Genomic DNA, 55630 nt, shown 5'->3' with positions numbered 1-55630 from the left:
CGGTGCGCCAGGTTCTCATCGAAGCGCGCATCGTCGAAGTCGACGATCGATTCAGCGATTCGCTCGGCGTGCGGCTCGCGGGATACAGTGGGGCGCCGGGGAACGGCGGTGGCGCCGGTGGCGGCGGCAGTGGCGATTCGTCGGATCGTGGCGGCCGAGGGGGGGCCGGCGAGCCGCGAGGTGCCGAAAAGCCCGAGGGCACGCGTGGCGTCGGAGGCAAGCCACGCGGCAGTTCGCTCGACATCGGCTTGCCGGCCGCCGCGCTGGCGGGCGCCGTACCGCCGAGCCTGGCCATCACCCTGTTCGGCCGCTCTGCCACGCGGTTCCTGCAACTCGAGCTCTCCGCTCTGGAGACGAGCGGACGCGGACGCGTGATTTCCCGACCTCGCGTGGTGACGGCGGATAAGATCCAGGCCGTCATCGAGCAGGGTACGGAATTGCCTTATGTGATGCGCGAGGGCCGGCGCAGCCTGCCGTCGGTGCGCTTCAGAAAGGCGACGTTGCGGCTGGAAGTCACGCCGCTGATCACCCCCGACGGTCGCGTAATTCTCGACGTCGACGTGCGCAAGGACAGTGTTGGACAGGAGGTCGTCGGTGGGTTTGCCATCGATACGCGGCAGGTCAAGACGCAGGTACAGGTCGAGAATGGGGGAACGGTCGCCATCGGCGGGATATATCAGGAGGAGCAGCGCGATTCCCGGGCGGGCGTGCCGTGGATTGGAGAGGTGCCAGTGCTCGGCGCCCTGTTTCGAAACCGCACGGAGGAAAACCGACGCACCGAACTGCTGGTATTCCTGACGCCGAGTGTGGTGCCCGAGGGCGGTGCCCTACCCGCGGACGCGCCGCCCCTCGTGGAAGCGCTGCCTGAACTGCCGGCCGTACCGGAGGCGGTGCCGCCCGAGACTGCCCCGTCGCCCGCGTCAACGGTATGGGCGCCGCCGCTGGCGCCAAGGGGCGACCTACCTTCCGGCCATCCCAGGCTGACCGAGGGGATGCCCGAGGCGACGCGTTCCGCACGCCGGAGGGATATCCCGGTATCATCAGGGATTGGAACCCAAATATCAGCGATTTATGCTGGAAAACGTAATACTTGTCGGACTGATGGGGGCGGGCAAGACCACGGTTGGACGCGCAGTGGCACGACGTCTCGGACGGCAGTTCTATGACTCCGACCACGAGATCGAAGCGCGCACAGGCGTGCGCATTCCGGTCATCTTCGAGCACGAGGGCGAAGACGGTTTCCGTCAGCGCGAAGCCCAGACCATCGACGAACTCACCCAGCGCAGCGGCATCGTCCTCGCCACCGGCGGCGGCGCCGTGCTGCGCGCCGAGAACCGCGAACGCATCAAGTCGCGCGGCACTGTCGTCTATCTCCGGGCCAATCCGCATGACCTGTGGCTGCGCACGCGCCGGGACAAGAATCGGCCGTTGCTGCAAACGGCGGATCCGCGCGCGCGTCTCGAACAACTGTTTCAGGAGCGCGACGCGCTGTATCGCGAGTGCGCGACCTTCGTGATTGAAACGGGGCGGCCGAGTGTGAATGCGCTCGTCAACATGGTGCTGATGCAACTCGAAGTCGCGGGCATCGTGCCGAGCACATCCGGCGCCGTGCCGGGCGTGCCCGACAGCGCACTCGCCGAAGCGGCTCCGACCGTGGCACGGGGGCAGGATGTCCCGCGTGAGGGTGGCAGACTGATATCGTCAAACAGCGCCTCAATTAGCGTGCCGAATAGCGCGCCAAATCGCTGGCCAAACCATCGGCCAAATAGCGACGACCCGGAGTCGGCAGCGTCCGTCCCGCCGGCCCATGATGCCCCGTGATACCCGTGATACCCGTGACACCTTTTCTCGCTGATATCGGCCGGTCGATATCGCGAATACGACAACAAGCGGCATGATTACCCTCAAACTCGATCTGGGCGAGCGCGCCTATCCCATCCACATCGGCACCGATCTGCTGACGCAGGACGCGCTGTTCGCGCCGCACGTGCGCGGCACGCATGCGGTCATCGTCACGAACACGACCGTCGCACCGCTGTATGCGGAGCGGGTGGCCGCCACGCTGCAGCGGTTGGGCAAACGCGTCGTCACTGCGGTGTTGCCCGATGGCGAGGCGCACAAGAACTGGCAGACGCTCAATCTGGTGTTCGACGAATTGCTCGGTGCCCAGGCTGACCGCAAGACGACGCTGATTGCCCTGGGCGGCGGCGTCGTCGGTGACATGACCGGCTTCGCGGCGGCCTGCTACATGCGCGGTGTGCCGTTCGTGCAGGTGCCCACGACGCTGCTCGCGCAAGTCGACTCGTCGGTTGGCGGCAAGACAGGCATCAACCATCCGATGGGCAAGAACATGATCGGCGCTTTCTGGCAGCCGAGCGCCGTGCTGGCCGACATCGGCACGCTCGCCACGCTGCCCGAGCGCGAACTCGCGGCGGGCCTGGCCGAGGTGATCAAGCACGGCGCGATTGCGGACGAGAAGTTCTTCGATTGGATCGAGGCGAACATCGACGCGCTCAACGCGCGCGATACGGCGGCGCTCTCATACGCGGTGCAGCGTTCCTGCGAGATCAAGGCGCAGGTCGTGGCCAGCGACGAGCGCGAACAGGGCCTGCGCGCCACGCTGAATTTCGGGCATACCTTCGGCCATGCCATCGAGGCAGGGCTCGGCTACGGCGAGTGGCTGCACGGTGAGGCTGTCGGCTGCGGCATGGTGATGGCGACCGACCTGTCCGCGCGCCTCGGGTTCATCGACGAAGGCCTCGTGCCGCGCATCAAGGCACTGGTCGCGGCGGCCCGGCTGCCGGTCGTCGGGCCGGATCTCGGCGAAGACCGCTACGTCGATCTGATGCGTGTGGACAAAAAGGCCGAAGGCGGCGACATCCGCTTCGTGCTGCTCAACCGCCTGGGGGGCGCGTTCATGACAAGCGTTCCCGACGCCGATTTGCGCGCTACGCTGCGCGCCAACGTGTAAGGAAGGAGGCGGGCGATGATCGATTACGAAGCGTCGCTTGCCCCCTACGCGGCGCGCTCTGCGGCTTCGCGCGGGCGGCGCTTCGCCGAGCCTGCGCCGGCGACGCGCACCGAATTCCAGCGTGATCGCGATCGCATTATTCATTCAACTGCATTCCGTCGGCTGGAATACAAGACCCAGGTCTTCGTGAATCACGAAGGGGATCTGTTTCGCACGCGTCTCACGCATAGCCTCGAAGTCGCGCAGATCGGCCGCTCGATCGCCCGCAATCTCCGTGTGAACGAAGACCTCGTCGAGGCGATCGCGCTGGCCCACGATCTCGGGCACACGCCCTTCGGCCATGCGGGACAGGACGCGCTCAACGCCAGCATGCGCGAGTACGGCGGCTTCGAGCACAACCTGCAGAGTCTCGTCGTCGTAGACGAATTGGAGGAGCACTACGGCGGCTTCAACGGCTTGAACCTGTGCTTCGAGACACGCGAGGGCATTCTCAAGCACTGTTCGCGCGCTAATGCGCGGGCGTTGGGCGAATTGGGTGAGCGCTTTCTCAAGGGGCGCCAACCCGGCATCGAGGCCCAGATCGCCAATCTGGCCGACGAAATCGCCTACAACAACCACGATATCGACGACGGCGTGCGCTCGGGGCTGCTGACGCTCGAACAACTCGACGACGTCCCACTCTGGAAACGCTATTGTGCCGAAGCGCGGCTGGAGTGGCCGGCGATCTCTGGCCGCCGTCTGGTACACGAGACGACGCGCCGGATCATCAATGCGCTGATCGTCGATTTGATTGCCACTACGCGGCGTCGCGTGGCGGACGCTTCGCCCGCCTCGATGGAAGAGGTCCGCGACGCCGGCCCGCTGGTCGCTTTCAGCGACGAAATGCGCGAGCACGCCGGCCAGCTCAAGCGGTTCCTGTTCGAGAACCTTTATCGGCACTACCTCGTGATGCGCATGGCGGCCAAGGCGCAACGCATCGTTCAGGAACTGTTCGACGCGTTTCTCACGGATCCGCGCCTGCTGCCGCCGAATTACCGCACGGAGAATGCGGCCGATCAACCGCGTTGGATCGCACACTACATCGCGGGGATGACGGATCGCTACGCGATCAAGGAATACAGCCGGCTATTTACCATTGCGCCAACGCTCTGATCGCACTGCGACCGCGTCGACCGTCCGTTGGCCTCCTGTTGCCCGCCCGTCGGCCCTCGGTCGACCATAAGGCGCCCGAGAGGGGAAGCCCGCGAGCCACAGGTGGACTTGGAAGACGAACGAGCGAACGAACGAACGAGCGAACGAAATAGCGAAACAGCCGGCGGGTTTGCCGGCTGTTTCGTTTGAGGCGGGGCGTCGGTAGCGCGGGTCCCGGCGTCCGCAGGTTTTTGACCTTTGCAGCGCACGCCCCCACGCTGCCATGCGGCGAGGCACATCGGGGTGCTCGGGAGCCTAGCTGCGACCGGCGATGAAGCCGAGCACCAGCGCGACGGCCGCAACAGTCCCGAGGGCTTGCCATGGGCGCTCGTGTACGTAGCCGTCGGCCTCGTCCCACACTTCGCCCGCTCGCCGACGCAAATTCGCGCGCGCATCGCCGAAGTCGCTGCGAGCCTGCCGCAGCTTGTCGCCGATTTCGTTGCGCAGCGCTTCGATGTCCGACGCCGATTTCGCGTTGGCGAGGGCGTGTTCGAGATCGTCGAGAAGGTCGCGCACGCGAGACGACACATCGCCGCCGGCGAGCCGTGCGGCACGCGCGGTGCGGCGGCCGGCGTAGCGCGCGTCCTCCAGGCTGCTGTTCAGTGCAGTTTCCGCTTTCGAGGCAATTCCCATTTTCAGACTCCCAAGAAGAGGTATTGAAATACGACGTTCGCGTATCCGGAGACGGGAGCGGACGCCGGTGGAACCCTGAGGCGAGCGACCATTATGACGCGCCGGTTCTAGCTCGGGGGCATCTTCAGAGACAGTTCGCAAAAATGGAAAGTTGCAGCGCGATGGCCGAAGATAACGTCAGAACGGGCTGACAGTGCGAGAGCGCCGCCAAAAATGCGAAAACGCCGCATATGGCGGCGTTTTCTCGTTCATCCGATGCGACTTCGGCGGCGTCGGGACAATACGCGGGCGGCTTAGAAGCGATAGCCCAGCGACAGGAACGTCACGACGGGGTTCAACTTGACCTTGGCCTCGCTGGTGGTCGTGATCGGGCCGCGCGTAGTGGTCAGCTTGGCCGTGGTGCTCACCGGGATGTACGACACGGAGAAAGCGAGTGTCCAGTGCTTGTCCATGTTGTAGTTGATACCCGCGTTGAACACAGGCGCCCACGAGTTGGTCAGCGAGGCCGTGGTGTTGCCTCCCGGCGCGCCGGTCAGCGCGGCACTGGCCAGGTTTTGGAAGCCCGGCGTGAGCTCGATGTTCGAGTAGAAGAAGTAGCTCGCCCCGATACCCACGAACGGACGCCACGTATCGTTGGCCTGGCCGAAGTAGTATTTCAGCAGCAGTGCCGGGCTCCACTGCTTGGCCGAGGCGAGCGATCCGCCGCCCGGCAGTGCCAGCGCTCCCTTACCATAGAGACGGAACTTCGGCGGAAGGCCGACGACCGCCTCGACAGCGATGTTGTCGGTAAAGAAGTGGGCGAAGGTCAGGCCCGGCGTGTCGGCGTCATCCACGTCCGCGCCTGTGTTGCCGAGGCGGCTGTTCAATGCATTGGCGAGACCCGGCACGTTCGAGCCGGTTACATGCAGCGGGTCGCTCGAAACCTGGGGCGAGAGGTGGAACCAGCCAAGGTTGATAACGTTATCGCCGGCTTGTTGCGCGAAGGCGGCCCCCGATGCCGTCAGCATGGCCGCGGCAGCAATCGTCAGATGTTTCAACTTCATCGATTCGTCTCCTGCTCAAGATTCTTTATTGTCGAGAATTTCGTTAAATGAAATTCAGGGCCATTATGCCGACGGTGCAAAGGCCGGGGTAGCAAGAGTCTGGAGGCTGCGCTCTAAAGGTGTTGTATCCACGCATCGACTCATGGAATGCCCTTAGGAAAAAGCGCTGGACGAAAGAAAGGCGTGCCCGTATATGTCAGGCACGCTTTCGGAATTCACTGCGGAGTCCGACATGCCGGACGCAATACGCGTCCCGCACGCTGGGTCTAGAACTTGTAGCCGAGCGAGACGAACGTCACAATCGGATTGAGCTTGATTTCGGCATCGGACGAGGACAGCACCGTACCGTCCTGTGCCTTGATCTTGATGTTCGCCGTCGTCTTGAGCGGCAGGTACGAGACCGATGCGCTGGCGACCCAGTGCTTGTCGAAGGCATAAGAAAAGCCGGCATTGAAAACCGGCTGCCACGACGCGGACGATTTGGCTTCCACGCTCGTCGGGCCGTTATGCCCCGAAGTGAAAGCGAGCACGCTGCCGAAATTCTGATTCAGCGCCGATTCGAAATTCGGATTGAGATTCACGTTGGTAAAGAACGTGTAGCTCACGCCGACGCCGAGAAACGGGCGCCACGTCGAGTTGGCCTGTCCGAAGTAATACTGAAACACGAGCGCCGGGCTCCATTGGCGCACGCTCTGCACGATCGGATTGTTTTGCGCGGCGCCCAGATCGATGCTGGTCAGCGCACCGGCCACGCCCGGCGGCGCGATGACGCCCTGTCCGTTAAGCTTGAACTTCGCGGGCACGCCGGCCACCGTCTGAACGGCGATGTTGTCGGTGAGAAAGTGCGTGATGACCAGCCCGAGCGTGTCGGCGTTGCTGACCTTGGCGCCGCTGCCCGGGGACGTGAAGCTCGAGGGCACGAGCGCCGGCGTGATGCCCTGCTGGGTCACGTTCGTGGTCATGGGTTTGCTGGAATCCTGAGGGGCGATGTGGAACCACCCCAAGTTGATGACGTTGTCTCCAGCTTGTTGAGCGAAGGCGCCGGCGGACGCCAGGGAAATGCCGAATCCGAGCGCGCACAAACGCGCCGCGGACCGATAGGCCCGAGTTGTCATTTGTCTATCCTCCCAAGATTATTTATTTATTTTTCGATGCATTATGCGCTTGGGATTTCGCAGTGCAATCGTCGAATCTAGAGTTTTTGTACGAATCGAAAGGATTTCGCTAGATATCAGTATTTAAAGGGTTTTTGAGCAGTCAAAGTCCCTCGAATATCGTGATATCGAGTTTTAAAGCATTACATTTGAATCCGCATGGCCCGATTACCGCGACTTTTCATTCCGCGCCAACCGCAGCACGTAATTCTGCGCGGCAATAACCGGCAGGCGATCTTCGTGGACGACGAGGATCGGCGCGTATTTCACGACCGCCTGCGCGACGCCGCACGCACGCACGGCCTGGCAATCCACGCGTGGTGCATGATGCCGAACCACCTGCACCTGGTCGCCACGCCCGCCGACGAGCGCAGCCTGCCCGCAACCCTGCAGGCGGTGGGGCGCTACTACGTGCTGTATTTCAACCGGCGCCACCAACGCACGGGCACGCTCTGGGAGGGCCGCTACCGCGCCACCGTGATCGAAGCCGAGCACTATCTGCTGCTCGCCAGTCGTTACGTCGAGCTCAATCCGGTACGGGCGGGCCTCACCGATGCGCCGGGCAACTATGTGTGGTCGAGCTACAACCATCACGTGGGCCTCACGGTCGACAGCCTGGTCACCGACCACGCCCTGTACTGGGCCCTGGGGAATACGCCGTTCGAGCGTCAACGCGCCTACGCGGAAGGATTCTCCATCCCGCTGCCGGCGCACGAAGTCGACGCATTGCGTACAGCCACGCAGAAGGGCTGGCTGCTCGGCGGGCCCGAATATCAGGCCCGCATGTCGCTCGCCGCCAACCGTCGTGTGAGCCCGCTCACGCGCGGGCGCCCCCGCAAACTGGCCGCCGGCGCCGCCTGATCGCCCCTGCGGCAGGCCGTCCCCGGTCTGCCGTCCTTTCGCCAAACGCTTGAAAACACGAAATTTTTCGATCGTCGGGGCCTGTGTCTCATTAATCTGACCCCAATAAAAACAAGCCTCCTTTTGGTGCGGTTTTTAAATCGCATCCGACCCTAATAAAATATTTTGTCATTGTGAAATTCCTGGCGTATATTCCAACTTCGGCCGATTGGTGCGATGCGCAAAACCGTGCGCGCTGAGTCGGCCCCCTGTGGCAACGCCCGAGAAAGACCTTCGACGTGCGCGAATCCGCAGCTCTGGCCGGCCCGGCCAACCCCACTTAACCCGGTCGACCGCGACGAGCATGCGCGCGGCGACCTCGCCAAGAGACGGTGTAACTCGTGGAAAAGAAACAGCAACCGATTGCGACGGCAGCAGCGCTGCCGGGTGAGGCGTACTCGGCGCCGGACGCACAGGGCATGTACGACCCGGCCAACGAACACGATGCCTGCGGCGTCGGCTTCGTGGCTCACATCAAGGGCGTGAAGAGCCACGCCATCGTCGAGCAGGGTCTGAAGATTCTCGAAAACCTCGACCACCGGGGCGCCGTCGGCGCCGATCCGCTGATGGGCGACGGCGCGGGCATCCTGCTGCAGATTCCCGATCAGTTTTTCCGCGAAGAGATGGCCAAGCAGGGCGTGACGTTGCCGCCGGCTGGCGAATACGGCGTCGGCATGATCTTCCTGCCGAAGGAACACGCGTCGCGCCTGGCCTGCGAGCAGGAACTCGAGCGCACCGTGAAGGCGGAAGGTCAGGTCGTGCTGGGCTGGCGCGACGTCGCGATCGATCGCGACATGCCGATGTCGCCGGCCGTGAAGGCCACCGAGCCGGTGATCCGTCAGATCTTCATCGGCCGCGGCCAGGACATCATGGTGACGGACGCGCTCGAGCGCAAGCTGTACGTCATCCGCAAGACCGCCAGCCACCGCATCCAGGCGCTCAAGCTCAAGCACGGCAAGGAATACTTCGTGCCGTCGATGTCGGCGCGCACCATCGTCTACAAGGGCCTGCTGCTGTGCGATCAGGTCGGCCGCTATTACCGCGACCTTGCCGATCCGCGCACCGTCTCGGCGCTCGCCCTCGTCCACCAGCGTTTCTCCACGAACACGTTCCCGGCCTGGGAATTGGCGCACCCGTATCGCATGGTCGCGCACAACGGTGAAATCAACACCGTGAAGGGCAACGTGAACTGGATCAACGCCCGCACGGGCGCGATCTCGTCGGCCGTGCTCGGCAACGATCTGCAGAAGCTGTGGCCGCTGATCTACCCGGGCCAGTCGGACACCGCGTCGTTCGACAACTGCCTCGAAATGCTGACGATGGCCGGCTACCCGCTCGCCCACGCCGTGATGATGATGATCCCCGAAGCCTGGGAGCAGCACACGCTGATGGACGAGAACCGCCGTGCGTTCTACGAGTACCACGCCGCGATGATGGAGCCGTGGGACGGCCCGGCGGCCATCGCCTTCACCGACGGCCGCCAGATCGGCGCCACGCTTGATCGCAACGGCCTGCGTCCGGCGCGCTATCTGATCACCGACGACGACATGGTCATCATGGCCTCGGAGTCGGGCGTGCTCCCGATTCCCGAGTCCAAGATCGTCAAGAAGTGGCGCCTGCAGCCGGGCAAGATGTTCCTGATCGACATGGAGCAGGGCCGCATCATCGACGACAAGGAGCTCAAGGACAACCTGGCCAACGCCAAGCCGTACAAGAGCTGGATCGACGCCGTGCGCATCAAGCTCGACGAGATCGAACCGAAGGTCGAGGAGGCCGGCGTGCACCACGACACGGCCACGCCGCTGCTCGACCTGCAGCAGGCGTTCGGTTACACGCAGGAAGAAGTGAAGCTGCTGATGACGCCGATGGCGATCAACGGCGAAGAGGCCGTGGGCTCGATGGGCAACGACAGCCCGCTCGCGGTCATGAGCAACAAGAACAAGACGCTCTATCACTACTTCCGCCAGCTTTTCGCACAGGTGACGAACCCGCCGATCGACCCGATCCGCGAGAACATGGTGATGTCGCTCGTGTCGTTCATCGGCCCGAAGCCGAACCTGCTCGACACGAACAACATCAACCCGCCGATGCGTCTCGAGGTGTCGCAGCCGGTGCTGGACTTCAAGGAAATCTCGAAGATCCGCCACATCGACAAGTACACCGGCGGCAAATTCCGCTCCTACGAGCTCAACATCTGCTACCCGGTCGCATGGGGCAAGGAAGGCATCGAAGCGCGCCTCGCCTCGCTGTGCGCGGAAGCCGTGGACGCCGTGAAGTCGGGCTACAACATCCTCATCGTCTCGGACCGTCTGACCAATCGCGAGCAGGTGGCGATCCCGGCGCTGCTTGCCACGTCGGCCGTGCACCAGCATCTGGTCGCGCAGGGCCTGCGCACCAGCACCGGTCTCGTGGTCGAGACGGGTTCGGCGCGCGAGGTGCATCACTTCGCGCTGCTCGCCGGCTACGGTGCGGAAGCCGTTCACCCGTACCTCGCGATGGAAACGCTCGCACAGATCGCCCGCAAGCAAGGCGGCGACCTGACGCCGGAAAAGGCGATCAAGCACTTCGTCAAGGCGATCGGCAAGGGCCTGCACAAGGTCATGTCGAAGATGGGCATCTCGACGTACATGTCGTACACGGGCGCGCAGATCTTCGAGGCCATCGGCCTGTCGCAGGAACTCGTGCAGAAGTACTTCCAGGGCACGGCGTCGAACGTCGGCGGCATCGGCATCTTCGAAGTGGCCGAAGAAGCGGTGCGTCTGCATCGCGATGCTTTCGGCGAGAACCCGGTGCTCGCCAACATGCTCGACGCCGGCGGCGAATACGCGTACCGCATCCGTGGCGAAGACCACATGTGGACGCCGGACGCCATCGCCAAGCTCCAGCACTCGACCCGTTCGAATTCGTACCAGACGTACAAGGAATACGCGAATCTCATCAACGACCAGAGCAAGCGGCACATGACGCTGCGCGGTCTGTTCGAGTTCCGCGTCGATCCGCAGCGCGCGATCCCGCTCGATCAGGTCGAGCCGGCCAAGGAAATCGTGAAGCGCTTCGCCACCGGCGCCATGTCGCTCGGCTCGATCTCGACCGAAGCGCACGCCACGCTGGCTGTCGCGATGAACCGTATCGGCGGCAAGTCGAACACCGGTGAGGGCGGTGAAGATCCGCGCCGCTATCGTAACGAACTGAAGGGCATTCCGATCAAGAAGGGCGAGTCGCTCGCGTCGATCGTGGGTCGCGACGTCATCGAGACCGACATCGAACTGCAGGACGGCGATTCGCTGCGCTCGAAGATCAAGCAGGTGGCCTCGGGCCGCTTCGGCGTGACAGCCGACTATCTGGTGTCGGCCGACCAGATCCAGATCAAGATGGCGCAGGGCGCGAAGCCGGGCGAAGGCGGTCAGCTGCCGGGCCACAAGGTGACCGAGTACATCGGCAAGCTGCGCTATTCGGTGCCGGGCGTCGGCCTGATCTCGCCGCCGCCGCACCATGACATCTACTCGATCGAAGACCTGGCGCAGCTCATTCACGATCTGAAGAACGTGAACGCGTCGTCGTCGATCTCGGTGAAACTCGTCTCGGAAGTGGGGGTGGGCACGGTTGCCGCCGGCGTCGCTAAGGCCAAGGCCGATCACGTGGTGATCGCCGGTCACGACGGCGGTACGGGCGCCTCGCCGCTCTCGTCGGTGAAGTACGCCGGCACGCCGTGGGAACTGGGGCTGGCCGAAACGCAGCAGACGCTGGTGCTCAACCGTCTGCGCGGCCGTATCCGCGTGCAGGCCGACGGTCAGATGAAGACCGGCCGCGACGTGGTGATCGGCGCGCTGCTCGGCGCCGACGAATTCGGGTTCGCCACCGCGCCGCTCGTTGTCGAGGGCTGCATCATGATGCGCAAGTGCCATCTGAACACCTGCCCGGTGGGCGTGGCGACGCAAGATCCGGTACTGCGCAGGAAATTCCAGGGCAAGCCGGAGCATGTCGTCAACTATTTCTTCTTCGTGGCCGAGGAAGTGCGCGAAATCATGGCGCAACTGGGCATCGCGAAGTTCGACGACCTGATCGGCCGCGCGGACCTGCTCAACACCAAGGCGGGCGTTGAGCACTGGAAGGCGAAGGGGCTCGACTTCTCGCGCATCTTCCATCTGCCGCAAGTGGAAGCCGAAGTGCCGCGCCTGCATGTCGAGTCGCAAGACCACGGCCTGGCCGGCGCGCTCGATCACGCGCTGATCGAGAAGGCGATGCCGGCGCTGGAGAAGGGCGAGCATGTGTCGTTCATCCAGCCCGTGCGCAACCGTAACCGCACGGTCGGCGCCATGCTCTCGGGCGAAGTGGCCAAGCGCTACGGTCACGAGGGTCTGCCCGACGACACGATCCACGTGCAACTCAAGGGCACGGCGGGCCAGAGCTTCGGCGCATTCCTCGCGCGCGGCATCACGCTGGACCTCGTCGGCGACGGCAACGACTACGTGGGCAAGGGCCTGTCGGGTGGCCGCATCATCGTGCGTCCGACCAACGACTTCCGCGGCAACGCCGAGGACAACATCATCGTGGGCAACACGGTGATGATCGGCGCGATCGAAGGCGAGGCGTTCTTCAACGGCGTGGCCGGCGAACGCTTCTGCGTGCGCAACTCGGGCGCCACGGCTGTCGTGGAAGGCACGGGCGATCACGGTTGCGAATACATGACCGGCGGTACGGTGGTCGTGCTCGGCGAGACCGGCCGCAACTTCGCCGCCGGCATGTCGGGAGGTGTGGCCTACGTGTACGACGCCGACGGCACGTTCGCCGCCAAGTGCAACACGGCCATGGTCGCGCTCGATCCGGTGCTGCCGCACGGTGAGCAGGAGCGCACGGTGAGCCCGGGATTGTGGCATCGCGGCCAGACGGACGAAGCGCAGTTGCGCGAGCTGATCGAGCGCCACTTCCAGTACACCGGTTCGACGCGCGCCAAGGCGCTGCTCGAAGACTGGGACGGCGCGCGCCGCAAGTTCGTGAAGGTGTTCCCGAACGAATACAAGCGCGCCCTGGGCGACATGGCGAAGGCTAACGACAAGCAAGCACTGGCGGCCTGACGCCGTTTGCGCGGCACAGCCGTGGGGCAAGGACCCCGCGGCGTGCCGCGCGCGGACGAGGCACGGTAACCACAAAACTTTCCGACTGAAGAAACATGGGCAAGGTCACAGGTTTTCTCGAATTCGAGCGCCAGAGCGAGTCTTACGAAGCACCGCTGGCACGCGTGAAGCACTACAAGGAGTTCGTGCTCGCGCTCTCCGACGAGCAGGCGAAGGTGCAGGGGGCGCGCTGCATGGACTGCGGCATTCCGTTCTGCAACAACGGCTGCCCGGTCAACAACATCATTCCCGATTTCAACGACCTGGTGTATCGCCAGGACTGGAAATCGGCGATCTCGGTGCTGCACTCGACCAACAACTTCCCCGAGTTCACGGGCCGCATCTGTCCGGCGCCGTGCGAGGCCGCCTGCACGCTGAACATCAACAGCGACGCGGTGGGCATCAAGTCGATCGAACACGCGATCATCGACAAGGCGTGGAGCGAAGGCTGGGTCGAGCCGCAACCGGCGAAACACAAGACCGGCAAGACGGTCGCCGTGGTCGGCTCCGGCCCTGCCGGGCTCGCGGTCGCGCAGCAACTCGCGCGCGCCGGTCACGACGTGACCGTGTTCGAGAAGAACGATCGCGTGGGCGGCCTGCTGCGCTACGGCATCCCCGACTTCAAGCTCGAGAAGTGGCTGATCGATCGCCGCATGCGTCAGATGGAAGCCGAGGGTGTGACCTTCCGCACCGGCGTGTACGTCGGCAAGGACGCGCCGGACGCGCACATCAACAATTTCTCCAAAGAGACGATCTCGCCGGAGCAGTTGCAGGCGCAGTTCGACGCGGTGGTCATTGCCGGCGGCGCCGAGCAGCCGCGCGATCTCCCGGTGCCGGGGCGCGAGCTCGATGGCATTCACTTCGCGATGGAGTTCCTGCCGCAGCAGAACAAGGTCAACGCGGGCGACAAGCTGGCCAAGCAGTTGACGGCGACGGGCAAGCACGTGATCGTGATCGGCGGCGGCGACACCGGCTCGGACTGCGTGGGGACGTCGAACCGCCACGGCGCGAAGCGCATCACCCAGTTCGAGCTGCTCCCGCAGCCGCCCGAACAGGAGAACAAGCCGCTGGTGTGGCCGTACTGGCCGACCAAGCTGCGCACGTCGTCGAGCCACGAGGAAGGTTGCGAGCGCGACTGGTCGGTCGCCACCAAGCGCTTCGAAGGCAAGAACGGCAAGGTCGAAAAGCTCATCGCCGTGCGTCTCGAATGGAAGGACGGCAAGATGCAGGAAATCGCCGGCTCGGAGTTCGAGCTCAAGGCCGATCTGGTGCTGCTCGCGATGGGTTTCGTCTCGCCGGTGCAGACCGTGCTCGACGCGTTCGGCGTGGACAAGGATGCGCGCGGCAACGTGCGTGCGTCGACCGAAGGCGAGCGCGCCTACGCGACGAATTTGCCGAAGGTGTTCGCGGCCGGCGACGTGCGTCGCGGTCAGTCGCTCGTGGTGTGGGCAATTCGCGAAGGCCGCCAGTGCGCGCGTGCCGTCGACGAATTCCTGATGGGGCACTCGGAGCTGCCGCGCTGAGCGCCATCGGTCTTGCCGTGCGCCCGTGCCGAGCGCACACGGTTACACCTGACGAAACCTCGTGAATACGAGATGGGCAGAGGTTGAGAGGAGGAGGCGCGGGGGTAGGCCGCCGCGCCACTGTGAAGAAACCGTCCGGACGGCAACGTCCGGGCGGTTTTTTCTTGCCCGCGCGGGCGTGGCGGAAGAGGGGCCGACGAGTCGCCAAATGATCGAAAATGCCTAGACATAGGACGTCATACATTCAAGCGTCGATTGCCTTTTCGGTATGCGGCAGAACGCTCCCAATATGTGCAAGTTTCAGCGGTGTCAAGGGAATCGACGGAATTCGGAATCGAGCGAGAAACCTTAGGGATTATCCGTAAACACCGTTTTCAGCCATTGTCATCGTACATCATCTGACGTAGGATGCCTCTCCATGCGAGCCCGGGCCCGCAACAGAATAAATTACGGAGAGAGACACCCATCATGGCACTGAAGATCAAAGGCCTGCGCTGGTGGATGATCGGGCTGCTGACGCTCGGCACGGTCATGAACTACCTCGCGCGCAGCTCGCTTGCGGTCGCCGCCCCCACGGTAATGAAAGATCTCCACATTACCACTCAGCAGTACGGCTGGATCACCGGCGCCTTTCTCGTCCTGTATCCGATCGGTGCGCCGCTCACCGGCTACCTGATGGACCGCATCGGGCTGCGTCTGGGCTTCCTGTTGTGCGGCGTTACGTGGTCGGTCGTGTGCATGCTGCACGGCCTGGCCGACGGCTGGATCGGCCTGTTCGTGCTGCGCGGGCTGCTGGGGCTGGCCGAAGCGTCGTTCATTCCCGCCGGCATGCGCGCCGCCGCGTTCTGGTTTCCGACGAAGGAGCGCGCCCTGGCGGCAGGCATCTTCAACATCGGCACGTCGGTTGGCGCGATTCTCGCGCCGCCGCTGATCGCGTGGTCGATCATGCGCTACAACTGGGAGACGGCGTTCGTGATCGCAGGCGGCATGGGCCTCGTGTGGGGCGTGCTGTGGCTCGTCTTCTACCGTCACCCGACCGATCACCCGTCGCTCACGCAGGCCGAGTCGGACTATATCAACGAAGGCCGCGCGGTCGACGCCGCAGCCGACGCCCGCAAGCCCAGCCCGCTTTCCATCCTGCGCCAGCGCAACTTCTGGGGCATCGCGCTGCCGCGCTTGTTCGCCGATCCGGTGTGGGGCACGATCGTCTTCTGGATGCCGCTGTATCTCAATCAGGCGCGCGGCTTCGATCTGAAGACGATCGCCGCGACCGCGTGGCTGCCGTTCGTGGCGGCGGACGTCGGCTGTCTGATGGGCGGCACGATCTCCCTGTGGCTGAACAAGCACTTCAACATCACCATCTTCAACGGCAAGCGCGTGGTATTCACGATCGGCGCGATCATCATGACGGCGATGTGCGGCGTGGGCTTCGTGAAGGACCCGATGATGGCGATCTTCCTGCTGTGTCTCGGCGGCTTCGCGCATCAGACGCTCTCGATCACGGTGATCTCGATGTCGGCCGACCTGTTCGCGCGCAACGAAGTGGCAACGGCCACGGGGCTGGCGAGCCTGTCCGCCGGCATCGGCAACCTGCTCTTCACGCTGGTGATCGGCACGTTCGTGACGGCACTCGGCTATGCGCCGTTCTTCGTGGCGCTGGGACTGGGCGACCTGATCGGCGCGGTGATTCTGTGGACGGTGGTCAAGCCGGTCAAGCCAGTCATTCCGGGCACGGTCGCGCCACAGTCGGGCGCGCGGGGCGACGCGCATGCGGCCCAGGCCCCGTATCAGGCGCATCAGGCCCATTAGACACATCAGGCCCATCAGGCCCCCCCGCACGGCGGCCGGCGCCTGACCCGGCGTAGGAACCATGAGGCGACGCGCTCGCGGCGAGCGGCGCGGCGTCGGTGTGAGAGTGGCGATGCACCGCGGCGTGCATGGCGATCCAGCGATGAATGAGGAGTGACATGAGCCAGACTTCCGGCAAACCGTACCGCCGTCTGCTGCTGACCGGCGCGGCGGGCAATCTCGGCAAACAACTGCGCGGCAAACTCGCTCAATGGGCGGACATCGTGCGCGTGAGCGACATCGCGCCGATCGCGGCCGAAGCGCCGCACGAAGAAGCGATGCAGGTGGACCTCGCCGATCGTGCGGCGGTGCATGCGCTGCTCGAAGGCGTGGACGCCCTCGTGCATCTGGGCGGCATCTCGGTCGAGGCGCCGTTCGACGACATCCTGCAAGCCAACATCCTCGGGCTGTACAACGTCTACAGCGCGGCGCAGAAGCACGGTGTGAAGCGCATCGTCTACGCCAGCTCCAACCATGCCGTCGGTTTCCATCCGGTCACCGAAGTACTGGACGTGGATGCACCGCATCGCCCTGACGGCATGTACGGCATCTCCAAGTGTTTCGGCGAAGACCTGTCGCGCTACTATTTCGACCGCTTCGGTCTGGAGACGGTGTGCCTGCGCATCGGCTCGTCGTTCGAGCAACCGAAGAATCCGCGCATGATGGTGACGTACCTGAGCTATCGGGATTTCGTCGAACTCGTGCGCTGCTCGCTGTTCACGAATCGCGTGGGACACGCCATCGTCTACGGCGTGTCGAACAACCCCACGCTGTGGGTCGACAACACGAAGGCGGCGTTCCTCGGCTTCCGCCCGCAAGACAGCTCGGCCGAGTTTGCGCATCTGTTCCCGCCCAAGGCGCCCGATCCGCAGATGGACGACTGGGCGCAGCGTTATCAGGGCGGCCCCTTCGTGCTGCTCGGGCCGATGGAGCCCAAGCCATGAGCGTGTCGATCGAACGGCTCGAGCCGTCGCGCCCGACACCGCACGCGGTGGGCGAGAGCCCGCTGTGGCGCGCCGACGAGCAGGCGCTGTACTGGGTCGACATCCCCGCGCGGCAATTGCATCGAGTAACGCCCGCTGACGGCGAGCACCGGCAATGGACGTTCCCCGAGCAGGTGGCGTGTTTCTCCTTCGATGTTTCGGGCACGCTGCTCGTTGGCGCCGAGACGGGGCTGTTCGCGGCGAAGCTGGGCGCTGACGCAAACGTTACCGCGGCGCAATGGCGGCGGCTGGCCGCGCCGGCGTTCCCGGCGGCGGGCATGCGCTTCAACGACGGCCGCTGCGATCGTCAGGGCCGCTTCTGGGCCGGCACGATGGTGCAGGACATGTCGCTCGCGAGCGATGCCGGTTCGCTGTTCTGCTTCGACGCGCAAGGGCAGTTGTCCGCGCCGCTCGTCGACGGGCTCGTGACGCAGAACGGGCTGGCCTTTTCTCCCGACAGTCGCACGATGTATCTGAGCGACTCGCATCCCACGCGTCGACGCGTGTGGGCATACGATTTCGACGCGGCGAGCGGCGCCATCAGCGCGCGGCGCCTGTTCGTCGACATGAACCGGTATCCGGGGCGGCCCGACGGCGCGGCGGTCGATGCGCACGGATGCTACTGGACGTGCGCCAACGACGGCGGCCGACTGCTGCGCTTCACGCCCAGGGGCGATCTCGATCGGGAAATCCTGCTGCCGGTGTCCAAACCGTCGATGTGCGCGTTCGGCGGGCGCGAGTTCGACACGTTGTTCGTGACGTCGATTCGCCCCGGCGCGAACGCGACCGATCAGGACGGTCACGTATTTGCCGTGCGATGCGGCGTGAAGGGACTGCCGGAGACGCCCTATGCGGGGACGTTGCCGGCGGCACTCGTGTAGGAGAGACGGCGCTCGCGACGCCGCGCGGCATTCGAGCGCCGTCGATGGCGCCGCGACGAGCGATCCGGCGTCCCGTCTTGCCGCCCGTCGGCTTCAGCGCGCGGGGTCGGCCGCCGTGAGCGCCTTGCCGCGCGTTTCGGGCAGCAGCAGCGCGCACACCACCACGAGCAGGTAGCCGCCGCCCGCGACAATGCCGATCGCCTTCACGAGCGAGCCCGTCTGCGCGAGCATGCCGACCCCGATGGGGAAGAACGACCCGATGCCGCGCCCGAGGTTGTAGCAGAAACCCTGGCCGGAGCCGCGGATATGGTTCGGATACAGCTCCGTCAGATACGCGCCGATGCCCGCGAAGATGCCCTGCACCACGATGCCCAGCGGGAAGCCCAGCAGCAGCATCGCACCGTCGGTGATCGGTAGCATCGTGTAGGCCATGCCCAGCAGGAACGACGCCACCGCGAAGAAGATGAACGCCGCGCGGCGTCCGAACTTGTCGGACAGAATCGCGCCGACGATGTAACCCACGAACGACCCCACGATCAGCACGATGAGGTACGCGCTCGTGTTGAACACGGACAACCCGCGCTCGGTCTTCAGATAGGTCGGCAGCCATGTGGTGATGGCGTAGTAGCCGCCGAGCATGCCGCTGCACAGCAGGCTGCCGAGAATCGTCGTCTTCACGTGCGCGGGTGCGAAAATCTGCGCGAAGTTGCTCTTGAGCGCGCCTTCGGCAACCTGCTTGCGCGTCTGCGTGAAGATCTCCGGATCCGACACGTTGCGGCGCACGTAGGTGATCCACAGCGCGGGCACGATGCCGATCCAGAAGCACGCTCGCCATGCGGTGTCAGCCTCGAACACGGCGAAGAAGAACCAGTAGAGCAGCGCGGCGGCGCCCCAGCCGACCGACCAGCTGCTTTGCACCGTGCCGACCGCTTTGGCGCGATGCTGCGGCGAGCGGATCATCTCGCCCATCATCATGGTGACGACCGTCCACTCCCCGCCGAAGCCGATGCCCTGCAGGGTGCGCGTGACGAGCAGTTGCCAGAACGAGTGCGTGAAGCCCGAGAGGAACGTGAACAGGCAGAAGGTGGCGATGGTCCACTGCAGCACGCGCACGCGGCCGTAGCGGTCCGCGAGAATGCCGGCGAGCCATCCGCCCACGGCCGACGAGATCAGCGAACTCGTCGCGATCATGCCGGCCTCGCTCTTCGACATGCCCCACGCGGCGATGAGCGTGGGGATGAGAAACGAGTAGATCATGAAGTCGAACGCGTCGACGGCGTAGCCGCCGAAGCCCGCATACAGGGCCTTGCGCTCCTTCGTGTTGAGTTCCTTGAACCAGGAAAAGAATGCCATGAAGACTCCTCGGTGGACCGTGTGCTTGTCGTTATGTGTGATGTAGGGAGGTTTGTCGCGCGGCGCTCGTTCAGAGTGTCAATCCACCGTCGACGTGAATCACCTGCCCGGTGATCTGCCGCGCGTGCGGGCCGAGCAGGAAGGCGGCGAGCGCGGCGATGTCGTCCGGCTCGCACAGGCGCCCGGTCGGCGTGGCGTGCGCCGCACGCTGCCATGCGGCCGGATCGATTGCCGAGTGACCGCTGTCCTTGCGCGTGTAGCCGGGCGCGACGCAGTTGACCGTCACGCCGGCGCGCGCGTATTCGGCGGCGGCGCTCTTCGCGAGCGCCTCGATCGCGGCCTTGGCGGCGGCCGTCGCCGGGAAGCCGGCCTGATTCGGCGCGAAACGATGCGCGACGAACGAACTGACGGCCACGACGCTGGCGCACGCCGAGCGCTGCAGGTCGGGCAGCGCCGCACGCAGGATTGCGGCGAACGCACCGGGCATGGCCGAGAGCGTGCGGGCGAAGGCGTCGGCGTCGATGTCGGTCAGGCGCTCGCGCGTGGCGAAACCGGCGTTGCTCACGATCTGGTCCACGGCGCCGAACGCGTCGCGCGCGGCGTCGATCAGTCGCGTGGCTGCGGGCGCCTCGCACAGGTCGCCAAACCACAGCGCGCATTGCGCGCCGGCGGCCTCGCAGGTCTGGCGGACGTCGGCGAGGCGCGTGCGGCTGGCGTCGGAGGCGCCGCGCGTGTGCAGCAGCAGTCGGGTGTCGGGGGAGGCGAGCCGGCGGGCGATGGCCGCGCCGATGCCGGAAGCGGCGCCGGTGACGACGATGGTCCGGCGCTGAGTCGTGTCGGCGCTGCCGGACGAGGGAGTGGGGGTGGTCACGATGAGCCCGTGTAATGCCTAGGGTGCTCGTGATTATGCCAAACCGCCCGCGCCTCGGGACAGGCGCGTCAATATTATTTAGCAGGTGAACGAACTACGCCGCGTCCACCGCCTGCGGCGGGTCGGCGCGACTCGTGCGCTGTGCGTCGGCCGCCTGCTCGCGAGCACCGCGCAGCGTCATGGTGTGCTGATGAAAGTGCGAGAGCGTGTCGCGATGCGCCACGCTCACCATCGTCGTCGCCGGCAGGCGGGTATGGAGCGCTGCGTATACGGCTTGCTCCGTTTCCACGTCGAGTGCGCTGGTCGCTTCGTCGAGGAACAGATAGTCGGGCTTGTGCAGCAACGCGCGCGCCGCGGCCAGGCGCTGCTGTTCCCCGCCGGAGAGCCGCCGCGCCCAGTGGGCGACGTTCGGCAGGTCGTCCAGATACTGGCCGAGGTTCACGGCGGCGAGCGCGTCGCGGCACTCGTCGTCGGTAAACGCCTCCGGCGACGACGGGAAGGCCAGCGCGGCCTTGAGCGTGTCGATGGGGAGGTAGCTCTGCTGCGAGAGGAACAGCACGCGCGCGCCCGCCGGAACGTCCACGCGGCCGGCGCCGAACGGCCACAGGCCCGCCAGCGCGCGCAGCAACGTGCTCTTGCCGCTGCCCGAGCGCCCGCGAATGAGCCAGCGCGAGCCCGGCGCGAACGCGAACGAGCCGGCGGCGGCGAGCGGCGCGCCGTCCGGCAGCGCGAGCTGGAGGTCCGTCGCCGCATAGGCGGCCGACGAGAGCGACGCGGACTGCGCGGTGACCACCGAGATACCGCCTTCGCGCGGCGGCGCGTCCACCACGCGCGTGAATTCGCGCAGACGGTTGACGGTGGCTTTCCACTCGGCCAGCGTTGCGAAGCTGTTCACGAACCAGGAGAAGCCGTCGCTCACCTGTCCGAACGCGTCGATGATCCGCATGAGCACGCCGAGCGTAAATGCGCCGGCGAAGTAGCGGGGGGCCGCAGCCATGATCGGGAACACGATGGCGATCTGCCCGTAGATCGAGTTCGCGAAAATCAGGCGCTTGGTCACCACCATGATTTGCCACCAGTTCTCGCGCACGGCGCCGAAGGCGGCCTTCAGACGCGAGAGCTCGGCGCCCTCGCCGCGATAGAGCGCGACCTGCTCGGCCGATTCGCGAAGACGCACGAGCAGGAAACGGAAGTCGGCTTCGACCTGTTGCTGACGATAGCTCAGGCCCACCAGCGGGCGGCCCACCTTGAAGATGAAGAACGAGCCCACGATCGCGTATAGCGCCGCGACCCAGACCATGTAGCCGGGAATCGTGATGTTCATGCCGCCCAGCGCGAACGACACGGCGCCGGAAATCGTCCAGAGAATGGTGACGAACGAGAACAGCGAGACGAGCGTGGTGAGCAGGTCCAGCGAGAGCGAGAGCGACGAGCTGACGAGCGTGCGGATGTCTTCCGAAATACGCTGGTCGGGGTTGTCCGCGAGATGATCGCGCTCGATGCGGTAGTAAGCCTGCTGCGCAAACCATTTCGTCAGATTGGCGTCGGTGACCCACTGCCGCCACTTGATTTCCAGCATTTGCCGGAAGTAGGTGCGAAACGTCGCGATGATGATGAAGCTGAAGGCAAGCACCGCGAATTCGGCGAGCGACGACTTGAAGACTGGCCAGTCGCGCTTGTCGAGAGCGTCGTAGAAGCCCGTGTTCCAGGCGTTGAGCCGCACGTTGATAAACACGACCGCGAGGTTCAGCGCGATGACGAGCGCCAGCAGACGCCGCCCCTCCCAGCGCTTTTCCGAGACCCAATAGGGCCGGATCAATTGCCAGGCGCCCGGAGCCTTCGGCAGTGACGCGGCAGCGCGGGCAGCGCGGGCGGGGTGAGCGGCCGGCGGCGTGCCGGCAGGTGTGGGGGACTTGGGCGTGTGGGCCATGATCGTCTGGCGGCGCGGCCGCTGTGATGCAACGTGTTATGGGGCGGTGTTATGGGGTTGTGTTATGGGGTGGTGCCATGCGGTCGTGCCATGCGGTCGTGCTATGGCGGGCACGCGGCGGCGATCGCGCGGGCGTGGGGCAAACGCCTGCGCGTGCGCCGCTGTCCGACGGTCGGTTTGACCGGCGCGTTAGATGATGCGTTGCACGAATTCCGGCCCGAAACCCGCGTGTCGTCGAAATTCAGTTTACGCACTGTTACAACGGTCCGGGGATTCGTCAAAAAACGAGACGCGGCGAGCGTGCAACCGCCCGGGAGGCCCGGCTTGCACGGGCGTCGGCATCTATGTTGTAATGACTGCGGGCGAAACAGGGGTGCTCCGTACCGAACGCGGGTGTGAACCATGCGTGACGAGTGGCACGGGGCTGAGAGAGACCCTTTGCACCCGACCCGGGTAATACCGGCGTGGGAAGTTTCCGACTCCTCCAGTGGGGTAAGGTGTCCAACACCGTTTCGTCCTTTTGCTTTCATGAGGAAAGGACCCCATGCGCTGCCTTTCGCAAGTCCCTGCGATTTTTCCTTCGGATTGTCCTGAGTGCGTGTGCGCCGTGACGGCTCGCGCGGCGGTGCGCGTATGAGCGCTTCGACTCCCGACGTCGCGGTGCTCGGCGGCGGCCTGGCCGGCCGTCTGCTCGCCTGGCAACTGGTTCGCACGGGCGCGCGCGTGGCGCTCTACGAGCGAGGCGGCGCGGACGGGGCTTCGGCCGCCGGCTGGGTGGCCGCCGCCATGCTCGCGCCGCTGGCCGAAGCCGCCGTGGCCGAACCTAGCATCGTCGCGATGGGCGCCGCGGGCCTCGGGCGCTGGCCCTCGCTGATCGACGGCCTGCCCGAACCGGTGTTCTTCCAGCGCAACGGCACGCTTGTCGTCTGGCATCAGCCCGACCGCGCGGAAGCGGTGATGTTCGATCGACGCATGCGCGCCAACGCGCCGCCCGAGCTGCTGCGCGGCGGGGTGGAGCGGGTGTCGGGCGCGCAATTGGGCGAGGTGGAACCGGCGCTCGCGGGGCGTTTTCAGGAAGGCTGGCTGCTGCCCAACGAGGGGCAGCTCGACAACCGTCAATTGCTGCGCGCGCTGGCGGCCGGCCTCGCGAAAGCGGGCGCCGCGCTGCACTGGCACACCGAAATCGGAGAGGGCGCCTATCCGGAGGCCGGTCTCGTCATCGACTGTCGCGGCCTGGGCGCGCGTGGCGCGCTCCCGCAATTGCGCGGCGTGCGCGGCGAAGTCGTGCGCATCCACGCGCCGGGTATCGGTCTGCGCCGCCCGGTGCGCCTGCTGCACCCGCGCTATCCGATCTACATCGCGCCGAAGGAAAACGATCTGTACGTGATCGGTGCGACCGAACTCGAGTCGGAGGACATGTCGCCAATGACGGTGCGCTCGGCGCTCGAGCTGCTGTCGGCGGCGCACTCGCTGAACCCGGCGTTCGGCGAGGCGCGCATTGTGGAGCTGAACGTCAATTGCCGGCCGGCGCTGCCCGATCATCTGCCGCGCGTGCAATGGGACGGCAAGCGGCTGCTGCGTGTGAACGGCCTGTATCGCCACGGCTATCTGCTCGCGCCGGCGGTGACGGGCGAGGCGTGCGCGCTCGCGCAGGCATTGATGCAAACGACGGACGCGCCAACGGGAACGGGGCACGCGTTCGACTGGGAGACGTGGCGAGCGAGCCGGCCGTGGCCGGATCTGTTCCGCCGGGCATGAGAGGGAGCGGTACACGATGGACATCCACATCAATCAACAGACACTGAGCGTGGCCGAGACGGCGACGCTGGCCGAGGCGCTGGCCGCCTACGGCGCCAGGCCGCCGTTCGCCGCGGCGGTCAACGGGCAATTCGTGCCCAAGACGCAATACGCCGCGCACGCGCTCGCGCACGGCGACAGGATCGATGTCGTGCAACCGGTGGCCGGAGGCTGAGATGAACGCATTCACGGAATCGGCCAACGTGGCCGCGGGCAGCGTGCGCGACGCTCTCACGCTGTACGACACTCGCTTTGGCAGCCGCTTTTTGCTCGGCACGGCGCGCTACCCGTCGCTGCAGGCGCTCAACGACTCGATCGACGCCGCCCGGCCGGGCATGGTGACGGTGGCGCTGCGTCGCCAGCTCTCGGGCGCCGGCGCGCAGGCCTCGGAAGGCCATTTCTGGGAGACGCTGCGGCGCCTGGCCGTGCCGGTGCTGCCCAATACCGCCGGCTGCCACTCGGTGCAGGAGGCGGTGACGACCGCGCAGATGGCGCGCGAAGTCTTCGAGACCGACTGGATCAAGCTCGAGCTGATCGGCGACGACTACACGTTGCAGCCCGACCCGTTCGGTCTGGTGACGGCCGCCCAGCAACTGATCCGCGACGGCTTCAAGGTGCTGCCGTACTGCACGGAGGATCTGGTGTTGTGCCGCCGGCTGCTCGACGTGGGCTGCCAGGCGCTCATGCCGTGGGGCGCGCCGATCGGCACGGGCAAGGGCGTGATCAATCCCTACGGACTACGCCTGCTGCGTGACCGTCTGCCGGACACCCCGCTCATCGTCGACGCCGGCCTGGGCTTGCCGTCGCACGCCTGCCAGGTCATGGAATGGGGCTTCGACGGCGTGCTGCTCAATACCGCCGTGGCGCTCGCCGCGCAGCCGGTGGAGATGGCCGGCGCGTTTGCCGCCGCGATCAGGGCCGGGCGCGCGGCGTGGCTCGCCGGGCCGATGGCCGAGCGCGAGAGCGCGCAAGCGAGCACGCCGGTCGTCGGCGTGCCATTCTGGCACCAGACGAGCGCATGACGCCGGCTGCGGGCTTGCCCGCAGCCCACCCGACACCCTTCCATCCGTCGAACGAGGATTTTCAATGACGACGCCCGCCCGCGCCGCCAGGCTTTCGCATGTGCAATGGCTGCCGGCCGGCGCGCCAGCCGCAACGGCGTGGCAGCAAGCCGCCGGGGCGATTCGGGCGCGCCTTGCCCCGTGGCCGGCCACCGCGGACGATGGCGCACCGTCGTGGCGCCTGCATGTCGAGCCGCCCGCGCACGCCGGCCAGGGAGATGTGGTCCGGCTGTCGGCGGCGTCGACACACGAGGCGGGCGCCGCGTCGTTGCAGATCGACGCGTGGCGCGCCGCGGGTGCCGTGGTGCTCGTCACCCGCGCGACGGTGCCGGGGCACGCCGAAGATGCCCTGTACACGCCGGACGCTGTCTATCGCATCGCCGGTGTCGACGATCCGGCGTTCTTCCCGGCCTTCGCGGCGTTTCTCGACTGCGGCTTTGCGCCGCACGACGCCCTGGTGCTGGGACGCGCCTGGCGCAGCGACGGCAGCCACGCCCGCGCCGAGGACGCGGCCGCGCTCGGCGAATGGCCGACGGTCTTGGAGACGTTCCCCACGGTCCTCGGTCAGGCGCCGTCACCCGGACGCTTCCCGGCGTGCCCGCCGCGTCTCGGGCTGTATCCCGTACTGCCGGATGCCGGGTGGTGCGAGCGCATGGCCGACCTGCAGGTCGGCACGGTGCAGTTGCGGATCAAGGATCCCGCGCATCCGGGACTGCACGAGCAGATCGCGCGGGTGGTGAGGGCCGCCGAGCGCGTTTCGCGCGACGGCGCCTGGTTCATCAACGACCACTGGCGCGAAGCCGCGCAGGCCGGGGCCTACGGCGTGCATCTGGGGCAAGAGGACATGGCGGCGCTCTCGGCCGATGAAGTCGCGGCATTGCACGCGAGCGGCATGCGGCTTGGCATCAGCACGCACGGCTATTACGAAATTCTCGCGGCGCACCATTTCCGGCCAAGCTATCTCGCCGTCGGGGCTGTGTTTCCGACCACGACCAAGGTGATTGCCACCGCGCCGCAGGGGCTGGCGAAGCTCGCGCGCTATGTGAAGCTGGTGGCGCCGCATTACCCGCTCGTTGCCATCGGCGGCATCGATGCCGGCAACCTGCCTCGCGTGCTCGATACCGGGGTGGGATCTGCCGCCGTCGTGCGCGCCGTGACGCAGGCCGCGGACGTGGCCGCCGCGGTGCGGGGCATGCAACGCGAGTTCGCGAAGCGCGCCTGAGGAAGGCTTGCGCAGGGCGCGCGGGGGGCGGGGGTGGCGGCGGAGCCTTACAGGCGACGCGTCATGAAGACCGCCCCGTCGCCATAACCGGCGAGCTTGGCGGCGATGAGTGGGGAGACGTCCGTCGCCACGGCATAGCCGAAGCGCGCCCAGAAACCCTGCGATTGCTGCACCGCGACGAGTGCGGACACCTGCAGGCCCAATCCCCGCGCCGATTCGAGCGCGGCCGCATAGAGGCGGCTGGCGACGCCGGCGGCGCGCGTGCGCGGCGCGAGCGCCATGTCGTGCACGTACCAGCAGTCGGGCGCGTCGGGCAGCGTGTCGAGCACGGTATCGAGCGGCGGCGGCGCTGCGATCCGCCATGGATGTGTGAATAGATAGCCGGCCACACGCGAGCGTTCGGCGTTTGAGGTTGCCGCGCGGGCTGGCGCGTGCCTCGCGTCGACATTCGCCAACGCCATGGCGTCCATGGCGTCTGTAGCGACCCAGCACGTTGCGGGAGAGAGATGCAGGCGGGAGGCAAGCGCCGCTTCCGATTCGAGCATGGCGCTCCCGTAGGCCTGCGCCTGCACGGACAGCACCTCGGGAAGATCGTCGGGCCGCATCGGACGGATCTGAAACGTCCGGGCTTCGTCAGCGGGAGGACGCCGGCCGTCGCCCGGCAAGGGCCGAACGGATGGAAGGGGCCGCAAGGGCAAGGGAGGGAAGCGTTTGGCGGCGGACATCCGGCTCGACAGGTTGTTGCGTCAAGCGGAATATTGTAGCAACGGCGCAACACCGCTGCCGCCACCGCCGGTAAGTCCTTGCCGCGGCTGGCATTTTGTCCGTTGCATTGACCGGAACGCGGCGCCGTCGATCCGCGAAGGCCCTGTAAAATGCCGCCGGACGTTGCCCATACTCGCGCCGGCGAGCCGCCAGTGCGCGGCATCGATCGGCATTCCCCCCTATAATTGGCGTTTTGCGCCGCACTATAAGACCCGAAACGTGCCTACCCCGAACCCGGAAAATCTGCTCGAATTGCGCGACGTCAGCTTCGGTTATGGCGAACGACTCGTGCTCTCCGGGTTGAATATGCGGTTTCCCCGCGGCAAGGTGATTGCGGTCATGGGCGGCTCCGGCTGCGGCAAGACGACCGTGCTGCGTCTGATCGGCGGACTCGTGCATGCGAGCCGCGGCACGGTCGATTTCGACGGCACGGACGTGTCCACGCTCGATCGCGACGGCTGGTTCCGGTTGCGCCGTCGCATGGGCATGCTGTTCCAGTTCGGCGCGCTGTTTACCGACATGACGGTGTTCGACAACGTGGCGTTTCCGCTGCGCGAGCACACCCGACTGGACGAGTCGCTCATACGCGATCTGGTGCTCATGAAGCTCAACGCCGTGGGTCTGCGGGGGGCGCGCGACATGAAGCCGGCCGAGATTTCGGGCGGCATGGCGCGTCGCGTAGCGCTTGCGCGCACGATCGCGCTCGATCCCGATCTCGTCATGTACGACGAGCCGTTTACCGGGTTGGATCCGATCTCGATGGGCATCACCGCGAACCTGATCCGCAAGCTCAACGACGCGCTCGGCGCTACCTCGATCATCGTCTCGCACGACGTGGCGGAGACCTTCGCCATCGCCGACTACATCTATTTCATCAGTGAAGGCCGCATCGCCGCCGAGGGTACGCCCGACGCGCTGCGCGCCTCGACCGACCCCACGGTGCGCCAGTTCATCGAGGCGCAGCCGGACGGGCCCGTGAAATTCCAGTATCCCGCGCCGCCGCTCGCGGAAGACTTCGGCATCGGAGCGCGTGCATGATCACCACTATCGGCAGTTTCGTTCGCGGCCACGTGGAGCGCCTGGGATACGGCGCCCGCATGTTCCTGCGCATGCTCGCGTCGAGCGCGGCGCTGCTGCGCCGTCCGCGGCTCGTGACCGACCAGATTCATTTCGTCGGCAACTATTCGTTCGTCATCATTGCGGTCTCGGGGCTGTTCGTCGGCTTCGTGCTGGGGCTGCAAGGCTATTACACGCTCAACAAGTACGGCTCGGAACAGGCGCTCGGCCTACTGGTGGCACTCTCGCTCGTGCGCGAGCTCGGACCGGTGGTCACGGCGCTGCTGTTTGCCGGCCGCGCGGGTACGTCGCTTACCGCGGAGATCGGCCTGATGAAGGCCGGCGAGCAACTGACCGCGATGGAGATGATGGCCATCGACCCGATCGCGCGCGTCGTGGCGCCGCGCTTCTGGGCGGGCGTGATCGCCATGCCGATCCTCGCGGCGATCTTCTCGGCGGTGGGCATCTTCGGCGGTTATCTCGTGGGCGTGCAACTCATCGGCGTGGATTCCGGCGCGTTCTGGTCGCAGATGCAAGGCGGCGTGGACGTTTGGTCGGACGTCGCCAACGGCGTGGTCAAGAGCCTCGTGTTCGGTATCGCCGTCACGTATATCGCGCTGTATCAGGGATTCGAGGCACAGCCGACGCCGGAGGGCGTCTCGCGTGCGACCACACGCACGGTGGTGCAGGCGTCGCTTGCCGTGCTCGGTCTCGACTTCCTGCTCACGGCCCTGATGTTCAGCTAACGGGCCGGCTTGCCTGCCAACCTTATCGACAGACCGTTTGCGCACACTGACACAATGAAAAAACACCCCCTCGACTTCTGGGTCGGCCTGTTCGTGGTTCTCGGCTTCGCGGCGCTGCTTTTTCTCGCGCTCAAGGCCGGCAACATGAGCTCGCTGTCGTTCTCGAGCTCGTACCCCGTGACGGTGCGCTTCGACAATATCGGCGGCCTCAAGCCGCGCGCCGCGGTCAAGAGCGCGGGCGTGGTGGTCGGGCGCGTGGCGTCGATCAAATTCGACGACAAGCGCTATCTGGCCGACGTCACGCTCAACATCGATTCGCAGTATCAATTCCCGAAGGACTCGTCGGCCAAGATCCTGACTTCGGGGCTGCTCGGCGAGCAGTACATCGGGTTGGAGCCCGGCGGCGACGACCAGATGCTCAAGGCCGGTGATACGATCACGCTCACGCAATCGGCGATCGTGCTGGAAAACCTGATCGGCCAGTTCCTGTACAACAAGGCGGCAGACGCCGGCGGCGCCCAGGCGGGCGGCGCAGCGTCGGCCTCCGCACCGGCAGCGACGGTAACCCAAGGAAAATAAGAGAAATGACCAGCTTCCGTACTTCGGCAGTGCTGGCCGCCGGCGCGATGGCGCTGGCCGGTTGCGCCACTGTCACGAATCCGAACCCCGCGGACCCCATCGAAGGGTTCAACCGTTCGATGTACACGTTCAATGACAAGCTCGACAAGGCTGTCATGACGCCCGTGGCCAAGGGTTATCGCTTCGTCGTGCCGGAGCCGGCGCGCGACATGGTCACGAACTTCTTCTCGAACATCGGCGACGTCTACAACTTCGCCAATAACCTGCTGCAGCTCGAAGTCACGGCGGCCGTGCAGGATCTGATGCGCCTGACCATCAATACCGTGTTCGGTGTCGGCGGTCTGGTCGACTTCGCATCCCCGGCCGGTCTGCCCAAGCACAGCCAGGATTTCGGTGTGACGCTCGGCAAGTGGGGGCTGCCCGATGGCCCGTACCTGGTGCTGCCGCTGCTCGGCCCGAGCACGGTGCGCGACACGGTCGGCCTGGCGGGCAACATGTTCATCGACCCGACGTCGTACATCAAGCCGGACTGGGTGAGCTACACGATCTACGGCGTGCGTCTGGTCAACACCCGCGCCAACCTGCTCGACGCGTCGAACCTGCTCGAAGCCGCGGCACTTGATCCGTACTCGTTCACGCGCGACGCCTATCTGGCGCGTCGCAAGTATCTGATCAACGGCGGGGCCTCGGGTAACGCCGCGCTGCCGAACTACGAAGACGAGGGCGGCGCCGCCGCGGCGGGTGCCGGCGCAGGCGCTGCGCCCGCCGGTGCGGGCGGGCAGCCGATGCCGGCCGGCGCGCCAGCACCCGCGTCGGGCGCCAAGGCCGAACCGGAAGCGCCGCAAGGCTCGCCGGTGCCGGGCAAGATGGTCCCGGGCGGACTGCCGTTGCGCCGCTGATTGCGCGCTGCGCGTGGTTCGCCGGACCGGTGCGATCCGCGCCATGCCTTTGCCGTGCGCGACCCGTCGGGTGGCACGGCACCGGCGGGCTCGCCGGGCAACAGTTTGTTACACGACGCTGGCGTCGATCGGAGAACTCCCGACGCGACGCGGGTATCCAACCCCGCAACACTCGTCACTCGAAAGAGGAAGTCCACAATGAAGAAGTTCTGGCTCATTCCCGTCATGGCATTCATGACGTACACCGCCGCCGGCGCTGCCATGGCGCAGGCGCAGACCCCGGACGCGCTGGTCAAGCAGACCGTGACCGACGTGATGGCCGCCGCCAAGAGCGACCCGAACATCCAGAAGGGCGATCTGAACAGCATCACGCGACTGGTCGAGCAGAAGATCATGCCGCACGCCGACTTCTCGAAGACCACGCAGCTCGCCACCGGCGCTGCCTGGCGCAACGCCACGCCGCAACAGCGCCAACAGCTCACCGAACAGTTCAAGACGCTGCTGCTGCGTACATACGCGGGCGCCATCGCGCAAATCCGCGACCAGCAGGTGAATTACAAGCCGTTCCGCGGTCAGCCGAGCGACACCGACGCCGTGGTGTATACCGACGTCATCAACAACGGCCAGCCCATCGAGCTCGACTACCGGCTGTACAAGACGGCCAGCGGCGAATGGAAGCTCTACGATCTGAACGTGCTGGGCGCCTGGCTGATCCAGACGTACCGCAACCAGTTCGCGGAGAAGGTCAACCAGTCGGGCGTCGACGGTCTGATCAAGTTCCTGACCGAGCGCAATCAGCAACTCGCAGGCGGCAAGTAAGCGCATGCTCGCGTTGCAGACCGACCTTACTCACGACACCGCCGGCGACGTGCTCGCGCAGGCCATCGATCGCATCGATGCGGGCGAGACCCACGTCGACTGCGCCGGCCTCAAGCACTTCGACTCGTCGGCAATTGCCGTGCTGCTGGCCTTGCGCCGGCATGCGGCACAGCGGGGCAAGACGTTGGCGTTCACTAACTTGCCGACCGGGCTGGCCAGCCTCGCGCTGGTGTACGGCGTCGATCACCTGCTCTCGAGCTGATCGGTCGGGTCGGACCGCTGCCAGGCGCCGTCTTCGGACGGCGCTTTTTTTATGCCGCGGCGAACCCGGCGGGAGAGCGGGAGAGGGGCGACGGGCGGTGGACCGGGCGCCCGACGCCGACGGCGGCAGATCGGTCGCGCCCGTGGGGGCCACGGGCGGCGCCAGGGCGGCAAGGCGGCGGCAGGATCACGGCGGCCACCACCAGCACGGCCGCCGGCAGCTTCCTTTATAATCAGGGGTTTTCTGCCGACTTTTGGGCAGTTACCCCCATCCGGGCACCGACACCGGCGCCGCCGCGATTGCCGCGGTTCGCGCACACGGTCGGCCGTGGCCGGAGAATAAAAATGGCGCGCCCGCCACACGGGTGCGTGCAGTCCATGGCCGCCATCGAAATCCGTAACGTCAAAAAACGCTATCAGGCGTTGCAGGCGCTCAAGGGCGTCAGCTTCTCGATCGAAGAAGGTGAATTCTTCGGTCTGCTCGGCCCGAACGGCGCGGGCAAGACCACGCTGATCAGCATTCTCGCGGGCCTCGCGCGCGCCGACGCCGGCAACATCAGCGTGCTCGGCCACGACGTCGTGCGCGACTACCGCAGCGCCCGGCGCAAGCTCGGCGTGGTGCCGCAGGAACTCGTCTTCGATCCGTTCTTCTCCGTGCGCGAGACGCTGCGCATCCAGTCCGGCTACTTCGGGCTCACGCGCAACGACGACTGGATCGACGAGGTCATGGCCAATCTCGATCTTACCGACAAGGCCGACGCCAACATGCGCCAGCTCTCGGGCGGCATGAAGCGCCGCGTGCTCGTGGCGCAGGCGCTCGTGCACCGCCCGCCGGTGATCGTGCTCGACGAGCCGACCGCCGGCGTCGACGTGGAACTGCGTCAGACGCTGTGGAAATTCATCTCTCGTCTGAACCGCGAAGGCCACACCATCGTGCTCACCACGCACTACCTCGAAGAAGCGGAAACGCTGTGCGATCGCATCGCCATGCTCAAGCGCGGCGAAGTCGTGGCGCTCGAGCGCACGGCGTCGCTGCTGCAGCGCTTTGCCGGCACGCGTCTGGTGCTGCGCTTCAAGCAGGGCACGCTGCCGGCCGAACTGCGCCCGCTGCTGGTCGACGGCTCCGACGTGAACGGCCACCAGTTCGCGCTGCGACTGGCCGGCTGCGACGAAGTGGAGTCGATTCTCGCCACCTGCCGCGCGGCAGGCGGCATCGTCGAGGACATCGACATTCAGAAGGCCGATCTGGAGGACGTGTTCGTGCAGATCATGTCGGGTTCGCGCGCGCAGGAGGTGGCGGCATGATGGGCGGCTTCGTCGGATTTCGCACGCTGTTCTACAAGGAAGTGCTGCGCTTCTGGAAGGTGAGTTTCCAGACGGTGGCCGCGCCGGTGCTCACCGCGCTGCTGTACCTCATGATCTTCGGCCACGTGCTCGAAGATCGCGTGAAAGTGTACGACCAGATCACGTACACGTCGTTTCTCGTGCCAGGACTCGTGATGATGAGCGTGCTGCAGAACGCGTTCGCGAATAGTTCGTCGTCGCTGATCCAGTCGAAGATCACGGGCAATCTCGTGTTCGTGCTGCTGCCGCCGCTCTCGCACTGGGAGATGTACGGCGCTTACGTGCTCGCGGCCGTGGTGCGCGGCCTGTGCGTCGGGCTGGGCGTGTTTGCCGTGACCGTGGCCTTCACGCATCTCACGTTCGCCGCACCGCTGTGGATTCTCGGCTTTGCGTTCCTCGGCGCGGCCATTCTCGGCACGCTGGGGTTGATTGCCGGCATCTGGGCGGAGAAGTTCGACCAACTCGCCGCATTTCAGAACTTCCTGATCATGCCGGCAACGTTCCTGGCGGGCGTGTTTTACTCGATTCACTCGCTGCCGCCGCTGTGGCAGGCTGTGTCGCATTTCAACCCGTTCTTCTACATGATCGACGGGTTCCGTTATGGCTTCTTCGGCGTGTCCGACGTGGCTCCGCAGACGAGCCTCGCGGTCGTCGGCGCGACTTTTCTGATTCTCGCAACCGTGGCGCTCCATCTGCTGCGCCGCGGCTACAAATTGCGTCACTGAACTTTCCTAGGATCGGCAAATGCTGCCCACCCCTGAACAAATCAAACAATACATCGAAGCCGGTCTGGCTTGCGAACACGTGGACGTCGAAGGCGACGGCCAGCATTTCTTCGCGACGATCGTGAGCGCGCAGTTCGAAGGCAAGCGCCTCATCGCCCGTCACCAGCTCGTGTACGCCGCGCTCGGCGACCGGATGAAAGCGGAAATCCACGCGTTGTCGATGAAGACGCTCACGCCGGCGGAGTATCGCGCGCAATGAGGATTACGCAAGAAAGCGCTGGCGTAGCCGGCAACGGCGAGGTCTGCGCCGGCGAGCGTGTGGCCGCGGACCACCTGGAAATCGAGGGTGGCGAGCGGCTGGACGGAGAGATTACCGTGTCGGGCGCCAAGAACGCGGCGCTGCCAATCCTGTGCGCGAGCCTGCTGACGGCAGAGCCGCTGGTGCTGGGCAACGTGCCCGACCTGCACGACGTGCGCACCATGCTCGCGCTGCTCGCGCGCATGGGCGTGAAGGTCGAGCGCCACGGCGAATCGGTGACGCTCGACGCGTCGCAGATCACCGAGCCCGCCGCGCCATACGAGCTGGTCAAGACCATGCGGGCGTCGATCCTCGTGCTCGGCCCGCTGCTCGCGCGTTGCGGCGAAGCGCGGGTCTCGCTGCCGGGCGGCTGCGCGATCGGGGCGCGTCCCGTGGACCAGCACATCAAGGGCCTGCAGAAGATGGGCGCGCAGATCTCGCTTGCGCACGGCGACATCCTCGCACGCGCCACGCGTCTGCGCGGCGAGACGCTCGTGACCGACATGATCACCGTCACCGGCACCGAAAACCTGCTGATGGCGGCCACGCTGGCCGACGGCGTGACGGTGCTGGCCAACGCCGCGCGCGAGCCTGAAGTGACCGACCTCGCGCACCTGCTCGTGAAGATGGGCGCGAAGATCGAAGGCATCGGTACGGACCGCCTGGTGGTGACCGGCGTGCCGCGCCTGCACGGCGCCACGCACGACGTGGTGCCCGATCGCATCGAGGCCGGCACGTTCCTGTGCGCGGCGGTGGCCACGCGCGGCGACATCACGCTGCGCCGCGTGGTGCCGGGCACGCTCGACGCCGTGCTCGACAAGCTGCGCGAAACCGGCGCCACGGTGAGCGCCGGTGCGGATTGGCTGCGCGTGACGATGAACCGGCGCGCGCAGGCCGTGAGTTTCCGGACGTCGGAATATCCGGCCTTCCCGACCGACATGCAGGCGCAGTTCATGGCGCTCAATTGCATTGCGCAGGGGGCGTCGCAGGTCGTGGAGACGATCTTCGAGAACCGCTTCATGCATGTGCAGGAATTGCAGCGCCTGGGCGCGAATATCGGCATCGAGGGCAATACGGCGCGCATTTGCGGCGTCGATCGCCTGTCCGGCGCGCACGTCATGGCGACCGACCTGCGCGCGTCGGCCAGCCTGATCGTGGCGGGCCTGACGGCCGAGGGCCGCACCCTCGTCGACCGCATTCACCACCTCGATCGCGGCTATCATCGTATCGAGGCAAAGTTGCGCGCCGTGGGCGCGCGAATCCGGCGTGTCGAAGCGCGCCAGGGAGACATTGCATGAGTTCCGCCAAGCCGGCCCAGCCGCTCAGTCAGCCGCTCACACTGGCGCTCTCGAAAGGGCGTATCTTTACGGAAACGCTGCCGTTGCTCGCGGCCGCGGGCATCGAAGTCACGGAAGACCCGGAGACCTCGCGCAAGCTGATTCTGCCGACGACGGATCCGAACCTGCGCGTGATCATCGTGCGCGCGACCGATGTGCCGACCTATGTGCAATATGGTGCCGCCGACTTCGGCGTGGCCGGCAAGGACGTGCTCATCGAGCATGGCGGCGGCGGACTGTACCAGCCGATCGATTTGAACATTGCGCGTTGCCGCATGTCTGTGGCTGTACCGAAGGGCTTCGACTACGCGAACGCCGTGCGCCAAGGGGCGCGCCTGCGGGTGGCGACCAAGTACGTGCAGACCGCGCGCGAGCACTTCGCGGCCAAGGGCGTGCACGTGGACCTGATCAAGCTGTACGGCTCGATGGAACTGGGCCCGCTCGTGGGACTGGCCGACGCGATCGTCGACCTGGTGAGCACCGGCGGCACGCTGCGGGCCAACAATCTGGTGGAGGTGGAGGAGATCATGGACATCTCGTCGCGCCTCGTGATCAATCAGGCTGCGCTCAAGCTCAAGCGCGAGTCGTTGCAGCCCATTCTGGATGCCTTCGAACGGGCCTCCCGTCAAAAAGCATGAAACTCGATATTCGCAATCTCGACTCCGGCGCCGAAGGTTTCGACGCGCAGTTGCGCGAAGCCCTGGCGTTCGAGGCGAGTGAAGACGCCGCTATCGATCGCGCGGCCGCCGAAATTCTTGCCGACGTAAAGACACGCGGCGACGCGGCCGTCATCGAATACACCAACAAGTTCGATCGCCTGAACGCGCCCGACATGGCCGCGCTGGAGCTGCCCGCCGAGGCGCTGGCGGCGGCGCTCGAGAGTCTCGAGCCGAAGCGCCGCGCCGCGCTCGAGGCCGCGGCCGCGCGCGTGCGCGCCTATCACGAGAAGCAGCGCATCGAATGCGGCAGCCACAGCTGGCAGTACACCGAGTCGGACGGCACGGTGCTCGGCCAGAAGGTCACGCCGCTCGATCGCGTGGGCATCTACGTACCGGGCGGCAAGGCGGCGTATCCGTCGTCCGTGCTGATGAACGCCATTCCCGCACGAGTGGCCGGCGTGAAGGACATCATCATGGTGGTGCCCACGCCGGACGGCGTGCAAAACCCGCTGGTGCTGGCCGCGGCGCACATTGCCGGGGTGGACCGCGTATTGACGATCGGCGGCGCGCAGGCGGTCGGCGCGCTCGCGTATGGCACCGAAACGGTGCCGGCCGTCGACAAGATCGTCGGCCCGGGCAACGCCTTCGTGGCGGCGGCCAAGCGCCGCGTGTTCGGCACGGTCGGCATCGACATGATTGCCGGTCCGTCGGAAATCCTCGTGATCTGCGACGGCACGACCGATCCCGACTGGGTGGCGATGGACCTGTTCTCGCAGGCCGAGCACGACGAGCTGGCGCAATCGATCCTGCTGTGCCCGGATGCGGAGTACATCGCGCGCGTGCAGGCGTCGCTGGAGCGCCAGATCGACGACATGCCGCGCCGCGACGTGATCGCCGCGTCGCTGCAAGGCCGCGGCGCGCTCATCAAGGTGCGCGACATGAACGAGGCCTGCGAGATTGCCAACGTGATCGCGCCGGAGCACCTGGAGATCTCGGCTGAAGACCCGCAGCAGTGGGGCGACCGGATTCGCCACGCCGGCGCCATCTTCCTCGGCAAGTTCACGAGCGAGAGCCTTGGCGACTATTGCGCGGGGCCCAACCACGTGCTGCCGACCTCGCGCACGGCGCGCTTCTCGTCGCCGCTGGGCGTATACGACTTCATCAAGCGCTCGAGTCTCATCGAGGTGAGCGAGGGCGGCGCCCGCATGCTCGGCGAGATCGCGGCCGAACTGGCATACGGCGAAGGGCTGCAGGCGCATGCACGCAGCGCCGAGTACCGTCTGCATCACGAGTCCTGACATGCGCGACGACGCCCAGCGGCCCGCGTATTGCCAGACGACGCCGGTGACCGCCCGGCGTCGCTCCCGCACCATCGCGGCTTCACTCTTTTGCGCTTTCCCGGTCTCGCCGGGGCGCCGCGCACGGCGCGCGGCGGCCGCGCTCGGCGCATTCGCCTTGTTCGGCGTGGGCGCGGTTGCCGGCACGCCAGCGCATGCGGCCGGTAACTATTGCCAACACGCCGCGTTTGGCAACACCTCGGCTGAGCGCATGACCGTTTGCGTACACCGGCAGGCGTTCGACAACGACGTCTACGTGTTGCGGCTCGACGGCAAGACCGCGTTGCGCGGCACCGACGAGGAAGTCGCGCACGGCGTGTTCGGCCGTGTCGGCAACCGGCTCGTCGCCATGCGTTGCGAGGCCGAGGCCGCTCCCGCGCGCGTGAGCCCGGCGGTCGCGCAGGCGCTTTCCTGGCAGACGGGCGTGCGCGTGCAGCGCATCACCGACGCGCTGGGCAGCGTCGAGACCGGCCGCCGCTGCAGCGTGAAGATCGACGGCGCCGACGCCGGCATGCTGACGTTCGCCTTCGACTGATGTCATCTCCCAAGACCTTGCCCCCGAGCCCGCGCCCCATGTCCGTCGACCAAGTGATTCGCCCCGACGTGCTCGCCATGAGCACCTATCCCGTGCCCGATGCCAGCGGCTTCCTGAAGCTCGACGCGATGGAGAACCCATACGGCCTGCCCGATGCGCTTCGCACCGCGCTGGGCCAGCGGCTCGCCGACGTGGCGCTCAATCGCTATCCGGCGCCGCGTCCGGCGGCGCTGCTCGGCAAGCTCGCGCGCACCATGGGCGTGCCGGCCGGCGCGAGCCTGCTGCTGGGCAACGGTTCGGACGAGATCATCAGCATGATCGCGACGGCCACGGCGCGCCCGGGGGCCGCCGTGATCGCGCCGACGCCCGGCTTCGTGATGTACGAGGTGTCCTCGCGTCTGGCCGGCATGGCGTTCGTGGGCGTGCCGCTGCGCCCGGATTTCTCGCTGGACATGCCGGCCATGCTCAACGCCATTGCGGCGCATCCGGGTGCGGTGGTGTACCTGGCCTACCCGAACAACCCGACCGGCAACCTGTTCGACGACGCCGACATCGAGACCCTCGTGCGGGCGGCCGGCCGCGGCCTGGTGGTCATCGACGAGGCGTACCAGCCGTTCGCGGGCAAGACCTGGATGCCCCGATTGCCGGAATTTGCGAACCTGCTGGTCATGCGCACGGTGTCGAAGCTCGGCCTGGCCGGCATCCGCCTGGGCTACGTGGCGGGCAGCGCGGCCTGGCTCGAACAGCTCGACAAGGTGCGCCCGCCCTACAACGTGAACGTGCTCACGCAGGCCTGCGCCGACTTCATGCTCGATCATCTGGACGTGCTCGACGCGCAGGCGGCCGAGCTGCGGGCCGAGCGCAGCCGGCTGGCGGCCGCCGTGGCGGCGTTGCCCGGGGTGACGGTGTTCCCGAGCGACGCGAATTTCCTGCTCGTGCGCGTGCCGGACGCCGACAAAACCCACGCGGGCCTGCTCGCGCACAAGGTGCTGATCAAAAACGTGGGTAAAATGCACGTGTTGCTGGCCAATTGCCTGCGGCTGACGGTCGGCACCCCCACGGAGAATGCGGCGATGGTCCACGCCCTGGCCGCATCACTCTAACAAGCCATACGACGAGAACTCACCATCATGCGCATTGCGGAAGTCGTTCGCGATACCAGCGAAACGCAAATACGCGTCAAGATCGACCTGGACGGCACCGGCCGGAAGACGCTCGATACCGGCGTGCCGTTTCTGGACCACATGCTCGACCAGATCGCGCGCCACGGCCTCATCGACATGGAAGTCGAAGCCAAGGGCGATACCTTCATCGACGATCATCACACGGTGGAAGACGTCGGCATCACGCTGGGCATGGCCGTTGCCAAGGCGATCGGCGACAAGAAGGGCATCGTGCGCTATGGCCACAGCTATGTGCCGCTCGACGAGGCGCTCTCGCGCGTGGTGATCGACTTCTCAGGGCGTCCGGGCCTCGAATTTCATGTGCCGTTCACGCGCGCTCGCGTGGGCAACTTCGACGTCGACCTGACCATCGAATTCTTCCGCGGGTTCGTCAACCATGCGGGCGTGACGCTGCACGTCGACAACCTGCGCGGTATCAACGCCCACCACCAGTGCGAGACAGTGTTCAAGGCGTTCGGCCGTGCGCTGCGCATGGCGGTGGAGATCGATCCGCGTGCGGCGGGTGTGGTGCCGTCCACGAAGGGCAGCCTGTAACGCCAGTGGGGCCAATGAGGCCAATGAGGCCAATGAGGCCAATGAGGCCAATGGGGCCAATGCGGCCAGCGGGGGCCAGTGAGTCGGGCAGAGCGGGCGGTGCCTGCCGTTGCTGGGCAGCCCGCCGGGCGCGACACCCTGCAAGACGCATCATCGACCGACCGGATGCCGCCGCCATCTGGCTTTACGACGTCCTGACGACGCCCCTATGACGCTTGATGCCTTCAAGTTCTTCATCTCGCTGCTGGCGCTGATCAACCCGCTGGGTGCGATCCCGCTGTTCATCAGCCTGACGTCCACGCAGACGCGCGAAGAGAAGCGGCATACGATCGACATTGCGGCCATTGCCGTGGCGCTGGTCGTGGCGGGATCGGGCCTGTTCGGCGAGTCGATCATCCGGTTCTTCGGCATTTCGATCGCGTCGCTCGAAGTCGGCGGCGGGGTGATCATGCTGCTCATGGCGGTCAACATGATCAACGCGCAGACCGGCAACACGCGCGCGACCGCCGAGGAGCGCCACGAGGCGGAGGAGCGGCCGAACATCGCCGTGGTGCCGCTGGCGATTCCGCTGCTCACCGGGCCGGGCACGATCAGCACCGTGATCATCTACTCGGGCCGCGCGCATGGCTGGGCGCAGATCCTGGCGCTCGTCGCGATCGGGGCAGGGGTGGGCGCGGTGTGCTGGGTGGCGCTGCGCAGCGCCGGGCGCATCGAGGGCTGGCTCGGTCGCACGGGCATCAATATCGGCACGCGCCTGATGGGGTTGATCCTCTCGGCGCTGGCCGTGGAATTCATTATCGATGGTTTGAAAATACTGCTGCCGGGTTTGAGATGAACAAGATTGCGATTGTCGACTACGGGATGGGCAACCTGCGCTCGGTCTACCAGGCGCTGCGTGCCGCCGCGCCGCAGGCCGACGTGAGCATCAGCAGCGACGCCGCCGAGATTCGCGCCGCCGACCGCGTGGTGCTGCCGGGACAGGGCGCGATGCGCGACTGCATGGGCTGTCTGAACGAATCGGGGCTGCGCGAAGCGGTGCTCGAGGCGGCCGCCACGAAGCCGATGTTCGGCGTGTGCGTGGGCGAGCAGATGCTCTTCGACGTCTCGGAAGAGGGCAACACGCCGGCGCTCGGCCTGTTGCCGGGGCGCGTGGTGCGCTTCGAGCTCGACGGCCGGGTGCAGGACGACGGCTCGCGCTTCAAGGTGCCGCAAATGGGCTGGAACCGCGTGCGCCAGACCCAGTCCCACCCGATCTGGGCGGGCGTGGCCGACGACAGCTACTTCTACTTCGTGCACAGCTATTACGTTGTGCCGGCAAAGCCCGAACTGACGGCCGGCGAGACGGTCTACGGCGTGCCCTTTACCTGTGCAGTGGCTAAAGATAATATCTTCGCCACCCAGTTTCACCCGGAAAAGAGCGCCCAGGCGGGTCTTGCCCTTTATCGCAATTTTGCGCAGTGGAAGCCCTGAGCGTCACCCGTGCGGCGCACCGGCGCCCGGGGTGCCTTCCAGAGCGTACTCCCTGTCACCGCTTATACTGTGTGTCATGTTGATGAAACCGATCCCGACGTGCCGGCCCCCGGCAGGGCAGGGGTCGGTTTCGTGTTGTCCGCGTAAATTGCGAATATCTTTTTCTTCCCACTAGCGACGTTTCACGATTGCCTATGCTGCTCATCCCGGCCATCGACCTTAAAGACGGTCAATGTGTTCGCCTCAAACAAGGCGACATGGATCAAGCCACCGTATTCTCGGAGGACCCCGCTGCAATGGCCCGACACTGGGTCGAGCAAGGCGCGCGCCGCCTCCATCTGGTGGACTTGAACGGCGCATTCGTCGGCAAGCCGCGCAACGAGGCGGCCATCCGCTCGATCATCCAGGAAGTCGGCGCCGATATCCCGGTGCAACTGGGCGGCGGCATTCGCGACCTGAATACCATCGAACGCTATCTGGACGACGGGCTGTCGTATGTGATCATCGGCACGGCGGCGGTGAAGGATCCGGGCTTCCTGAAGGACGCCTGCAGCGCGTTCGGCGGCCACATCATCGTGGGGCTCGACGCCAAGGACGGCAAGGTCGCCACCGACGGCTGGAGCAAGCTGAGCGGCCACGAAGTCGTGGATCTGGCGCGCAAGTTCGAAGACTACGGCATCGAGTCGATCATCTACACCGACATCGGCCGCGACGGCATGCTCCAGGGCATCAACATCGACGCGACCGTGCGCCTTGCGCAGTCGGTGAGCGTGCCGGTGATCGCCAGCGGCGGCCTGTCGAACCTCGAAGACATCGACGCCCTGTGCAAGGTCGAGAGCGAGGGCATCGAAGGCGTCATCTGCGGCCGCGCGATTTACTCGGGCGACCTGAACTTCTCGTCGGCGCAAACGCGTGCGGACGAGCTTTCCGAAGGAGCGGCATAAGCGGGGCGCCGGCTGCGGCCGTCTCGCGTGCCAACATCATGGCTCTCGCTAAACGCATCATCCCGTGTCTGGACGTGACGGCCGGCCGCGTGGTCAAGGGCGTCAACTTCGTCGAACTTCGCGACGCGGGCGACCCCGTGGAGATCGCTCGCCGTTATGACGAGCAGGGCGCCGACGAACTGACGTTCCTCGATATTACGGCGACCTCCGACGGCCGCGACCTCATCCTGCCCATTATCGAAGCGGTGGCCGCGCAGGTCTTCATCCCGCTCACCGTGGGCGGCGGGGTTCGCGAAGTGGCCGACGTGCGTCGCCTGCTCAACGCCGGCGCGGACAAGGTCAGCATGAACTCGTCGGCCGTGGCGAATCCGCAACTGGTCGCCGACGCGGCGTCCAAGTACGGCTCGCAGTGCATCGTCGTGGCAATCGACGCCAAGCGCGTCTCGGCCGACGGCGAAGCGCCGCGCTGGGAAGTCTTCACCCACGGCGGGCGCAAGGGCACGGGCCTGGACGCCGTGGAGTGGGCACGCCGCGTCGAAGCCCTGGGCGCGGGCGAGATCCTGCTCACCAGCATGGACCGCGACGGTACGAAGAGCGGCTTCGACCTGGCGCTCACGCGCGCCGTGTCGGACGCCGTGAGCATTCCCGTCATCGCCTCGGGCGGCGTGGGCTCGCTGGCCGATCTGGCCAACGGCGTGACCGAAGGGCATGCCGACGCCGTTCTCGCCGCGAGCATCTTCCACTACGGCGAGCACACCGTCGGCGAGGCCAAGCGCTTCATGGCCGACAAGGGTATTTCGGTGCGGCTCTGAACGGAAATCGAAGCATCATGACGCAAGACTGGCTGGACAAGGTAAGTTGGGACGCACAGGGGCTCGTGCCCGTGATCGCGCAGGAAGTCGGCAGCAACGACGTGCTGATGTTCGCCTGGATGAATCGCGAGGCGCTCGCGCGCACGGTCGAGACGGGCGAAGCCGTCTACTACTCGCGCTCGCGCAAGCGCCTGTGGCACAAGGGCGAGGAATCGGGGCACGTGCAGAAGGTGCACGAGATCCGGCTGGACTGCGACGAGGACGTGGTGCTGCTCAAGGTCGAGCAGATCGACGGCATTGCGTGCCACACCGGCCGCCATTCCTGTTTCTTCCAGAAGTTCGAGGGCAGCGCCGGGGATGGCCGTTGGGTCACCGTCGAGCCGGTGCTCGAGGACCCGCACAAGATCTACAAGTGACCGCCATGAACGATACGCTCGCGCGTGTTGCCGAAGTGATCGCCTCGCGCAAGGGCGGCGATCCCGACAAGTCCTACGTCGCCCGCCTGTTTCACAAGGGCGATGACGCCATCTGCAAGAAGATCGGCGAAGAGGCCACCGAGGTGGTGCTCGCGGCGAAGGACATCCGCATTGGCGGCGCGGCCGACCCGCGCCAGAAGCTCGTCAACGAAACCGCCGATCTGTGGTTTCACTGCATGGTGTTGCTCGCCCACCACGACCTGAGCCCGAACGAAGTGCTCGCCGAGCTGGCGCGCCGCGAGGGGCTCTCCGGCCTCGTGGAAAAGGCCCAGCGGGGCACGCGCGGCGAGCACGCGGACTGACGCCGACCCCAGGCCGATATGTCGCGCAGGCTTGCGCGAGGAGACGTTGCATGAACGACCCGCACATTCCCGGCTCGCCGGGCAGCACCGACAACCCCTACGTCGCGACGGTGCCCAGCGCCGAGCAGGAGCGCGCGCTGCGCAAGCTCACGCACGTGCTCTACGCGCTCTATGCGCTGTTCTGGCTCACGGGCGGCGTGACCGCCATCGTTGCGATCATCGTCAATTACGTCAAGCGCGACGACACCGTTGGCACGCTCTACGCTTCGCACTTCACGTGGCAGATCCGCACGTTCTGGTGGTCGGTGGTCTGGGGCGTGCTGGGCGTGGCGCTGGCCGTGGTGATGGTCGGCTTCGCCATACTCTGGGTGCTAGGCATCTGGACGCTGTATCGCATCGTCAAGGGCTGGCTCTATCTGAACGACAGCAAGCCCATGTACGCCGCGCGCGCCTGAGGACGCCCTCCGCCGCGCAGATTCATTCGGGAATTCGAGAGGAAGACACACGCATGACGCACGAGAACTGTATCTTCTGCAAGATCGTCGCCGGGCAGATTCCGAGCGCACAGGTCTATGCCGACGAGGACGTGGTGGTGTTCAAGGACATCAACCCGGCTGCCGATCTCCATCTGCTCATGGTGCCGCGCAAGCACATCGCCACGCTGCAGGACTGCCAGGCGCAGGACCAGGCGCTGCTCGGCAAGATGATGCTGCTCGCGCCGAAGCTGGCCGCCGAGCAGGGCTATCGTTTCGATGGCAACACCGGCAACATCGACGGCAACGGCTTTCGCGTGGTGACCAACACCGGGCCGGGCGGCGGGCAGGAGGTTTATCATTTGCACATGCACATTCTGGCCGGGCCGCGCCCGTGGAAGCGCATGTAACGGCGGGAGACGGCCGGATGTGGCGGGTGTGGCGGATGTGGCGGGCCCGCGAGGCGCGACAGTAGCAGTGACGGCGACCGCCACGGCGGCACGGGGGCGGGCGGGGCGACGAATCGACGAATCGCCGAATCGACGAATCGCCGCACCGGCCTCGCGCGAGGCGCATCGGCCGCGCATGGGGAATCGTTTCACGAAACATTTATTTCTACCCGGCGTCCGGCCCGGTTACGATGCTGGACGTGACGCACGATGTGCCACAATGGGGCATGTTGCTGCGGACACGGGGGCAGAAATGGCGCATAGCCGTTATGGCGCACAGCCGTTCCGCGGGCATGTGGGCTCGACAAGATCCCGGCGCGAGGCGACCGGGGTGGGAAACGCAAGGAGAGTGGTCATGGGTTCGTTGAGTATTTGGCACTGGCTGATCGTGCTGGTGATCGTGATGATGGTTTTCGGCACCAAGAAGCTGCGCAACATCGGCAGCGATCTGGGCGGTGCGGTCAAGGGCTTCAAGGACGGCATGAAGGAGGGCGAAGGCGCTCCCGGCGCCAAGGAAGATCCGGCGAGCGCCAAGGAACTGCGCGATTCGACCACCATCGACGTGCAGGCCAAGGACGCCAGCAATCACAAGCAAGGCTGAGTTCGCGTCGACATGATCGATCTCGGCCTTTCCAAACTGATGTTGATCGGCGTCGTGGCGCTGGTCGTGATCGGTCCCGAGCGCTTGCCGAAGGTGGCTCGCACGGCGGGCGCGCTCTTCGGCCGCGCACAGCGTTACATCAACGACGTGAAGGCCGAGGTCAGCCGCGAGATGGAGCTCGACGAGCTGCGCAACATGCGCCACGAGTTCGAGGACGCCGCCCGCAGCGCGCAGAACACCATTCAAAAGCAGCTGCATGAGCAGGAAGCGTCCTTGAACGAGGCCTGGGCGAGCGCCACGGGCACGTCGACGTCGGACGGCAGCGGCAGCGATGCGGCAACCGGTTCCGACAGTTACCTCGCCGAGCCGGTGGTGACCTCCGGTTATCGTGCGTCCGTCAGGCGCCGCAACTGGCGCGTGCGGCGCGCGGCAACGCCCGTGTGGTTCAAGCAGGCCAGCGCGACGCGCACGCGAGTGCAGTCCGGGGCGGCGCGCGTGGCGCGTCACACGCCGGCCAAGCTGCGCCGGCCGATCAAGTTCTTCTGAGGTTGCCGCGCACCGCACTGCACGCCATCGGGCACACCCACGGGTACGGTAAGTGGCCTCATTCCTGGATAAGTCGACGTGAGCGACGAGAAGCAAATCCCCGCAGGGGGGACCGAAGAGACTTTCATCTCGCACCTGATCGAGTTGCGTAACCGCATCATTCGCGCGGGCGCCTCGGTGATCGTAGTGTTCCTTTCGCTCGTCTACTGGGCGCCGGACATCTTCCGGTTGCTGGCCCGCCCGCTGATGCAGTCGCTGCCGGCCGACGGCAAGCTCATCGTTACCGACATCACCGGCTCGTTCTTCGTACCGATGAAGGTCACGCTGATGGTGGCCTTCGTGATTGCGCTGCCCATCGTGCTCTATCAGGCATGGGCGTTCGTCGCGCCGGGGCTGTACCAGCACGAGAAGAAGCTCGTCATGCCGCTGGTCGTGAGCAGCTACACGCTCTTTCTGGTCGGCATGGCGTTCGCGTACTTCCTCGTCTTTCCGACGGTTTTCCACTTCATTGCGCACTACAACGCGCCACTTGGCGCGGAGATGAACACCGATATCGACAATTACCTGAGTTTCGTCCTGACCATGTTCCTATGTTTCGGGGTGACGTTCGAGGTGCCGGTCGTGGTGGTCGTGCTCGCGCGCATGGGCGTGGTGAGCATCGACAAACTCAAGCAGGTGCGCCCCTACGTGGTGGTGGGCGCCTTCGTGCTGGCCGCCGTGGTGACGCCGCCTGACATCCTTTCGCAATTGATGCTGGCCGTTCCGCTGTGCATCCTGTACGAACTGGGGCTGATCGCGGCGCGTTTGTTCGTCAAGCAAGGCAAGGCGACGGACGAGAGCGAGCAGAACGGCGAGGCCACGCCGTAGGCAAGCGCGGGCCTTGCCGGCGTCGAGGGCACGGCTCGAAGAACCGGTGGCGAATGGAGCGGCAATGGGCGCCGGGAGAGGCCCTGGTCTGCCGTCCGTCAGCCGCCGCGCGCGGTGCGCCATCGCCCAAAAACGGAACGGCCGCGCCGAAGCGTAGCCGTTGGTTCTTGCCGATCCAGGGCACGGTGGGGTGATCGACGGTCAGGTCAGTCGCTGCTGTTCTCGTCGCTGCCGTCGTCCTCGTCCTGCACCGGCCGCTTGGGCGGTGGCGGGCGCTTGCCGATCGTCACCATCAGGTCGAGCTCCTTCTTCTTGCGCGTGACGTGCAGCTTGGCTTGCGTGCCCGGCTTGATCTGCGCGATGACGTTGAGCAGTTCGGTGGTGTCGCGGATCGCGTCGCCGTCGACTTTCGTCAGGATGTCGCCCGGCTGCACGCCAGCCTTGTCGGCCGGCCCGCCCTGGACCACGCCGGCGATGATCACGCCGGAGTCCTGTTGCAGGCCGAACGACTCGGCGATGTCCGAGGTGATGTCCTGCGGCTCGACGCCGACCCAGCCGCGCGTGACGGTTCCCGTGGTAATGATGCTCTCGAGCACCGAGCGCGCCGTCGACACCGGAATCGCGAAGCCGATACCCATGTTGCCGCCGCTGCGCGAGTAGATCGCCGTGTTGATGCCGAGCAGGTTGCCGTTCACGTCGACCAGCGCGCCGCCCGAGTTGCCGGGATTGATGGCCGCATCCGTCTGAATGAAGTTCTCGAACGTGCTGATGTCGAGGTGGTTGCGCCCGAGCGCGCTGATAATGCCCATGGTGACCGTCTGGCCCACGCCGAACGGGTTGCCGATGGCCAGCACCACGTCGCCCACGCGCACCTGGTCCATGCGGCCGAGCGTGATGGCGGGCAGGTTGTCCAGCGTGATCTTGAGGACGGCCAGATCCGTTTCGGGGTCGCTGCCGACGAGCTTGGCGCGGGCCTTGCGGCCGTCGGCGAGGGCGACTTCGATCTCGTCGGCGCCGTCCACCACGTGATGATTCGTGAGAATATAGCCTTCGCTGCTCACGATCACGCCCGAGCCGAGGCTCGACACCGGGTCTTGCCGCACCGTGCCACCGCCGTCGCCGAAGAAGTAGCGGAACAACGGATCATCGAGGCGCGGGTCGCGGTTCTGCTTTTGCTCCTTGCTGGAAAAAATGCTGACGACCGCAGGCATGGCTTTTTGCGCGCCATCGGCGTATGAGCCGGCTGCCGGCTTGTCCGACAGGCTCGGGGCGACTTCCTGCAAGGCGATGATCGGATTGGCGAGTTGCTTGCCGAACGAACCCTGGCGTTGCAGCCACTGCGGCTTGAGGGTGGCGATGATGAAAAGCAACGCAAGCAGCACGGTGACCGCTTGCGCGAACAGTAGCCAGAAGCGTCTGAGCATGAAAGAGCGAGGCCTTATATGAATCGTGTTGAACTGGAATTGTATCTGAACGATACCCTGCAAATCGGGCAATTTCGCGATTACTGCCCGAATGGCCTGCAGGTCGAAGGCTGCGGCGAGATCAGGAAAATCGCCAGCGGCGTGAGCGCGAGCCTGGCATTTCTCGAAGCCGCCCGGGACTGGGGCGCCGACGCCGTCCTCGTTCACCACGGCTATTTCTGGAAGAACGAGGATGCCCGCATTACCGGCATGAAGCGGCGTCGTCTGGGCGTGCTGATCGACAACGACATCAGCCTGTTTGCCTTTCATCTGCCGCTGGACGCCCATCCCGAGTTCGGCAATAACGCACAACTGGGCAAATCGCTCGGTTTAGCCGACGATGGCGGCCGTTTCGGCCCGGATCAGCTCGGCTGGCTGGGCGCACCCGAGCAGCCGACGACCTTGGCCGCGCTGGCGTCCCATGTCGAGGCCCGTCTGGGCCGCACGCCGCTGATGCTAGGCGAGCCCGGGCGCGAAGTGCGACGCGTGGCGTGGTGTACCGGCGGAGCGCAGGGCTTTTTCGAAGCGGCCATCGCGGCCGGGGCCGACGTCTACATCAGCGGCGAAGTGTCCGAACCGACCACCCATCTGGCGCGCGAGAGCGGCGTGGGGTATCTGGCGGCGGGGCATCACGCGACCGAGCGCGGGGGCGCAAGGGCGCTGGGCGAACATGTCGCCGCACGCTTCGGGCTCGAGCATCGGTTTTTCGACATCCCGAATCCGGTCTGACCGTCCGCCGGTCAGGGCCGGGCGCAGCCGGGGCGCGAGGCACCCCGGCGGGCGGAGGCAAAGGGGCCGGAAGGGAAGAAAAGGGAATAAAGGAAAGGGGAATAAAGGAAAAGGGCGGGAACGCCGGGATCAGCCGTTCTGCTTCTTGAGGCTGTCGCGAATTTCGCGCAGCAAAACGATGTCCTCCGGCGTGGGCGCCGGGGCTTCGGGCGCTGCCGGGGCCGGGCGCTTGAGGCGGTTGATCTGCTTGACCATCACGAAAATGATGAAGGCCAGGATCAGGAAGTTCAGCGCGACGGTGATGAAGTTGCCGTAGCCGAAGACTGCCACGCCGGCCTTGGTCAGGTCGGCATAGGACGCCGGGTTGCCCTTGAAGTCGGGAGGGATCGATCCGAGAAGAATGAATTTGCTGGAGAAGTCGAGCCCGCCGAAGATGGCGCCGACGACCGGCATGATGAGGTCTTTGACGACCGAATCGACGATCTTGCCGAAGGCGCCGCCGATAATGACACCGACGGCCAGGTCGATCACATTGCCTTTGACGGCAAATTCCTTGAATTCCGACATGAAGCTCATGCCATTCCTCCGCTGTTTTGATGAGTCGCCGGGGACAGCACTGCTGCGCCAGCCCTCATGAATTGGCATTGATTGTTACCGGCAGTGGCCGGGGGGCTGAAAGGCAACGGCATCGGCGGCATCGGTCGATGTCACGCGTTTGCCATAGGTCTGGCCCGATGTCGCCGGGGCGAGACAGGGAAAATGATGACTAAATGTCGTGCACGCGTCAACGAAAGCGGCGATCATAGCGGTTCTCGTGCAGCATCCCAGAAGCGAAACCCCGGGTGGCCGCCGGCCACCCGCAGGGTGCGTCAATCCTTTGAAAATACGCGAAAACCACTAGGAGGCTGGGGCGTTTTGCCGTTGTTTCAGGCATTTGCGCTCGCGTATGATTTAAGGTTGACGGAAATACAAATTCAACCGTGTGGGGCTTGTGATGAGTGACAATCAAGAAAAGGCCGTCGACAGTAGCCGCCGGAATCTGCTGATTGCAACGTCCGTAGCTGGAGGCGTGGGCGGCGTTGCAACTCTGGTTCCTTTCGTCAGTTCCCTCGAACCCTCGGAGCGCGCCAAGGCAGGCGGGGCGCCAGTCGAGGCCGACATCAGCAACCTCAAGCCCGGTGAGAAGATGACCGTGGCGTGGCGCGGCCTGCCCGTGTGGATCGTGCGCCGCACCCCCGAGGAGATGGCTTCGCTGTCCAAAGTGACGTCCGAGCTGGCCGATCCGGACTCCAAGGGAACGTTTTCCTACCCGATGCCCGAGTACTGCAAGAACGCGTATCGTGCGCGTGCCGAGCACAAGGACGTGCTCGTGGTGGTCGGCATCTGCACCCACCTCGGCTGCATTCCTTCCGGCCCTTACCAGGCGAATGCCATTCCGGCGCTGGGCAAGGACCCGGGCTTCCTGTGCCCGTGCCACGGTTCCACCTACGATATGTCGGGCCGCGTGTTCAAGAACAAGCCGGCGCCCCTGAATCTCGACGTTCCCCGTTTCATGTTCGTGAACGACACCAAGATCGTGATCGGTAAAGACGAAAAAGGAGAAGCGTAATCATGGCCGCCGACAAACAGGTCGACACGACGGGCTTGCTGGGCTGGATCGATCGTCGGTTTCCGCTGACGCAGCTTTGGAAGGATCACGCCGCCGAGTATTACGCGCCCAAGAACTTCAACTTCTGGTATTTCTTCGGATCGCTGGCCATGCTGGTGCTGGTGATCCAGATTCTCACCGGCATTTTCCTGGTGATGAACTACAAGCCCGACGCCAACCTCGCGTTCGCCTCTGTCGAGTACATCATGCGCGAAGTGCCGTGGGGCTGGCTCATTCGCTACATGCACTCGACGGGCGCCTCGATGTTCTTCGTCGTGGTGTATCTGCACATGTTCCGCGGGCTGCTCTACGGTTCGTACCGCAAGCCGCGCGAGCTGGTCTGGGTGTTCGGCTGCCTGATCTTCCTGTGCCTGATGGCCGAAGCTTTCATGGGCTATCTGCTGCCCTGGGGGCAAATGTCGTACTGGGGCGCGCAGGTGATCGTGAACCTGTTCTCCGCGATTCCGTTCATCGGCCCCGACCTGTCGCTGTGGATTCGCGGCGACTACGTGGTGTCCGACGCCACGCTCAACCGCTTCTTCGCGTTCCATGTGATCGCCATCCCGCTGGTGCTGATCGGGCTGATCGTCGCGCACATCATTGCATTGCACGAAGTCGGCTCCAACAACCCCGACGGCGTGGAGATCAAGGACAAGAAGGACGCCAACGGCCGGCCGCTCGACGGAATTCCGTTCCATCCGTACTACACCGTGCACGACATCATGGGCGTGGGCGTATTCCTGATGGTGTTCTCGGCGATCGTCTTCTTCGCGCCGACGATGGGCGGCTACTTCCTCGAGGCGAACAACTTCGTGCCGTCCGATCCCCTGAAGACGCCGCCGCACATCGCGCCGGTCTGGTATTTCACGCCGTTCTACTCGATGCTGCGCGCGACGACCGACGACTTCAAGCATGTGCTGATGGCGCTGGCGGTGATCGTCACGGCGGTGTGGTGGATCAAGGGCAAGGCGGCCGCGACCACCAAGGTGGCGGCCTCCGGCGGCGTGGTGCTGCTGTTGCTCGCGATGTATCTGACCGAAGCCAAGTTCTGGGGCGTGGTCGTGATGGGCGGCGCGGTAGTGACGCTCTTCTTCCTGCCGTGGCTCGACAAGAGCCCGGTGAAGTCCATTCGTTACCGTCCGGGCTTCCACAAGGTGCTGTTGGGTATTCTCGTCGTCGTTTTCGCTGTGCTGGGCTATCTGGGGATTCAGGAACCGACCCCGGTGAAGACCGCGATCTCGCAGGTCGGCGCGCTGTATTACTTCGGGTTCTTCTGGCTGATGCCGCTCTGGAGCAAGCGGGGCGCGTTCAAGCCGGTGCCGGATCGCGTGACGTTTGCGGCGCATTGAGCGCACTGAATCGACGACTAGGGATATCAAGATGAAAAAACTGTTGCTCATCCTGGCGCTCCTCAGTGGTTTCGCGGCGCCGGCCATGGCTGAAGAGGGGGCGGCGCTGGACACGGCGCCGAACCGGATCGACGATCTGGCATCGCTGCAGCGGGGCGCGAAACTGTTCGTGAACTACTGCCTGAACTGCCATTCGGCGGCCTCGATGCGGTATTCGCGGCTCAAGGACCTGGGATTGTCGGAAGCCGACATCAAGAACAATCTGCTTTTCACGACCGACAAGGTGGGCGAGACGATGACCGTGGCCATGCGCGCGGCGGACGCCAAGGCGTGGTTCGGCTCGGCCCCGCCGGACTTGTCGGTGGAGGCGCGGGCGCGCGGCACGGACTGGCTTTATACGTACCTGCGGACCTTCTATCGGGACGATACACGCCCGACCGGCTGGAACAACCTGGCGTTTCCGAATGTGGGCATGCCGAACCCGTTCTGGCAGTTGCAGGGGCAGCGTGGATTGAAGCATGCGGAGGGCGCGCAGCATGGCCCGGCCCAATTCGTGCAGATTACGCAGGGGACGATGAAACCGGTGGAATTCGATTCTGCGGTGGCCGATCTGGTATCTTATCTGGATTGGATGTCGGAACCGGCGCAGCGCACGCGCCGGCAGTTGGGCGTCTGGGTTTTGTTGTTCTTGGGACTCTTTACGGTACTTGCCTGGCGCCTGAATGCGGCCTATTGGAAGGACGTGAAGTAAAATAACGTCTGTACGACGGGGCCAGGGTATGGGAAGCGTCGATTTCCCGCCCCGGCCCCGTTGGTTTTTAAGGAAGACGCGCTATGATGGTTTTGTACTCGGGCACGACGTGCCCCTTCTCCCAGCGTTGCCGGCTGGTTTTGTTCGAAAAAGGCATGGATTTCGAAATCCGTGACGTCGACCTGTTCAACAAGCCGGAAGACATTGCGGTGATGAACCCGTACGGTCAGGTGCCGATCCTCGTCGAGCGCGATCTGATTCTGTACGAATCGAACATCATCAACGAGTACATTGACGAGCGATTCCCGCATCCGCAACTGATGCCGGCCGATCCGGTGCAACGTGCTCGTGCGCGCCTGTTCCTGTTCAACTTCGAGAAAGAGTTGTTCGTGCATGTAAGTACGCTGGAGAACGACAAGGGCAAGGCGGCCGAGAAACTGCACGAGAAGGCACGTTTGTCGATTCGTGATCGCCTGACGCAGCTCGCGCCGATTTTCATGAAGAACAAATACATGTTGGGCGAGGAGTTCTCGATGCTCGACGTGGCGATCGCGCCGTTGCTGTGGCGTCTGGATCACTATGGCATCGAGTTGTCGAAGAATGCCGCGCCGTTGATGAAGTATGCCGAGCGGATTTTCAGCCGTCCGGCGTACATTGAAGCGCTGACGCCGTCCGAGAAGGTCATGCGTCGCTAATGCGTTGATTGCCCGCTGGCGGGGCCGGTCCGTCGATGGTGATGGACGGGGCTCGCGGCGGGGCGAGTTGGTCATATGCCTGAAACGTCTACCAAGCCTTACCTTTTGCGCGCGCTGTACGAGTGGTGTACCGACAACGGATACACGCCGTATCTGGCCGTGCATGTCGATGCCAAGACGCGTGTGCCGCGCGAGTTTGTGAAAGATGGCGAGATCGTGCTGAACATCAGCTTCGATGCCACGAGCGGGCTCCAGATGGGCAACGACTGGATTGAGTTCAGCGCTCGTTTCGGCGGCATTTCACAGAAGGTGGAAGTGCAGGTGTCGAACGTGCTGGCGATTTACGCCCGCGAGAATGGCCAGGGCATGGCGTTCCCGGTCGACAAGCAGGCGTCTGCGGACGACGGTGCCGTGCTGGAAGCGGCACCGCCGGTGCAGGCGTCCGACGATGACGATTCGGATCCTACGCGCCCAGGTGGCGGTGCGGCTGGCGGCAATGCCGGACGTGCTCGTCTGAAGGTGGTGAAGTAATCCGCGACGGTGGGCCAGTGGAAGGGCGAGCGATCGCGATTTCGACGGCCTGCCGGGATGGACGATTTTGCACTCCCGGATCGCCGCAGTGACCGACGAATCGGTTATAATGTGCGACTTCGCCGGCTTAGCTCATCTGGTAGAGCAGTTGATTTGTAATCATCAGGTGGCGGGTTCGAGTCCTGCAGCCGGCACCAATAAAATCAAGGGGTTACGTGAATTTCACGTAACCCCTTGTGCTTTCTGGGCGTTGAAAAGTACATTTTCGGTACAGTCAGCTCTCAGAACAGGTACATGGCGACCATCGTCAAGACGCCTTCCGGCACGTGGAAGGCAGTCATCCGCAAGATCGGTTGGCCGACTACGGCCAAGACTTTCCGCACCAAACGTGACGCCGAGGATTGGGCGCGCCGGACCGAAGATGAGATGGTTCGGGGTGTCTACCTGTCGCGTGCTCCCTCCGAAAAACTCACGGTGTCAGCCGCACTGAAGCGGTATATGGAAGAGGTGTCGGTTACCAAGAAGCCGACGACGCAGCGCAGCGAGCGCTTCACCTCGCAGCACTTGGATGCATTCTTCGGAAAGTACTCCATGGCAGCCGTGAGTGCCGAATTGGTGGCCAAATACCGCGACGAGCGCCTGGCCGCCGGCAGGTCGAACAACACCGTTCGCATCGAGCTGGCAATGCTCGGACACCTATTCCGGGTAGCTATCCAAGAGTGGGGGATCGGCCTCACCTTCAATCCGGTGGCCAATATCCGCAAACCGAGTCCGGGGGCCGGCCGGGATCGCCGCTTGAACCCGGAGGAACAAAAGCGATTGTTCGATGCTGTCGGCGCTCATAGCAACCCGATGCTGGGCTGGATTGTGCGGCTTGCGGTCGAGACCGGTATGCGGTCGTCTGAGATCACTGGCCTACACCGTTCACAGGTCGATGTGGACCGGCGTCTCGTTACCTTGAAGGACACAAAGAACGGTTCAGGACGAGTGGTTCCATTGACCCGCGCGGCGACTGAGATTCTTCGCACCGCGCTGGACAATCCTGTGCGGCCGATCGACACAGATCTCGTTTTCTTTGGCGAGCCGGGGCGGGATGGGAAACGCAAGCCGTACGTGTTTCAGAAGCTCTGGGCCGCCATCGTTCGCGATGTGGGCTTGGCAGACCTACATTTCCATGACCTTCGCCATGAAGCCGTCAGCCGTCTAGTCGAGGCCGGATTGAGCGATCAGGAGGTCGCCTCGATCAGCGGGCATAAGTCTATGCAGATGCTGAAGCGATACACGCATCTTCGGGCAGAAGACCTTGTGCAAAAGCTCGATGGTCTTCGGCGCTCGGCCTAGCTCATCTGGGACTGGCCTACTTGAATAGCCGCTCCTGGAGGATGGCATTGCATCGAACCGCCATCGATCCAAACACCCATACGTACAAGCCCAGCCCGCCGAGCAGAAAGAGTACCAGCCAACCTTGCCAGCCCCAGGCATCAAGAGGAATGGTATTCGCGGTTCGCAAGTAGCCGGGTAGTACCTCGCTCAGCGCAAAGCCGACGTAGCCGGCTTCGATATATCCAACTAGCGCAAAGAACACAACGAGCGCCGTTGGCATCGCCGAGAACTCCTTGTATGTCTTGCGGTTTTGCCATTTTCGACGAAGTCGATAAGCAAGAGTTCTCATGATGCAAAGCTCCTAGTGCTGATTTGTCGCGCTGGCCAACTGGTGAGCTGTCAGCTTGGGGTTTCGTGCGATCAAAAAACAACAGTGTGTTTTGAATATTTTAAATTGATTCGTTGTTATTGATAGCCATCGACCAACCTCATGATTTTTATAGGGGTTTGATGTGTTCGGCAATTGAAATAATACCAAAATACATCATCATGGTTTTTATGTGTGCCCAACGATGGTAATTGACGATTGCAAATTTTGGTCTTGTAAATCAATGGCTTAGTCTTGATTGAAGAGCTAGGTGACGCAAG

At 65.1% G+C, this 55630-nt stretch carries 56 protein-coding genes, 1 tRNA gene, 1 pseudogene and 1 riboswitch (1 of these 59 only partly in view); of the genes and pseudogenes, 48 read left to right on the top strand and 10 right to left on the bottom strand.

Annotated features, from left to right (window positions below; all coding sequences use genetic code 11):
• The 4 genes and pseudogenes from CDN36_RS13220 to CDN36_RS13205 all read left to right on the top strand — a co-directional run.
• A protein-coding gene (locus CDN36_RS13220) for a type IV pilus secretin PilQ (protein WP_287496957.1) crosses the window boundary here: on the top strand, positions 1-1166 show its 3' portion. The gene continues 1540 nt to the left of window position 1, outside the view; the window shows 1166 of its 2706 coding nt (coding positions 1541-2706); its start codon lies beyond the left edge, outside the window; the stop codon is at positions 1164-1166.
• A pseudogene (locus CDN36_RS13215) lies at positions 1072-1590 on the top strand (shikimate kinase); the annotation flags it as partial. The gene CDN36_RS13220 and the pseudogene CDN36_RS13215, both read left to right, overlap by 95 nt.
• 304 nt (positions 1591-1894) lie before the next feature.
• On the top strand, positions 1895-2971 hold the full coding sequence (aroB, locus tag CDN36_RS13210; protein WP_287496956.1) for a 3-dehydroquinate synthase: 1077 nt from the start codon (positions 1895-1897) through the stop codon (positions 2969-2971).
• A gap of 15 nt (positions 2972-2986) precedes the next feature.
• Positions 2987-4123: a deoxyguanosinetriphosphate triphosphohydrolase gene (locus CDN36_RS13205; protein ID WP_287496955.1), complete on the top strand. Its 1137-nt coding sequence runs from the start codon at positions 2987-2989 to the stop codon at positions 4121-4123.
• 294 nt (positions 4124-4417) lie between these two features.
• Here the strand turns inward: CDN36_RS13205 and CDN36_RS13200 are convergent, their stop codons facing one another.
• The 3 genes from CDN36_RS13200 to CDN36_RS13190 all read right to left on the bottom strand — a co-directional run bounded on the left by CDN36_RS13200 (position 4418) and on the right by CDN36_RS13190 (position 6953).
• On the bottom strand, positions 4418-4795 hold the full coding sequence (locus tag CDN36_RS13200) for an ElaB/YgaM/YqjD family protein (RefSeq protein ID WP_150556046.1): 378 nt from the start codon (positions 4793-4795) through the stop codon (positions 4418-4420).
• Between the two features lie 293 nt (positions 4796-5088).
• On the bottom strand, positions 5089-5838 hold the full coding sequence (locus CDN36_RS13195) for an OmpW/AlkL family protein (RefSeq protein ID WP_287496954.1): 750 nt from the start codon (positions 5836-5838) through the stop codon (positions 5089-5091).
• Positions 5839-6104: 266 nt separating this feature from the next.
• Positions 6105-6953 carry an OmpW/AlkL family protein gene (locus CDN36_RS13190; RefSeq protein ID WP_287496953.1) on the bottom strand — a complete coding sequence of 283 codons (849 nt, stop codon included), beginning with the start codon at positions 6951-6953 and terminating at the stop codon, positions 6105-6107.
• 198 nt (positions 6954-7151) lie between these two features.
• On the opposite strand from CDN36_RS13190, the gene CDN36_RS13185 reads away from it, so the two are divergent.
• The 6 genes from CDN36_RS13185 to CDN36_RS13160 all read left to right on the top strand — a co-directional run bounded on the left by CDN36_RS13185 (position 7152) and on the right by CDN36_RS13160 (position 18241).
• Positions 7152-7853, top strand: a complete 702-nt coding sequence (locus CDN36_RS13185; protein WP_150556049.1) for a transposase — start codon at positions 7152-7154, stop codon at positions 7851-7853.
• Positions 7854-8233: 380 nt separating this feature from the next.
• Positions 8234-12967, top strand: coding sequence for a glutamate synthase-related protein (locus CDN36_RS13180; RefSeq protein ID WP_477642610.1), 4734 nt, complete (start codon positions 8234-8236; stop codon positions 12965-12967).
• Positions 12968-13062: 95 nt separating this feature from the next.
• A complete protein-coding gene (locus tag CDN36_RS13175; protein ID WP_150556050.1) occupies positions 13063-14529 on the top strand; it encodes a glutamate synthase subunit beta in 1467 nt (488 codons plus the stop codon).
• Between the two features lie 468 nt (positions 14530-14997).
• Complete coding sequence (locus CDN36_RS13170) at positions 14998-16338, top strand: MFS transporter (RefSeq protein ID WP_150556051.1); 1341 nt, start codon at positions 14998-15000, stop codon at positions 16336-16338.
• Positions 16339-16496: 158 nt separating this feature from the next.
• A complete protein-coding gene (locus CDN36_RS13165; protein ID WP_150556052.1) occupies positions 16497-17321 on the top strand; it encodes an NAD-dependent epimerase/dehydratase family protein in 825 nt (274 codons plus the stop codon).
• Positions 17318-18241 carry an SMP-30/gluconolactonase/LRE family protein gene (locus tag CDN36_RS13160; RefSeq protein ID WP_150556053.1) on the top strand — a complete coding sequence of 308 codons (924 nt, stop codon included), beginning with the start codon at positions 17318-17320 and terminating at the stop codon, positions 18239-18241. The genes CDN36_RS13165 and CDN36_RS13160 overlap by 4 nt, the downstream gene beginning before the upstream one ends.
• A gap of 93 nt (positions 18242-18334) precedes the next feature.
• Here CDN36_RS13160 and CDN36_RS13155 read toward each other — a convergent pair whose 3' ends face one another.
• The 3 genes from CDN36_RS13155 to CDN36_RS13145 all read right to left on the bottom strand — a co-directional run bounded on the left by CDN36_RS13155 (position 18335) and on the right by CDN36_RS13145 (position 22395).
• Complete coding sequence (locus tag CDN36_RS13155) at positions 18335-19594, bottom strand: MFS transporter (protein WP_287496952.1); 1260 nt, start codon at positions 19592-19594, stop codon at positions 18335-18337.
• A 70-nt stretch (positions 19595-19664) separates the two neighbouring features.
• Entirely contained in the window at positions 19665-20465 is an 801-nt protein-coding gene (locus tag CDN36_RS13150; protein WP_150556055.1) for an SDR family NAD(P)-dependent oxidoreductase, read from the bottom strand.
• 94 nt (positions 20466-20559) lie between these two features.
• A complete protein-coding gene (locus CDN36_RS13145) occupies positions 20560-22395 on the bottom strand; it encodes an ABC transporter ATP-binding protein/permease (RefSeq protein WP_287496951.1) in 1836 nt (611 codons plus the stop codon).
• A 359-nt stretch (positions 22396-22754) separates the two neighbouring features.
• Positions 22755-22883, top strand: a riboswitch (TPP riboswitch).
• 145 nt (positions 22884-23028) lie between these two features.
• On the opposite strand from CDN36_RS13145, the gene CDN36_RS13140 reads away from it, so the two are divergent.
• From CDN36_RS13140 to CDN36_RS13125, 4 genes are all read left to right on the top strand, one after another.
• Positions 23029-24153: an FAD-dependent oxidoreductase gene (locus CDN36_RS13140; RefSeq protein ID WP_287496950.1), complete on the top strand. Its 1125-nt coding sequence runs from the start codon at positions 23029-23031 to the stop codon at positions 24151-24153.
• A 16-nt stretch (positions 24154-24169) separates the two neighbouring features.
• Positions 24170-24367: a sulfur carrier protein ThiS gene (gene thiS, locus CDN36_RS13135; protein ID WP_150556058.1), complete on the top strand. Its 198-nt coding sequence runs from the start codon at positions 24170-24172 to the stop codon at positions 24365-24367.
• A 1-nt stretch (position 24368) separates the two neighbouring features.
• Positions 24369-25214, top strand: coding sequence for a thiazole synthase (locus CDN36_RS13130; RefSeq protein WP_287496949.1), 846 nt, complete (start codon positions 24369-24371; stop codon positions 25212-25214).
• Between the two features lie 64 nt (positions 25215-25278).
• Positions 25279-26475, top strand: coding sequence for a thiamine phosphate synthase (locus CDN36_RS13125; protein WP_287496948.1), 1197 nt, complete (start codon positions 25279-25281; stop codon positions 26473-26475).
• A gap of 47 nt (positions 26476-26522) precedes the next feature.
• On the opposite strand, the gene CDN36_RS13120 is transcribed toward CDN36_RS13125, so the two are convergent.
• The gene (locus tag CDN36_RS13120) at positions 26523-27080 is read right to left on the bottom strand and encodes a GNAT family N-acetyltransferase (RefSeq protein ID WP_287496947.1); all 558 of its coding nucleotides are present in this window, start codon (positions 27078-27080) and stop codon (positions 26523-26525) included.
• 379 nt (positions 27081-27459) lie between these two features.
• On the opposite strand from CDN36_RS13120, the gene CDN36_RS13115 reads away from it, so the two are divergent.
• The 26 genes from CDN36_RS13115 to tatC all read left to right on the top strand — a co-directional run bounded on the left by CDN36_RS13115 (position 27460) and on the right by tatC (position 46493).
• Positions 27460-28278, top strand: coding sequence for an ABC transporter ATP-binding protein (locus tag CDN36_RS13115; RefSeq protein WP_150556062.1), 819 nt, complete (start codon positions 27460-27462; stop codon positions 28276-28278).
• Positions 28275-29042 (top strand): lipid asymmetry maintenance ABC transporter permease subunit MlaE, encoded by a 768-nt coding sequence (gene mlaE / locus CDN36_RS13110; RefSeq protein WP_150556063.1) that lies wholly within the window; start codon positions 28275-28277, stop codon positions 29040-29042. Before CDN36_RS13115 ends, mlaE begins: the two co-directional genes overlap by 4 nt.
• 54 nt (positions 29043-29096) lie before the next feature.
• Complete coding sequence (mlaD, locus tag CDN36_RS13105) at positions 29097-29621, top strand: outer membrane lipid asymmetry maintenance protein MlaD (RefSeq protein ID WP_150556064.1); 525 nt, start codon at positions 29097-29099, stop codon at positions 29619-29621.
• Between the two features lie 5 nt (positions 29622-29626).
• Positions 29627-30520 (top strand): MlaA family lipoprotein, encoded by an 894-nt coding sequence (locus CDN36_RS13100; RefSeq protein WP_287496946.1) that lies wholly within the window; start codon positions 29627-29629, stop codon positions 30518-30520.
• 198 nt (positions 30521-30718) lie between these two features.
• On the top strand, positions 30719-31339 hold the full coding sequence (locus tag CDN36_RS13095) for an MlaC/ttg2D family ABC transporter substrate-binding protein (protein ID WP_150556066.1): 621 nt from the start codon (positions 30719-30721) through the stop codon (positions 31337-31339).
• 4 nt (positions 31340-31343) lie between these two features.
• Entirely contained in the window at positions 31344-31601 is a 258-nt protein-coding gene (locus CDN36_RS13090) for an STAS domain-containing protein (RefSeq protein ID WP_150556067.1), read from the top strand.
• Positions 31602-31978: 377 nt separating this feature from the next.
• Positions 31979-32905, top strand: coding sequence for an ABC transporter ATP-binding protein (locus CDN36_RS13085; protein ID WP_150556177.1), 927 nt, complete (start codon positions 31979-31981; stop codon positions 32903-32905).
• Positions 32902-33669 carry an ABC transporter permease gene (locus tag CDN36_RS13080; protein ID WP_150556068.1) on the top strand — a complete coding sequence of 256 codons (768 nt, stop codon included), beginning with the start codon at positions 32902-32904 and terminating at the stop codon, positions 33667-33669. Before CDN36_RS13085 ends, CDN36_RS13080 begins: the two co-directional genes overlap by 4 nt.
• Before the next feature lie 19 nt (positions 33670-33688).
• Positions 33689-33928, top strand: coding sequence for a BolA family protein (locus CDN36_RS13075; RefSeq protein WP_039406252.1), 240 nt, complete (start codon positions 33689-33691; stop codon positions 33926-33928).
• Complete coding sequence (murA, locus tag CDN36_RS13070; RefSeq protein WP_150556069.1) at positions 33925-35265, top strand: UDP-N-acetylglucosamine 1-carboxyvinyltransferase; 1341 nt, start codon at positions 33925-33927, stop codon at positions 35263-35265. The genes CDN36_RS13075 and murA overlap by 4 nt, the downstream gene beginning before the upstream one ends.
• A complete protein-coding gene (gene hisG / locus CDN36_RS13065; RefSeq protein WP_039406251.1) occupies positions 35262-35942 on the top strand; it encodes an ATP phosphoribosyltransferase in 681 nt (226 codons plus the stop codon). Before murA ends, hisG begins: the two co-directional genes overlap by 4 nt.
• Positions 35939-37261, top strand: a complete 1323-nt coding sequence (hisD, locus tag CDN36_RS13060; protein ID WP_287496945.1) for a histidinol dehydrogenase — start codon at positions 35939-35941, stop codon at positions 37259-37261. Before hisG ends, hisD begins: the two co-directional genes overlap by 4 nt.
• Before the next feature lies 1 nt (position 37262).
• On the top strand, positions 37263-37835 hold the full coding sequence (locus tag CDN36_RS13055) for a hypothetical protein (protein WP_287496944.1): 573 nt from the start codon (positions 37263-37265) through the stop codon (positions 37833-37835).
• Positions 37836-37873: 38 nt separating this feature from the next.
• A complete protein-coding gene (hisC, locus tag CDN36_RS13050) occupies positions 37874-38938 on the top strand; it encodes a histidinol-phosphate transaminase (protein WP_150556073.1) in 1065 nt (354 codons plus the stop codon).
• A 27-nt stretch (positions 38939-38965) separates the two neighbouring features.
• Positions 38966-39553, top strand: coding sequence for an imidazoleglycerol-phosphate dehydratase HisB (hisB, locus tag CDN36_RS13045; protein WP_150556074.1), 588 nt, complete (start codon positions 38966-38968; stop codon positions 39551-39553).
• Positions 39554-39761: 208 nt separating this feature from the next.
• The gene (locus tag CDN36_RS13040; RefSeq protein ID WP_150556075.1) at positions 39762-40388 is read left to right on the top strand and encodes a MarC family protein; all 627 of its coding nucleotides are present in this window, start codon (positions 39762-39764) and stop codon (positions 40386-40388) included.
• Positions 40385-41023 (top strand): imidazole glycerol phosphate synthase subunit HisH, encoded by a 639-nt coding sequence (gene hisH, locus CDN36_RS13035; RefSeq protein WP_287496943.1) that lies wholly within the window; start codon positions 40385-40387, stop codon positions 41021-41023. The genes CDN36_RS13040 and hisH overlap by 4 nt, the downstream gene beginning before the upstream one ends.
• A 194-nt stretch (positions 41024-41217) precedes the next feature.
• Positions 41218-41967: a 1-(5-phosphoribosyl)-5-[(5-phosphoribosylamino)methylideneamino]imidazole-4-carboxamide isomerase gene (gene hisA, locus CDN36_RS13030; protein WP_150556077.1), complete on the top strand. Its 750-nt coding sequence runs from the start codon at positions 41218-41220 to the stop codon at positions 41965-41967.
• 38 nt (positions 41968-42005) lie between these two features.
• A complete protein-coding gene (hisF, locus tag CDN36_RS13025) occupies positions 42006-42779 on the top strand; it encodes an imidazole glycerol phosphate synthase subunit HisF (RefSeq protein WP_150556078.1) in 774 nt (257 codons plus the stop codon).
• Between the two features lie 17 nt (positions 42780-42796).
• A complete protein-coding gene (hisI, locus tag CDN36_RS13020) occupies positions 42797-43195 on the top strand; it encodes a phosphoribosyl-AMP cyclohydrolase (protein WP_287496942.1) in 399 nt (132 codons plus the stop codon).
• A gap of 5 nt (positions 43196-43200) precedes the next feature.
• Positions 43201-43557, top strand: coding sequence for a phosphoribosyl-ATP diphosphatase (locus tag CDN36_RS13015; RefSeq protein ID WP_150556080.1), 357 nt, complete (start codon positions 43201-43203; stop codon positions 43555-43557).
• A gap of 50 nt (positions 43558-43607) precedes the next feature.
• Complete coding sequence (locus tag CDN36_RS13010; RefSeq protein WP_241014232.1) at positions 43608-44012, top strand: DUF4870 family protein; 405 nt, start codon at positions 43608-43610, stop codon at positions 44010-44012.
• 53 nt (positions 44013-44065) lie between these two features.
• The gene (locus CDN36_RS13005; RefSeq protein WP_150556081.1) at positions 44066-44440 is read left to right on the top strand and encodes a histidine triad nucleotide-binding protein; all 375 of its coding nucleotides are present in this window, start codon (positions 44066-44068) and stop codon (positions 44438-44440) included.
• 394 nt (positions 44441-44834) lie between these two features.
• Entirely contained in the window at positions 44835-45080 is a 246-nt protein-coding gene (gene tatA, locus CDN36_RS13000; RefSeq protein WP_039406229.1) for a Sec-independent protein translocase subunit TatA, read from the top strand.
• Positions 45081-45092: 12 nt separating this feature from the next.
• Entirely contained in the window at positions 45093-45626 is a 534-nt protein-coding gene (gene tatB, locus CDN36_RS12995) for a Sec-independent protein translocase protein TatB (protein WP_287496941.1), read from the top strand.
• A 78-nt stretch (positions 45627-45704) separates the two neighbouring features.
• Positions 45705-46493, top strand: coding sequence for a twin-arginine translocase subunit TatC (gene tatC, locus CDN36_RS12990; protein ID WP_150556083.1), 789 nt, complete (start codon positions 45705-45707; stop codon positions 46491-46493).
• 206 nt (positions 46494-46699) lie between these two features.
• On the opposite strand, the gene CDN36_RS12985 is transcribed toward tatC, so the two are convergent.
• Positions 46700-47917, bottom strand: coding sequence for a Do family serine endopeptidase (locus tag CDN36_RS12985; RefSeq protein WP_150556084.1), 1218 nt, complete (start codon positions 47915-47917; stop codon positions 46700-46702).
• Between the two features lie 18 nt (positions 47918-47935).
• Here CDN36_RS12985 and CDN36_RS12980 point away from each other — a divergent pair, with 18 nt between their 5' ends.
• Positions 47936-48685, top strand: coding sequence for a Nif3-like dinuclear metal center hexameric protein (locus tag CDN36_RS12980; RefSeq protein WP_287496940.1), 750 nt, complete (start codon positions 47936-47938; stop codon positions 48683-48685).
• A 129-nt stretch (positions 48686-48814) separates the two neighbouring features.
• Here the strand turns inward: CDN36_RS12980 and mscL are convergent, their stop codons facing one another.
• Complete coding sequence (mscL, locus tag CDN36_RS12975) at positions 48815-49261, bottom strand: large conductance mechanosensitive channel protein MscL (protein ID WP_287496939.1); 447 nt, start codon at positions 49259-49261, stop codon at positions 48815-48817.
• A gap of 418 nt (positions 49262-49679) precedes the next feature.
• Here mscL and petA point away from each other — a divergent pair, with 418 nt between their 5' ends.
• The 7 genes from petA (at position 49680) to CDN36_RS12940 (ending at position 55000) form a co-directional block, all read left to right on the top strand.
• Entirely contained in the window at positions 49680-50294 is a 615-nt protein-coding gene (gene petA, locus CDN36_RS12970) for a ubiquinol-cytochrome c reductase iron-sulfur subunit (RefSeq protein WP_150556086.1), read from the top strand.
• A 2-nt stretch (positions 50295-50296) separates the two neighbouring features.
• On the top strand, positions 50297-51682 hold the full coding sequence (locus CDN36_RS12965) for a cytochrome b (RefSeq protein ID WP_150556087.1): 1386 nt from the start codon (positions 50297-50299) through the stop codon (positions 51680-51682).
• Positions 51683-51713: 31 nt separating this feature from the next.
• A complete protein-coding gene (locus CDN36_RS12960) occupies positions 51714-52433 on the top strand; it encodes a cytochrome c1 (RefSeq protein ID WP_287496938.1) in 720 nt (239 codons plus the stop codon).
• An 83-nt stretch (positions 52434-52516) separates the two neighbouring features.
• A complete protein-coding gene (locus CDN36_RS12955) occupies positions 52517-53128 on the top strand; it encodes a glutathione S-transferase N-terminal domain-containing protein (protein ID WP_039406214.1) in 612 nt (203 codons plus the stop codon).
• 75 nt (positions 53129-53203) lie between these two features.
• The gene (locus CDN36_RS12950; RefSeq protein WP_287496937.1) at positions 53204-53659 is read left to right on the top strand and encodes a ClpXP protease specificity-enhancing factor; all 456 of its coding nucleotides are present in this window, start codon (positions 53204-53206) and stop codon (positions 53657-53659) included.
• A 121-nt stretch (positions 53660-53780) separates the two neighbouring features.
• Positions 53781-53856 (top strand) — tRNA-Thr (locus CDN36_RS12945).
• Between the two features lie 97 nt (positions 53857-53953).
• On the top strand, positions 53954-55000 hold the full coding sequence (locus CDN36_RS12940) for a tyrosine-type recombinase/integrase (RefSeq protein WP_287496936.1): 1047 nt from the start codon (positions 53954-53956) through the stop codon (positions 54998-55000).
• A gap of 16 nt (positions 55001-55016) precedes the next feature.
• On the opposite strand, the gene CDN36_RS12935 is transcribed toward CDN36_RS12940, so the two are convergent.
• On the bottom strand, positions 55017-55331 hold the full coding sequence (locus CDN36_RS12935) for a hypothetical protein (protein WP_287496935.1): 315 nt from the start codon (positions 55329-55331) through the stop codon (positions 55017-55019).
• Positions 55332-55630 lie beyond the last annotated feature (299 nt).

Source organism: Pandoraea sp. CB10b_02, assembly GCF_002216225.1.
Taxonomy (GTDB): Bacteria; Pseudomonadota; Gammaproteobacteria; order Burkholderiales; family Burkholderiaceae; genus Pandoraea; species Pandoraea nosoerga.
This window is presented reverse-complemented; position numbering and strand designations above follow the sequence as displayed.

What these genes read in the sequence shown, in the direction of transcription:
- aroB (WP_287496956.1), top strand. Translation starts at nt 1,895, where the DNA reads ATGATTACCCTCAAACTCGATCTGGGCGAGCGCGCCTATCCCATCCAC.
- CDN36_RS13205 (WP_287496955.1), top strand. Translation starts at nt 2,987, where the DNA reads ATGATCGATTACGAAGCGTCGCTTGCCCCCTACGCGGCGCGCTCTGCG.
- CDN36_RS13200 (WP_150556046.1), bottom strand. Translation starts at nt 4,795, where the DNA reads ATGGGAATTGCCTCGAAAGCGGAAACTGCACTGAACAGCAGCCTGGAG.
- CDN36_RS13195 (WP_287496954.1), bottom strand. Translation starts at nt 5,838, where the DNA reads ATGAAGTTGAAACATCTGACGATTGCTGCCGCGGCCATGCTGACGGCA.
- CDN36_RS13190 (WP_287496953.1), bottom strand. Translation starts at nt 6,953, where the DNA reads ATGACAACTCGGGCCTATCGGTCCGCGGCGCGTTTGTGCGCGCTCGGA.
- CDN36_RS13185 (WP_150556049.1), top strand. Translation starts at nt 7,152, where the DNA reads ATGGCCCGATTACCGCGACTTTTCATTCCGCGCCAACCGCAGCACGTA.
- CDN36_RS13175 (WP_150556050.1), top strand. Translation starts at nt 13,063, where the DNA reads ATGGGCAAGGTCACAGGTTTTCTCGAATTCGAGCGCCAGAGCGAGTCT.
- CDN36_RS13170 (WP_150556051.1), top strand. Translation starts at nt 14,998, where the DNA reads ATGGCACTGAAGATCAAAGGCCTGCGCTGGTGGATGATCGGGCTGCTG.
- CDN36_RS13165 (WP_150556052.1), top strand. Translation starts at nt 16,497, where the DNA reads ATGAGCCAGACTTCCGGCAAACCGTACCGCCGTCTGCTGCTGACCGGC.
- CDN36_RS13160 (WP_150556053.1), top strand. Translation starts at nt 17,318, where the DNA reads ATGAGCGTGTCGATCGAACGGCTCGAGCCGTCGCGCCCGACACCGCAC.
- CDN36_RS13155 (WP_287496952.1), bottom strand. Translation starts at nt 19,594, where the DNA reads ATGGCATTCTTTTCCTGGTTCAAGGAACTCAACACGAAGGAGCGCAAG.
- CDN36_RS13145 (WP_287496951.1), bottom strand. Translation starts at nt 22,395, where the DNA reads ATGGCCCACACGCCCAAGTCCCCCACACCTGCCGGCACGCCGCCGGCC.
- CDN36_RS13140 (WP_287496950.1), top strand. Translation starts at nt 23,029, where the DNA reads ATGAGCGCTTCGACTCCCGACGTCGCGGTGCTCGGCGGCGGCCTGGCC.
- thiS (WP_150556058.1), top strand. Translation starts at nt 24,170, where the DNA reads ATGGACATCCACATCAATCAACAGACACTGAGCGTGGCCGAGACGGCG.
- CDN36_RS13130 (WP_287496949.1), top strand. Translation starts at nt 24,369, where the DNA reads ATGAACGCATTCACGGAATCGGCCAACGTGGCCGCGGGCAGCGTGCGC.
- CDN36_RS13125 (WP_287496948.1), top strand. Translation starts at nt 25,279, where the DNA reads ATGACGACGCCCGCCCGCGCCGCCAGGCTTTCGCATGTGCAATGGCTG.
- CDN36_RS13120 (WP_287496947.1), bottom strand. Translation starts at nt 27,080, where the DNA reads ATGCGGCCCGACGATCTTCCCGAGGTGCTGTCCGTGCAGGCGCAGGCC.
- mlaE (WP_150556063.1), top strand. Translation starts at nt 28,275, where the DNA reads ATGATCACCACTATCGGCAGTTTCGTTCGCGGCCACGTGGAGCGCCTG.
- mlaD (WP_150556064.1), top strand. Translation starts at nt 29,097, where the DNA reads ATGAAAAAACACCCCCTCGACTTCTGGGTCGGCCTGTTCGTGGTTCTC.
- CDN36_RS13100 (WP_287496946.1), top strand. Translation starts at nt 29,627, where the DNA reads ATGACCAGCTTCCGTACTTCGGCAGTGCTGGCCGCCGGCGCGATGGCG.
- CDN36_RS13095 (WP_150556066.1), top strand. Translation starts at nt 30,719, where the DNA reads ATGAAGAAGTTCTGGCTCATTCCCGTCATGGCATTCATGACGTACACC.
- CDN36_RS13090 (WP_150556067.1), top strand. Translation starts at nt 31,344, where the DNA reads ATGCTCGCGTTGCAGACCGACCTTACTCACGACACCGCCGGCGACGTG.
- CDN36_RS13085 (WP_150556177.1), top strand. Translation starts at nt 31,979, where the DNA reads ATGGCCGCCATCGAAATCCGTAACGTCAAAAAACGCTATCAGGCGTTG.
- CDN36_RS13080 (WP_150556068.1), top strand. Translation starts at nt 32,902, where the DNA reads ATGATGGGCGGCTTCGTCGGATTTCGCACGCTGTTCTACAAGGAAGTG.
- CDN36_RS13075 (WP_039406252.1), top strand. Translation starts at nt 33,689, where the DNA reads ATGCTGCCCACCCCTGAACAAATCAAACAATACATCGAAGCCGGTCTG.
- murA (WP_150556069.1), top strand. Translation starts at nt 33,925, where the DNA reads ATGAGGATTACGCAAGAAAGCGCTGGCGTAGCCGGCAACGGCGAGGTC.
- hisG (WP_039406251.1), top strand. Translation starts at nt 35,262, where the DNA reads ATGAGTTCCGCCAAGCCGGCCCAGCCGCTCAGTCAGCCGCTCACACTG.
- hisD (WP_287496945.1), top strand. Translation starts at nt 35,939, where the DNA reads ATGAAACTCGATATTCGCAATCTCGACTCCGGCGCCGAAGGTTTCGAC.
- CDN36_RS13055 (WP_287496944.1), top strand. Translation starts at nt 37,263, where the DNA reads ATGCGCGACGACGCCCAGCGGCCCGCGTATTGCCAGACGACGCCGGTG.
- hisC (WP_150556073.1), top strand. Translation starts at nt 37,874, where the DNA reads ATGTCCGTCGACCAAGTGATTCGCCCCGACGTGCTCGCCATGAGCACC.
- hisB (WP_150556074.1), top strand. Translation starts at nt 38,966, where the DNA reads ATGCGCATTGCGGAAGTCGTTCGCGATACCAGCGAAACGCAAATACGC.
- CDN36_RS13040 (WP_150556075.1), top strand. Translation starts at nt 39,762, where the DNA reads ATGACGCTTGATGCCTTCAAGTTCTTCATCTCGCTGCTGGCGCTGATC.
- hisH (WP_287496943.1), top strand. Translation starts at nt 40,385, where the DNA reads ATGAACAAGATTGCGATTGTCGACTACGGGATGGGCAACCTGCGCTCG.
- hisA (WP_150556077.1), top strand. Translation starts at nt 41,218, where the DNA reads ATGCTGCTCATCCCGGCCATCGACCTTAAAGACGGTCAATGTGTTCGC.
- hisF (WP_150556078.1), top strand. Translation starts at nt 42,006, where the DNA reads ATGGCTCTCGCTAAACGCATCATCCCGTGTCTGGACGTGACGGCCGGC.
- hisI (WP_287496942.1), top strand. Translation starts at nt 42,797, where the DNA reads ATGACGCAAGACTGGCTGGACAAGGTAAGTTGGGACGCACAGGGGCTC.
- CDN36_RS13015 (WP_150556080.1), top strand. Translation starts at nt 43,201, where the DNA reads ATGAACGATACGCTCGCGCGTGTTGCCGAAGTGATCGCCTCGCGCAAG.
- CDN36_RS13010 (WP_241014232.1), top strand. Translation starts at nt 43,608, where the DNA reads ATGAACGACCCGCACATTCCCGGCTCGCCGGGCAGCACCGACAACCCC.
- CDN36_RS13005 (WP_150556081.1), top strand. Translation starts at nt 44,066, where the DNA reads ATGACGCACGAGAACTGTATCTTCTGCAAGATCGTCGCCGGGCAGATT.
- tatA (WP_039406229.1), top strand. Translation starts at nt 44,835, where the DNA reads ATGGGTTCGTTGAGTATTTGGCACTGGCTGATCGTGCTGGTGATCGTG.
- tatB (WP_287496941.1), top strand. Translation starts at nt 45,093, where the DNA reads ATGATCGATCTCGGCCTTTCCAAACTGATGTTGATCGGCGTCGTGGCG.
- CDN36_RS12985 (WP_150556084.1), bottom strand. Translation starts at nt 47,917, where the DNA reads ATGCTCAGACGCTTCTGGCTACTGTTCGCGCAAGCGGTCACCGTGCTG.
- CDN36_RS12980 (WP_287496940.1), top strand. Translation starts at nt 47,936, where the DNA reads ATGAATCGTGTTGAACTGGAATTGTATCTGAACGATACCCTGCAAATC.
- mscL (WP_287496939.1), bottom strand. Translation starts at nt 49,261, where the DNA reads ATGAGCTTCATGTCGGAATTCAAGGAATTTGCCGTCAAAGGCAATGTG.
- petA (WP_150556086.1), top strand. Translation starts at nt 49,680, where the DNA reads ATGAGTGACAATCAAGAAAAGGCCGTCGACAGTAGCCGCCGGAATCTG.
- CDN36_RS12965 (WP_150556087.1), top strand. Translation starts at nt 50,297, where the DNA reads ATGGCCGCCGACAAACAGGTCGACACGACGGGCTTGCTGGGCTGGATC.
- CDN36_RS12960 (WP_287496938.1), top strand. Translation starts at nt 51,714, where the DNA reads ATGAAAAAACTGTTGCTCATCCTGGCGCTCCTCAGTGGTTTCGCGGCG.
- CDN36_RS12955 (WP_039406214.1), top strand. Translation starts at nt 52,517, where the DNA reads ATGATGGTTTTGTACTCGGGCACGACGTGCCCCTTCTCCCAGCGTTGC.
- CDN36_RS12950 (WP_287496937.1), top strand. Translation starts at nt 53,204, where the DNA reads ATGCCTGAAACGTCTACCAAGCCTTACCTTTTGCGCGCGCTGTACGAG.
- CDN36_RS12940 (WP_287496936.1), top strand. Translation starts at nt 53,954, where the DNA reads ATGGCGACCATCGTCAAGACGCCTTCCGGCACGTGGAAGGCAGTCATC.
- CDN36_RS12935 (WP_287496935.1), bottom strand. Translation starts at nt 55,331, where the DNA reads ATGAGAACTCTTGCTTATCGACTTCGTCGAAAATGGCAAAACCGCAAG.